Below are 56,178 nucleotides of genomic sequence, written 5' to 3'. Positions count from 1 at the left end.
TGGCGAATGAATCGTGGGTGGCCTGGGATCCTTTGAGGACAGCTGCGTCGAGAGACATGGCGGGGTTCCTGATGCAACGTGAAGGCGGCGTTGGGGCGGCGATACGACTTCGAAAAGGCCGGAAAACGGACCCGACCGATGGGGACGGTCGGGTCCGGAGGCGGCTCGAACGGCCAGCGGTGACTGGCCGAGCGCGGTGTATGTCGTAGCGACACTCCAACGATGGCGATCGACAGAGACGTTTTGCAGCCGCCCGACTGTGATCGTCGCGGCCTACGCTCGAAGGATGCTGAAGGGGGCGGCGCGCGGATGTGCGGATTTGCACATCGTCAGAAATAAAGGCGCCAGTTTACCTCGCGGCCGGGACGGTCAGACTCGCGTGAGATTGAAGATCGGGATCGCCGCAACGTCCTTATGTCCCCGGGTCCGCCCGACATAGCCGCAGCGCACCCGGTCGCCGTGAAAGACCGCCAGCGCTCCGGCCAGGGCTTCGCTGACACACGCCGAACCGGGCGCGACCTCGGGTTCGATGCGCGCGGCGACCACCACATGGGCGCCGATGACGGCCGGGGCCTTGGTCAGCGGATTGGTGCTCAGGTGCACCGGCCCATAGTGCCCGCCGATCCTGAGGCCCAAGCTGCGCGGCAGACCGAGGGCCCGAAGGTCCAGCGCCCGATGAGCCTCCTGGAGAGCCAGGGCCGCCAAGGCGGCGTCGATCGGATGGTCGAAGACGAGGAACAGGCCGTCGCCCCAGGTCTCGACGTGGCGCGGCGGCGCATCGAGACCCGAGACGACCTTGGCCATCTGCCCCATCACGGTGTCCACGAAGGCCGGAATCTGATCGTCGCGCAGAGCCCCGAACCCCTTCACGTCGGCGAAGAGCATGGCCTTCATGGCCCGTGAGGTCCGTGCGTCCGCGTCTTGGTCGGACCGTTGGCGCGGGAGCGACGGCGGCCGTCGAACGGCGATGATCTCCTGCCGACGCCCGCCCTTCGCCCAATAGGCCAGATCCACCGCCGCGCCGGCCAGTCCCTCGGTTGCGTGTCCGTCCCACACCACCACCTGGATCGCCTCGGTCGACAGGGTCTGGGCGCGCAGCACCGCGCAGCCCATGGCGATCTGGCTGGCGTAGGCGAAGACCTGTTCGTCGCCGACATAGGGGTCCGGCGAGGCGTAGCGCACGGACGTGGCGCGGGCGAAGCAGTGCTCGAAGCGCTCGACCCAATCGCGCCCGAACGGCGCGACCGACACCGCGACGAAGGAGGCGAGATTCACAGGCAGGACCAGATGCAGTTCGGCGCCGGCGTCCAGCACGGCCTCGGCGAAGACGATGTCGGCGCCGGCGGCCAGGCCGCCGTAGGCGAAGCCGATCCCCTGCCCCCGCACCACGCGGTCGGCCTCGTGGCGCAGGTCGCCGTCCAATCCGCTGGCCAGCGCCCCTTCGCGCGAAGCGTCCAGGATGTGGCCGGTGAAGTGGGCGCAGACCGGCGGTCGGAAGGGCGCCAGCCAAGCGGGATCGACGCCGGTCTCGCGGCACAGCATCTCCAACTGGCGCAGGGTCGAAGCGTGGGCGGCGAAAGCCCCCGGCGCGCAGGCGAGCGCTTCGACCATCATCGCCCGCGCCGCCTCGATGTCGTCGATCAAGAAGCTCGCCTCGGCGCGGCTGGCGGCCGCGAAATAGGCCACCTCCCCCGTCAGTCCCTGCGGCGGCGGAACGCGCAAGGCCGCGGTCGCCCGGGTCTGTCCGCCCGCCCGATCGCCGGCGATCAGTGTCATGGTCGCGGCGTTGACCGCGCCATAGAGGCCGCCGAAACGTTGGTACAACGCATCGTAGCGGCGGGTCGACGCCTTGGCGAAAGCCGTCCGGCGCGGTTCGCGCGCGGTCAGGGCGACATCCTTCAGCAGACGCGCGCCCAGGGCGATCGCGTCGGGATCGTCGTCAACCCGATCCAGGCCCAGGCGAACATATTCGACCCGCGCGAAATCGATGGCTCCGGCCCGCGCGAGGCAAAGCACGGCCTTGCAGGCGATCTCGCGCGAAGTCTCGCCCGCTTCCAGGGCGGCGCGGGCCAGATCGTAGGCGGCGAGAATCTCGCCGCGCTGGATCAGCGCGCCGATCTTGTCCTTGTCGAAGGTCGTGGCCTCGATCAGGGAACGCGGCCCGCGCCGTTTTCGATCTTTGGATCCAGAGTGATGTTCTGCTTGTGCGAGTCGGTCATGTACAGGCTGTAGACGTATTCGCCGACCCGATTGTCTTCATAGACGACCGTGAAGCACGTGAAGGGCTTTTGCGGCACGTCGTAGAGCATTTCGATCCAGGTGTAGCTGGAGAAGTTGATCCCGAAGTCGTCCGTGAAGAGGATCGGGCGTTTCTGGAACGTCCAGTCGACGCCGACGAGGTCGTCGCTCAACCGGAAGACCAGTCGGCTCGGAGCTTCGAGTTTCAGCGACAGCGGGACCGGATTGTTGGGATCGAGAACGTTCATGAAGTTGACGTTGTCGGCGATGCCGATGACCAATTCGATGATCGGTAGTGACTCTGTCATGTGAAACCCCCTTCTACGGTGGCGCCAGCTAGAGGCGACTCTCGCCAGAATGCAAGAAAGCCGGGATGGGCGTAGCCCTGCTTTCTCAGGTCGCGCACGATCGCGTCGGCCAGATCGCGCCGGCCCTGGGCGAGATAGGCGCGCGCCAGCACGTCACGGCCCGCCGGAGAAAGCGAGCCACGCCGAGGCGACAAGGTCGCGACCGCCTCCGCCGGCTGTCCCGCCGCCAGGTGCGCCGTCCCGTAGAGCACCGCCCGCTCGACCACGGCTTCGTGCGACACCGGCGCGCGACGCAGGTGATCCAGCAGCGCCAACGCCAGGTTCCGTGTCCGTGCGGGGTCGCCGGCAAGCCGCGCGAGCGTGATCGCCTGTTGGTCCAGGCGACCGTCCAGGTCGGCGCGCCAGGCCTTGGCCTCATCGCCCGTGCGCAGCCTGGCCAGCATGGCCGCGGCCTCGGCGTGGGCGGCGCGCGCGTCGGGCAGTTGGCCCGACCAGGCCGCCAGGTCGATGGCGTCCATCTGCCCGATCAGCAGATACTCCAGCCATCGGGTGTTGGTCGGGTCCAGGGCCACCAGCTTGCGTAACCCCTCCATGGCCCTGTCCGACCGTACGCGGGCCTGCGCCGTCCGCCCCAGGTCCAGCTCCAGCCGCGCCAGGGCCAATTGAGCGGCCAGATTGCGGGCGGCCAGCGGCTTGTCCGCCGGAGTCCTGGCCGAGGCCTGGGCCAGAAGGTTCGCCGCGCCCTCGCGCTCGGCGAAGGCTTCGCGGGGACGCCCCAGCTTGACCAGGGAATCGGCCACCCACGCGTGAGCGTCCACGGCGTCGACCAGGCGGTCCTGATCGTCAGGCGCGCGAGCCCGTTCGGCCTCGAAGGCGGTGGACGCGGCGCGGAAGGTGGCGAGGGCCTCATCCGTCCGCCCCTGCTCCATGAGCAGGGTGCCAAGGTTGCTTTTGGCGTAGGCCACTTCCAGCCGCCAATCGGCGCGGGCGGGGTCGAGTTTCACGAGGGTCTGGGCGAGTTCGCCGTAGCGATTGAAGCCTCGCTCCGCGGCGGCGGTGTTGCCTTGGCGCCATTCCATATAGGCCAGCCAGTAGACGTTCTGCGCCTCGTCGAAGATCCGATCGCCGTTGTTGGGCGCGCGGGCGGCCAGCTCGTGCGTGGTCGACGCGGCCTGACCGAAGGCGGCGCGGGCCCCGGCCAGGTCGCCGCGCTGCTCCCGGATCGTGCCCAGCAGCGTCTGGGCCTTGGCGCGCTGGGCCAGGGCCCTGTCGTCGAGCCGATCGGTGCGCGCCTTGCCATAATAGGCCAGCACCCTGGAGCCGACGCCGTCGAGGACGTCGAGGCGGCCCACCGGCTCCAACTGTTCGCGCAGGTCGCCCAGCATGTAGGCCACGAGGGCCTCGGTCTCGTCGCGCTGGTCGCGAGCGATCTGGCGGGACTTCAGCGTGGCGACCGTCATCGCCCCCATGGCCAGGGTCACGACCAGGGCGGCGGCGCTGAAGCCGGCCATCAACCGCATGCCGCGGCGGGCGTCACGCTGGACCAACTGGTCGAGGCTGACGTCCAGCAGCCTGGCGGCGATCTTCAGCCGCGCCAGACGCGGTCCGTCCGCGTCGCGCCGCGGGTCCACGGCCAGGGGCTCGACGCCCGGCGGCAGGGCCGCCCGCAGGGCCGGCGGCAACACCGTGGCCAGAAGCGCGTTCCTCGGCGTGGCGGGGGTGAGCACGCAGAGAACCTGGCCAAGGCCGTGGTCCCTCAGGAAGTACGACACTTCCTGGTCCACCCAGCGCGAGCTCGCCGAGGCCGGGGAGCAAAGCACGATCAGCGCGTCGGAGCGGTCCAACGCGTCGCGGATCACCTCGCCCAGATCGGGCGAGGCGCTCAACTCGTCGCGATCCCGAAAGATCGGCGTCAGCCGCCGCGTCGACTCCCCGCCGCCGATCGTGGCCAGGCGGCGCGGCGCACGGTAGGCCTCCAGCGCGCGATGCAGCCAATCCGCGGCTTTGCGGTCCTGGTGGCTATAGCTGATAAAGGCCCGGTAGCGTGGTCGGCTGTTCATTCGTCGTCCCTGAATCGACTGTGCAGGAGCGTTTTCGATGGCCGTGATTCCCCCCTCGCCCCCGCTCGCTCCGAGCCATACGCCGGTCACGTCGTCGCCAGAAGGCGACTATCGCACCAACCGGCTGTTCCGGCACATGGCGCGAGACGAGATCGAAGCCCTCGCGCCCCAGATCGAGCACCTTAACTATGGCAAGGGCGAGCTGATCGTCCAGCGGCTGGATGAGAACGGCGGCGTCCATCTGCTTTTGGAGGGCGCGCTGCTGGCCAACCAGTACGCCCGGTCGGGCCGCGAGGTCGGCTATCGGCGCATTTCGCCGGGCGGCTATTTCGGCGAGATCTCGGCGATCGACGGACTGCCCCGCTCCGTGAACATCATGGCGCTGGAAGACGTGCGCGTCGCCCGCCTGCCCCAGGCCCTGATCCTGGATCTGTTCGAGCGATCGCCGCGCTTCATGCGGGCGATCCTGGAGGACCTGGCGAGCCTGACCCGCTCGCTGACCGATCGCCTGTTCGAATTGAACGCCGTCTCGGTGGCCTGTCGCGTCGATATCGAGCTTTTGCGCATGGCGGCATCAGCGGGCGGCGACGGTCGACAGGCTGTGATCCACCCCTGCCCCACCCACGCCGAACTGGCGGTTCTGGTCGGCAGCCAGCGCGAACCCGTGACGCGTGAACTGAACCGCTTGGCCGGCCTGAAGATCGTCTCCCAGACAGGCCGCACCCTGCGGATTCTCGACCTGCCGGCACTGGCCAACGAGATCGAGCGCATCGGCGGCGAAATTTAGTCGCGGCTATCAAAGTCAGCGACACCGCCGAACCAGTAATAGGAAATAATTCCCACACTCAGGAACCGCCATCGTTCCGGTCGAAGCCTTGCGACCGCGCCTGTCAAAAACACTTCACACAAAACCCGGTCCCCGAACGTCCGGCTCGAAACTCTCCCCTCCCGACGGCGCTGCGGGATGGTCCCCGACGGCGACCGATCGGGGATAGACCATGCGCACCAAATCCAACTGGATGACCACCACCATGCTGGCGACCGGCCTGCTGGCCGTCGCCGCCGGCCAGGCCCTGGCCGCCGACGCGACGCCGGCCCAGCCCGGCGCCGACGAAGTCGAGACGATCGTCGTCACCGGCTTCCGCGGCAGCCTGGCCCACGCGCGCGACCTGAAGCGCGACGCGGTCGGCGCCACCGACGTCATCGTGTCGGAAGACATCGCCGCCTTCCCCGACCTGAACCTGGCGGAATCGCTGCAGCGCATTCCCGGCGTGACCATCTCGCGCGACTCCGGCGAAGGCCGGCAGATCACCCTGCGGGGCCTGGGCCCCGACTTCACCCGCACCCAGCTGAACGGCATGGAAGTGCTGGGCAACACCGCCTCGGGCATGGACAACCGCGGCGGCGTCAGCCGCACCCGCAGCTTCGACTACAGCCTGTTCGCCTCGGAGCTGTTCAACCGCGTCACCGTCCAGAAGTCGTCGGCGGCCGAACAGGACGAAGGCGGCATCGGCGGCACGGTCTTCCTGACCACGGCCAAGCCGTTCGACTATCCGGGCTTCAAGGCCGTGCTGTCGGCCAAGGCCCAGCAGAACAGCAACGCCGACGACAAGGTCACGCCGCGCGTGGTGGCCCTGGTCTCCAACCGCTGGGGCGACTTCGGGGCCCTGGCCTCGGTGGCCTACGGCGTCAACGATTCCAACGAGTTCGGCTATCGCAGCTTCAACTGGGGCGCCATCCGCGCCAATCCGGGCAACATCGGCCCGGGCGTCAGCGCCGCCGACGCGGCCAGGCTGACGGCCCCGACCCCGACCATCTTCGCGCCCCAGGCCGACACCTATTCCACCTGGTACGACCGCCGCAAACGCCTGGGCGCCACCCTGTCGCTGCAGTACGAGCCCGGCGACAAGCTGAAGCTGGGCTTCGACGCCCTGTACAGCCAGCTCGAGAACAGCCGCCAGAACTTCGCCCTGGCCACCTCGGGCATCAACAGCCTGACCGGCAACATCACCGGCGCCCAGGTGATGCAGAGCGCGGTGATCCAGGGCAACACCCTGATCGCCTCCAGCTACACGGGCGTGGACCTGCGCAGCGAGTTCAACCGCGAGGAAGACAAGACCAAGTTCTACCAGACCGCGCTGAACGGCTCGTACCAGGCCACCGACAAGCTGCTGCTCAAGGGCCTCGTGGGCTATTCGAAGTCGGACTACAGCCTGCCGGTGTTCGACAAGGTGTTCCTGGAGTCCAAGAACCACGCCTTCAGCTTCGACGACCGTCCCGAGATGCCGGTCAACACCTATGACGCCGGCCTGACCGATCCCGCCAAGTGGGACCTGATGCGGATGGACACCCAGGAAAACCGCATCTCCTCGGAATACACCAACGCCCAGTTCGACGCCCTCTTCGCCGCCAACGAGACCTCCACCTTCAAGGGCGGGGTCGAGTACAAGAAGTTCGTCAACAGCGGCGCCCAGTGGAGCGACAAGGAGTTCAAGAACGTCCCGGCCAACACGGCCATCCCCAACACCCTGAAGATGACGGTGCCGTTCAAGACCCTGGGCAACTACATCGTCGGCGATGTCGACCAGGTCTACGCCCTGATCGGCCAAGTCCGCGACCTGCAGGCCCTCGGCGCCAAGTTCGCCACCCCCGGCACCAACTACACGGTGACCGAGGAGACCCAGGCGGCCTACCTGCAGTACGACCTGAACACCACGATCCTGGGCAAGGGCGTGCGGGCCAACGCCGGCCTGCGCTACTACTCCACCGACCTGACCTCGGAAGGCATGCTGAACACCGGGACCAGCCTCCAGCCGGTGTCGATCAAGCACAAGTACGACGGCGTCCTGCCGGCCCTGAACGTCGCCGTCGACATCAATGACGGCATGGTGGCCCGCTTCAGCGCCAACCGCGACATCAGCCGCCCGGCCCTGGGCGACCTGGCCGCCGCCGGCTCGCTGACCACCGCCCCGTTCGGCGGCACGATCAGCACCGGCAACCCGAACCTGACGCCGTTCACCTCGGACTCGATGGAAGGCTCGCTGGAGTTCTACGACGGCCGCGTCGGGTTCTTCTCGGTCGGCGTCTTCTACAAGAAGCTGAAGTCGTTCATCACCAGCCAGACCAGCGTGATGCCCTACTCCCAGACCGGCTATCCGCTGTCGTTCCTGCTGCCCGGCCAGGACGGCTCGATCATGTACAATGTCAGCCATCCGGTGAACGGTCCGGGCGCCGACATCCAGGGCCTGGAAATCGCCTTCCAGCGCGACTTCGACTTCCTGCCCGCGCCCTTCGACCACCTGGGCGTCGTGGCCAACGGCACCTATGCCGACGGCTCCTCGCCGGTGCTGATCAGCGGGAACTGGATCACCCTGCCCCTGATCAACCTGTCGAAGTACAGCGCCAACGCCACGATCTACTACGAGACCGACACCTGGGGCATGCGCCTCTCCAGCGCCTACCGCGACAAGTACCTGACCGGCGCGGGCGGCAACGGCAACATCGGCGACGGCGTGAAGGCGACGAACAACATCGACTTCTCGGCCCACTACAACGTCACGCCGGGCCTGAAGCTGACCCTGGAGGGCATCAACCTCTCCAACCAGCACGTCATCCAGTACACCGACGTGACGGCCCAGCGGACCACGGTGAACGTCAGCAGCGGCCGGACCATCCTGATCGGCGCGACCTACGAGTTCTAGGTCCGTCGACGAGGACCCGTCCGGCGCGTCGCCCCCGCGCGCCGGACGGGATTTTCTTGTATTCCGACACCGGAGGCCGCCATGGCCCTTCCCCTCCTCCATCGGCGCGGATTCCTGGCGTCGGGCATGAGCCTGGCGGCGTCCGCCGCCCTCGCCGCCCCCATGCGCTCCAGCTCGGGCCCGCTGCGCGTGGGCGCCGTCGCCGACTGTCAGTATGCGGATCAGGACGACAACGGCGCGCGGATGTATCGCCGCTCGCCGGCCAAGCTGCGGGCCGCCGTCGACCATTTCAACACCCTGACGCTGGACCACGTGGTCCATCTGGGCGACTTCATCGACAAGGGCTGGGCCAGTTTCGACGCCCAGCAGCCCGCCATCGACGCCCTGCGCCATCCCTGGCGGTTCGTGCTGGGCAACCACGACTTCGCGGTCGACGACGACAAGAAGGCCCTGGTCGCCGCCCGGCTGGGCATGCCGGCCCGCTACTACAGCTTCGAGACCCGCGGCTGGGTGTTCCTGGCCCTCGACGGCAACGACCTCAGCGAATACGGCTGGCCGGCCGGAAGCCCCGAGCTGGCGCTGAGCCAGCGCCTGCACCGCGAACGCTTCCCGGGCGCGCCCGACTGGGACGGCGGGATCGGCGCCGCCCAGCTGCAATGGATCGACGCGACCCTGGCCGACGCCGGGCGGCGCGGCCTGAAGGCGGCGCTCTACTGCCATTTCCCGATCTTCCCGGCGAACCCGCACAATCTGTGGAACGCGACGGAAGTGACCGACCTGGTGGTCCGCCACCGCGCCGCCAAGGTCTGGATCAACGGCCACAATCACGACGGCAACTACGGCGAGACCGGCGGCCTGCACTGCGTGAACCTGAAGGGCATGCTCGACACCGAGGAGACGGCCTATGCGGTGCTCGACTTCGGGTCCGACCACCTGCGATTGACCGGCTTCGGGCGCCAGACCAACCTCCGGCTGAAGCTTCGCCGTTAGCGACCGGGCTTCAAATAAGTGACATGCGATCCGGCTAGGAGACGCGCTGGGCGTAACGTGACGGTCGACTGCGAAACATGGGGTGGCGAAAGGCGGCTCTGCTCACCCGGCCGTCGCTTCCGGCGTTCGCGACCGCCCTCCTCCTATCAGGACTGACGCCGGTCCACGCCCAGGCCGAGATCCGCGCCGCGCCCCGCCGGTTCGACATCAGCCAGGGCGACCTGGCCAACGCCCTCCGCATCTTTTCCCAGCAGGCCGACGCGCCCGTGATGACCTTCGTCGACATCCGCGGCAAACGCGGACGGCGGGTCTTCGGCGTCCTGCGGCCCGAGAACGCTCTGGCGCTGCTGATCAGCGGCGAGGGTCTGCGGATGAGGCCCGTGGCCGGCGGCTATGTGCTGGGCCAGGCGGACCCGTGGGACGCCGCTTCTCCCCCGCCCGCTTCGACCGAGGCCGCCGACGCCGCGCCGGTCGAGGTGGAGCAGGTGATCGTCACCGGGTTCCGGGGCAGCCTGGCGCAGGCCCGCGATCTCAAGCGCCAGGCCCTGGGCGCCCAGGACGTCATCCTCGCCGAGGACATCGCCGCCTTCCCCGACCTGAACCTGGCGGAGTCCCTGCAGCGGATCCCGGGCGTGACGATCTCGCGCGACACCGGCGAAGGCCGCCAGATCGCCCTGCGCGGCCTGGGCCCCGACTTCACCCGCACCCAGCTGAACGGCATGGAGGTCTCGGCCTCCACGGCCTCGGGCTTCGACAATCGCGGCTCGGTCAGCCGCACCCGCGCCTTCGACTACAGCATCTTCGCCTCCGAGCTGTTCAACCGGGTGACCGTGCGCAAGGCCTATGCGGTCGACGAGGACGAAGGGGGCGTGGCCGGCACGGTGGAGCTGCGCACCGCCAAGCCGTTCGACTATCAGGGCTTCAAGGCCGCCCTGACGGTCAAGGCCCTGGGCAACAGCGTGACCGACGGGGTCACGCCGCGCCTGGCCGGACTGATCTCCGACCGCTGGGGCGACGTGGGCCTGCTGGTTTCGGCCGCCTACAGCGAGAGCGACGTCAACGAGTACGGCTACCGCAACTGGGGCTGGACCCCGATCAACGTCGCGGCCGCCAATATCGGCCCCGGCGTCTCGGCCACCGACCGCGACCGGCTGGTCAACGCCAAGGGCGACGCCCGGGTCCGCGCGCCCCAGGCGCAGACCTATTCGACCTGGTTCGACCACCGCGCGCGCCTGGGCCTCACCGCCGCCCTGCAATACCGCCCCAGCGCCGACACCAGCCTCGACATCGACCTGCTCTACGGCCGGCTGAGCAACGGTCGCGACGAGTTCTCCCTGGCCTCGGCCGGCAAGAACGGCCTGACCGGCGACATCCTGGGCACGCAGCGCCTGAACAGCGTGGTCATCCGGGGCGACGACATGGTCCAGGCGGCCTTCGACGGCGTCGATCTGAGGACCGAGCACAAGCACTCGACCGACTCCACGGTCTTCACCCAGGTCGCCGTCAACGGCCGCACCCGGCTGAGCCGCACCCTGGAGGTCAGCGGCATGGTGGGCCATTCACGCTCGGACTTCGAAGGGCCGGTGTTCGACAAGGTCTTCCTGCAGGCCAGCGGCAAGGCCTTCGCCTTCGACCTGCGCGGGCCGGGGCGCGACGGGGTCAACACCTACGGCTTCGACCCGACCGATCCGGACGCCTGGAGCCTGATGCGGGCCGACACGCGCGAGGACGCCATCGTCAACGACTTCACGACCGGCAAGATGGACCTGCTCTATACGGCCGGGCCCCGATCCGTCTGGAAGGCCGGCGTCCAGTACAAGCTGTTCCGCAACGACGGCTATCAGCGCCGCAACCGGGTCGACTACGACGGTACGCCCGTCCTGCCGGCCAGCGTGAAATACGTCTCCGACCAGCGCTCGCTGATCCCCTACATCGTCGGCGACGTCGACGCGGTCTACGCCCTGCTCGGGCAGAAGCGAGACCTGTCCCAGGCCGACGACCAGCCGGGCTCCGACTATTCGCTGACCGAGAAGACGGCCGCGGCCTACATCCAGTACCAGTTCGACGGAGAACTGGCCGGACGGCGCCTGCGGGCCGACGCCGGACTGCGCTACTACAACACCCGCCTGACCTCGGCCGGCATGGTCAGCAACGGCGTGACCCTGGCCCCCGCCGTGATCGCCCACCGCTACGACGGGGTGCTGCCGGCCGTGAACCTGGCCTGGGACCTCGGCGACGACGTCGTCCTTCGCCTGGGCGCCAACCGCGACATCAGCCGGCCCAGCCTGGCCGACCTGCGCGCCGCCGCCAGCGTCGACGCCGCGCCGTTCGGCGGCACGATCACGGTCGGCAATCCCGACCTCCGCCCGTTCATGGCCAATTCGGTCGAGGCGTCGCTGGAGCTCTACCAGGGCCGCGTCGGCGCGTTCGCGCTGAGCGTCTTCCACAAGACCATGGAGTCGTTCATCACCATGGAGACGGCGACGGCGCCCTATGGGTCGACGGGCTATCCGCTGCAGTTCCTCAATCCGGGCCAGACCGGTTCGATCATCTACAACGTCAACCAGCCGGTGAACGGCGACGGGGCCACGATCTCGGGCGTCGAGCTGGCCGTCCAGCGCGATTTCGACTTCCTGCCAACCCCGTTCGACAGGCTGGGCTTCACCGGCAACATCACCTACGCCCACGGCCGCTCCGACGTGATCATCGACGGCAAGCCGGTGTCGCTGGACCTGATGCAGCTGTCGCCCTGGACCTGGAACGCCACGCTCTACTACGAGACCGGCCGCTGGGGCGCGCGGATCTCCAGCGCCTACCGCGACGGCTATCTGGACGGCGCCGGCGGCAACGGCAACGTCGGTTCCGGCTTCCACGCCATGAACAACATCGACGCCGCGGCGCATTTCAACGCGGGACGCGGGCTGAAGGTCGTGATCGAGGGGCTGAACCTCACCGACCAGGCCATCGACCAGTTCGCCGACATCGCCGCCGACCGCCTGCTGGCCCGCACCCGCAGCGGCCGCACCGTCACCTTGGGCGTCGCCTATGAATTTTGACGCCCGCCTGTCCCCGATCGCCCCTCCCGCGCCTCTACCCTCCTACGAGGCGGCGCACGGCCCGGTGGAAACGCGATGATCGACCTCCTGGCGGAGTTGAGGCCCCATGAACGCAAGCTGCTCGGCTATATCGCCCGTCGCCACGGCGACCCGTCGCGGGCGGAGGACATCCTCCAGCAGACCCTGCTGATGGTGATCGAGCAGAGCCGCAAGCAGGCCATCATCCAGCCGCTGGCCTACGCCTATCGCGTGGCCGACTCCCTGATCTACGCCCAGGCCCGGCGCGATCGCCGCGAGGAAGGCCTGGGCGAGGCCGACTACGGCTGCGAGCTGCCCCTGGCCGACGAGGTGCTGGAGCACAAGCAGCGCGTGGCGGTCTTCGAGGCGGCCCTCCGCCGCCTGTCGCCGATCCGCCGCGAGGTGTTCGTCCGCCGGCACATGGACGGACAGTCGCGACAGAAGATCGCCGACGACCTCGGCCTGAATCTGGAAACCGTGAAGAAGCATCTCGTCCGCGCCATGGCCGAACTGGCCGGGGTGATGGACGCCGCGACCGGCGACGCCGCCGACTGGAAGGGGGCGACCCGTGAGCGCTAACGACAACGACCTGAGCGTGATGGAAGAGGCCGCCGACTGGATCGACCGGTCGGACGAGCTGTCGGAAGCCGAGCGCCGCGACCTCGCCGCCTGGCTCAACGCCTCGCCCGAACACGCCGCGGCGTTCGGCGCGCTGCGCCACGCCCTGCGCGACACCGCCTTGCTGGACGCGATCGACCGCCTCCGCGCCGAGCCCGCTCAGGCGCCCGCCCCTCCCGTCCGACGCCGCGCCGCCCTCGGCGGCTGGTCGCGCGCCGGCCTGATCGCCGCGAGCCTGCTGGTCCTGGTGGGCGGCGGGGTCCTGACCTCGCGCCTGCTCGCCGAACGGGCCGAACCGACGATCGAGCTGGCCACGGCGGTGGGCGTGCGGGCCGACCACGTGCTCAGCGACGCCTCGACCATCCGCCTCAACGCCGACAGCCACGCCAGCGTGGCCTACAGCGGGGCGGCCCGCGACATCTACCTGCGCCAAGGCGACGCCGTGTTCGAAGTCGCCAAGAACCGCCAACGCCCCTTCAACGTCATGGCCGGCGACGCCAAGGTGACGGCGGTGGGCACGGTGTTCGAGGTCGACAAGGTCGACGGCGCCGTCGAGGTCCGGGTGTTCGAGGGCGTGGTCCGTGTCTCCCAGGGCGACGCCCCGCCCCACACGCTGCGCCAGGGCGAATGGCTGCTGCTGGCCGCCGACCACACCGCCAGCCGCGGACGCCTGGCGGCCGACAGTTACGACGCCTGGCGCGGCGACTGGCTCGAGGCCGACGGCATGCCGCTGAAATACGTGGTGGCCCGGCTCAACCGCTACAGCCCGCAGGCCCTGGCCTTGCGCGATCCCCGCCTGGGCGAGCTCAAGGTGACGGGCCGGTTCAAGCTGGATCGCCCCGCCGAAGCCGTGGCGATGATCTCGGCTCTGCTCGACCTGAAGGTCGAGGACGCCGGCGCGCGGATCTATCTGGGCCCGTCCACCGCGTCCGCGCGATCGGCTCGTCCCATCTGAAGGCCCGTTCGGGGCGGACTTGGTCCACGACCGCCCCCGAACGCGAACCCGAAGTCAGACCTAGGCGGGAACCGCGGCCAGGGCCCGCACCGCGGCGATCACCGGCTCGGCCTCGGTCCGGACCAGCCAGTCGGGGCTGACGTCGGCGAACTTCACGACCTGATCCCGGCCGATCACCACCACGGTGGGCTGGGGCAGCTCCCACGTGCCCGTTCCCGTGGTCTCGCCGATCGAGCCGCCGCGCGCCCGCTGCGCAGCCTGGCTGGCCTCGTCGGCGGTGTAGAGGACGCCGAACCGGCGCCCGAGCGCGTTGTCGGTGTCCGAGGCCACCTTGAACGACAGGTCATGGCGGGTGCGGATCTCGCCCAGGCGCTCCGGGACCTGCGGGCTCACGGCCACCAGCGGCACGCCCAGCGCCTTCAGCGTCGGCTGCAGCGCGCGCTCGTAGTAGGGCAAGGCGATGTTGCAGGCCGGGCAGCCGGCGAACCGGAAGAACACCAGCACCGCCGGGCCCCTGGCGGTCAGGCCCTTCAGGGTCAGCTCGCCGCCCTCGACGTCCTTGAGGACGAAGGGCTCGACGACGTCGCCGGCCTTGATCCAGGCGTCGGGGTCCGCCTCGGCGACCAGGGTCGCGCGCTGGTCGACATTGATCTTCAGGGCGGCCGGATCCCAGGTCCGTACGCGCTCGGCGTGCAGGTCGGCCAGCAGCTTGGCCAGGCTCTCTTGGCTCATCGGGTCGTCTCCTCGGCTTGAGCGGATGTCTCTTGGGCGGATTTCTGGGCGGCGATCTGGATCGCCTGCAGGCGGGCGCGCTCGAAGATCGAGCCCATGCGCCAGTGCTGGTTGCTGTGGGTCGCCGCGTGCTCGCCCCAGCCGGAGTCGCGACGGAACGCGCCCAGCTGGCCCGACGCCAGGGCCTGCGCGGCGGTGATCCCCGCCGGCGCCTCGCAGTCGGGCCAGACGAACAGGGCGTCGGACGCGCAATGCAGCTCGCACAGCAGGCAGGTCTGGCAATCAGCCTGGCGGGCGATCCTCGCCTTGCCGTCCGAGCCGACCTCCAGCACGTCGCTGGGGCAGGCGTCGACGCAGGTCCCGCAGCCGGTGCAGCGTTCGTCGATGACGACCTCGATCATCAGGCCACCTCCGCCTGGGCGCCGGTCGGCTCGAACGCGGTCCACACGGTGTTCAAGCCGCCGGCCCGTTGCCGCGCGGCGAAGCGGGGGTCCGGGCCGGCCGCGTCCTCGCGCCTGTGCATGCCCCGGCTCTCGCGCCGGGCCAGGGCCGAGGCCTTGCTCCAGCGGCCCGCGGCGACCAGGGCGGCGGCTTCCCGCGTTCGCAGGGACGCCCTGCCCTCGCCGCGCGCATGGTCGGCCAGGTCGATCCAGACGTCGTCCAGTCTCCGGATCGATCCCGCCAAGGTCGCGCCGCGCCGGAAGATGTTGCGTCCGTAGTCGTTCAGCTCGTCGCGCACCACCTGTACGGCGGCCTTCAGGTCCACCGGACCTTCCGCGCGGGCCGGCCGCAGGCCGGCGCGGCCCGAGGCCACCACCAGCGCGTCCGCCCTCGCACCCTGCCCCAGCGCCAGCCGCGCGGCGCCCGCCCCGGCCCACTGGCCCGACGACAGGGCCCAGGACGAATTGACGGCCCCACCGCCCGAGATCGCGCCGGTCACCAGCTCGCGGCTGGCCGCGTCGCCGGCCGCGAACAGGCCAGGGACCTGGGTCTGGCAAGCCTGGTCCGTCACCCGCAGCCCGCCGATCCCCCGCACCGTGCCCTCGGCGTGCAGGGTGACCTCGAAGCGGTCGCGGTAGGCGTCGATCCCCTTGCGGTCGAACGGCAGGACGAAGTTGGGTTGCACCTGCGGCATCACCCGCTGGATGTCCTCGGGCACGCGGTCCAGGCGGCAGAACAGCGGCCCGGCCATCAGGGCCCGCGCCAGGTGGGGCGTGACGTCCGGTCCGTTGGGGATATCGAGCTCGCGGTCGTCGGCGTCGAACCAGCGGGCGAAGCTGTAGGCCATCGAGCGGGCCATGTTCGTACCGGCCATGGCCGGGGTGTAGTAGTTGGTGAACTCCATGCCCGACAGGTCGGCCCCCGCCTCGACGCCCATCAGCAGGCCGTCGCCGGTGTTTGTGGCCGAGCCCAGCAGCCGCGAGGCGAAGGCGCAGCCGCCGGTGGCCAGCACCACGGCGCCGGCCCGGATCGTCCACGGCCGCTCGCCGCGCAGGGCCAGGCCCGACGCCCCGGCGATGGATCCGTCGCCGTGCCGCAGCAGCTCCAGGGCCGGATGGTGGTCGAGGATGCGCACGCCCTGGGCCAGCGCCAGGTTGCGCATCGCCCGCATGTATTCCGGCCCGCGCAGGCCGCGATAGAACGGCCGTCCCTCGTCGTCGGTCGAGAAGTCGTAATAGCCGCGCAGGCTCGGCAGGCTGGTCCAGGTCAGATCGAGAATCCGCCGCATCCAGTCCGGATCGCCCAGGCCCAGCGAACGCTTCAGCCGGTCCGCGACGGCGGCATCACGCGCTTCCGGCGGGACCCACCAGTGGCCGGGACCGGCGGTGGCGGTGACGCCGCTGGTCCCGCAATGGCCCTTGTCGGCCAGGACGACCTCGGCGCCCTCGCGAGCGGCGGCGATGGCGGCCCAGGTTCCGGCCAGGCCGCCGCCGATCACCAGCACGTCGGTCGATCCCGTCTCGCTCATGGCGCGACGGCGGCGTTGAACGAGCGGTCGAAGGCGCCGGCCGGATCGCGCGTCGAGGTCACGGCGCCCGCCGCCCGGAAGCGGTCGAGCACCGCCGTCGCCTCGGCCACGACCTTGTCGTCGATTTCACTCGGCGCGATGCGGTACTGACGGACCGTGTAGAGCGCCACGTCCGGCTGCAGGCCCGTCTCCTTCGACAGGGCCGCGGCGTATTCCTGGGGATGCTCGCCCGCCCAGCGCCGGGCCTTGGCCAGGCGGCGCAGGAAGTCCTCGACCTGGGGCCGCTTGCCGGCGATCGCCGCCTCGCTGGCCGCCTCGAAGCCGTAGCCGCTGAGCCGCCCGTCGCCGTCGGCCAGGATCACCGCGTCGTCGTGCAGCTTGGCCAGGGCCACGTAGGAGCCCCAGGTCACCCAGCCGTCGATCGCCCCGCTGGTGAAGGCCGCCTTGGCGTCGCCGGGGCTGAGGAACACGATCTGGACGTCGGTGGACTTCAGCCCCGCTTCCTCCAGCAGCTTCAGCAGCAGGTAGTGGCCGATCGAGCCGCGCCCGGTGGCGATCTTCCTGCCGCGCAGGTCGGCCACGCCGTGGAACGGCGCGCCCTTGCGGACCAGCAGGGCCGTCGACGAGCCGCCGCTCTTGCCCGCCTGCACAGCCTTGATCTTGGAGCCGCCGGCATAGGCGAACAGGAACGGCGCGTCCCCCGCCTCGCCCAGGTCGACCGCCCCGGCCCCCACCGCCTCGAGCAGCGGCTGGGCGGCGGCGAATTCGCTCCAATCGATCTTGTAGGGAACGCCCTCCAGCGCGCCGGAGGCGATCAGGATCGCCTTGGTCCCGCCCCTCTGGCTGCCGACCTTGAGGGGCGCCTGGCGGTCCCCTCCTCCCTGGGCTCCGCATCCGGCCAGCAGGGCGGCGGCGGTCAAGACGGCGATGAGGCTGCGTCGTTGCATGGCGCCCTCCCTCAGAAGCGTTGGGTCAGGCGGGCGTAGTAGTAGCCGCCGGTGATGCCGTAGGGCGAGAAGATGCCGAACTGGTTCAGGCCCGTGTCGGCGTTGACGATGCCGATCTTGTCGGGGTGCTCGTCGAACAGGTTGTTGGCCCCGATCGCGATGTTCGTGGTCGGACGCACGTCCCAGCCGATGTCGAGGTCGACCACCCATTTGGGACTGAAGGTCCGGTCCAGATTGGCCGACGTCCCGGCCTCGGTATATTCGCCGTACCGCGTGGTGCGCAGGCTGGCCGTGACGGTGTCGCGATCCCAGACCGCGCCGAGGATCAGCTTCTTGCGCGGCGTGCCCACGGTCAGGTCGGCGATCTTCTGGCGGTCGAACAGCACCAGGTTCGGATTGACCGCCTTCAGCACCGCCGGCGTGTCGATCTGCTTGGTGATCTTGGTCTTGTTGAAGGCGTAGGCGGCGTTGAGGTTCAGCCGCCCCGCCTCGCCCAGGTCGAAGGCGTACTCGGCGACCAGGTCCACGCCCGTCGTCCGGGTCGAGACGGCGTTGGTGTAGTAGGTCGCCGCCAGGCCCTGCGGGAAGCGGGTCAGCAGCGGCGCCAGGGCCGGCTGCGAGGCCAGCTGGGCGGCGGTGAGGTCCAGGTTGCTGGTGTCGACGATACGGTCGTCGATGTCGATCTGGTAGGCGTCCAGCGTGATCCGCAGGCGGCTGGTGGGCTCGGCCGTGATCCCGACGCTGTAGTTGGTCGAAGTCTCGGGCTTCAGCGGCGTGGCGCCCAGGGCCTGGGCCTCGCTGGAGTCGGCGCGCAGCACCTTGGTCGGGAAGGTCAGGTACTCGCCAGGCACGCAGGGCACGCCGCGGAAGACGTTGTTGGGCGCGGCGGCGCAGAGGTTGCCGCTGATCGTCGAGCTGGCGAACACCTCCTGGGCCAGGGACGGGGCGCGGAAGCCGTTGCTGATCGTTCCGCGCAGGGCGTAGCCCGGCAGGAATTCCCAGCGCGTGGTCAGCTTGCCGCTGGTGGTGTCGCCGACATCGCCGGTGTAGCGCTCGTGACGACCGGCCACGCCGACGTACCAGTTTTCAGTCAGGTTGGTCCCGACGTCGACATAGGCCGCGTAGACGTTGCGGCTGGCCGAGCCGGAGTCCTCCGGCGCGGTCCCGGCGTACGACGCCAGGCCGGGATTGGGCCGCAGCCCGGCGAAGGGCTGGCCGGCCGGGATCACGTAGTCGCCGACGATGTAGGACGCCTCGTCGCCCGGATAGATCTTGAAGTGCTCGTAACGCTGCTCCAGCCCCCACGACACCTGGACCGGATGCGGCAGCACGCCCTCGAACTCGCGGGTGACGTCGAAATTGGTGGTCCACTGCTGGAACTGGTGGGTCGACAGGTGGAAGTAGGTCGGACTGTCGGGGCCCAGGGTGGCGTTGAGGGTGTTCTGGCCGTCCAGCTGGGCGTGGTCCTGGGCGAAGGTGGTCGACAGGTCCCAGTCCCAGCCCTTGGCCTGGCCGCGCGCGCCAAGGGTGGTCTGGAAGTCGAGCTCGAAGATCCGCCGCAGGGCGTTGAAGCCGTTCGGATAGACCTCCGGCAGCGAGTTGCGGTTCTGGGGTCGTCCCGCCGTCACCCCGGCCACCGGCGCCAGGTTGGGCAGGAAGCTGCCGGTGTTCTTCTTGGACGAGCGGTGGCTGAGCGTGCCCGTCGAATAGAGCGTCAGGTCCTTCCAGGGCAGTTCGGCGTTGTAGGACGCCGCCAGGATGTCCTCCTCGCCCGGGCCGTAGCCGCCGCCCCAGTAGTAGCGATCGGCCGTGGCGTCGCGCGGGTCCGGGGTGACGGTGGTGACGCCGCCGACGGTGGTGACGGTCGGCTGGTAGATGTACTGGGCCCGGGACGGGACCGCGCGCGAGGCGGCCTCGTTGTTCTTCCAGTTCAGGGCCAGCTGGACGAAGCCGCCCGCGTCGCCCAGCGGCAGGCCGTAGTTCAGGGTGGCGCTGCGGGTGTCGCCGTCGCCCAGATAGTTCTGGCCGCCCTGGTAGCTGAACGATCCGCCTTCCGCGTCCTTCTTGAGGATGATGTTGATCACCCCCGCGATGGCGTCCGAGCCGTACTGGGCCGAGGCGCCGTCGCGCAGCACCTCGATGCGCTCGATGGCCGAGGCCGGGATCAGGTCCAGGTCGACCGGCGCGCCGCCGCGTCCCACCCGGGCCAGGTTGTTGATCAGGGCCGTGCCGTGCCGCCGCTTGCCGTTGACCAGGAACAGGGCCTGGTCGCCGTTCAGGCCGCGCATGGTGATAGCCCGCACCGTCCACGAGGTGCCGCCGCCGTTGATGCCGGGCAGGTTGAACGACGGGATCAGGGTGTTGAGCACCTCCTTCAGACCGACCTTGCCGGTGGCCGTCAGTTGCTCGGCGGAGACGACATCGACCGGGGCCGGGCTGTCGGCCACGGTGCGGCGCTCGCCGCGGACGCCGGTGACGATCACGCCTTCCAGGGCGGTGGCGCCGTCGACGTCGGCGGCGGTCGCGGCGGGAACCGCATCGACGGCCGGGACGGCCGCCGGCAGGTCGGCGGCCCGCGCCGGGCCGGCGAGCGTGGCGATCGTCAGGATCGAGGCGCAGGCCAGAAGGCCGGTCCGGAGCGTCCAGTCAAAGGCAGGTCGGGCCAACGCCCGCGTCGAATAAGGCAAGAGTTTATCCCCCGCGCGGCGCCGGTGGCGTCCGCGTCGTGTTGTTGGTCTCGAAGGTGGAAGGCGCGCCGCCGGCCCCCGGCGCGCCGCGAGGTCAGGTCAGGTCGCGCGGCGCTCGCGGTACGGGATGTCGTCCGAACCGATCAGCACGCGCTCCATCACGCGCGGGAAGTCGCCGTAGTCGCGGACCGCGTAGTGCAGGCCGGCGCGGTTGTCCCACAGGGCCACGGAGTTGGGCCGCCAGCGGAAACGCACGTGGTGTTCGGGCTTCTTGACCTGATCGTACAGCCGGGCCAGCAGCGCCCTGCTCTCGTCGGGCGCCAGGTCGACGAACCGGGGCTTGAGGCTGAAATTGATCCAGAAGATGTCCTCGCCGGTCTCCGGATGGGTGCGGATGGCGGGATGGGCGACCAGCGGATAGCGCTCGCCGGACCGGTTCAGGGCGTCCTGGTAGTCGTGGATCACATGGAGGTCATCCACCGCCGCCTTCAGGTCGTCGGGCAGGCCGCGATAGATCGCGCCGCCGTCGGCCCAGATGGTGTCGCCGCCGACCTCGGGGATGTGCACGGCCTTCAGCACCGCGCCGAACGACGGGTTGATCCGCCAGCTGGTGTCGGTGTGCCAGTGGTTCTCGCGGATGTCGTAGTCCTTGAACGCCGCGGCCGAGATCGGCTGGACCGCGCGGTGGGTCTCCACCCCGCCGGTCGGATGGGCGTAGACCTCGCCGAAGTTGGCCGCGAAGGCCAGCTGCTGGTCGCGCGTGATGTCCTGGTCGCGGAAGAACAGCACCTTGCGCTCCAGCAGCAGGGCCTTGAGCGCGTCGCGCTGGGACCGGTCGAGCGGCTGGCGCAGATCGACGCCGCCGACCTCGGACCCGATGGTCGGGCTGAGAGGGACCGCGCTCAGTCCGGTGGTTTCGCGAATGCCGGTGATGGTGGCGCTCATGGCCTCTCCTCGCCTGATAACTGCGACACGCGACGATCAGCGCCGCGACCGTCGGCAACATGCGCAATTCAAGCAAGCATATCGAAACAGTATTCCTTCATTCCATTTCAGATATTCATATATCCAACGCCAAAATACGATCCTTTTGGCACAGCAATACGTGTATATTCGAGATCATAATAAGCTATATTGATCGAACTCCATTGCTCGCACGGTCGCCCGATGACAGTCATGCCGTCGAAATCTTCTTTCGGAGGCCGCCATGACCCAGCGCAGACAATTGAAACTCGGCCATATGATCGAGGGCGCGGGGCGGACCTGGACCGACTGGCGCCATCCGAACGCCCAGCCGGGCGCGAGCACCGACTTCAAGTACTACAGCCGCGCCGCCAGGCTGGCCGAACAGGGCAAGTTCGACTTCCTGTTCATCGCCGACAGCCTGTCGATCAACGCCAAGTCCAGCCCGCATTATCTGAACCGCTTCGAGCCGATCACCATCCTGTCGGCCCTGGCGGCGGTGACCGAGCACATCGGCCTGGTGGCCACGCTCAGCGTCACCTATTCCGAGCCCTTCAACGTGGCGCGCCAGTTCGCCTCGCTGGACCACATCAGCGGCGGCCGCGCCGGCTGGAACGTGGTCACCTCGTGGCTGGAAGGCTCGGCCGACAACTTCGGCAAGGCCGAGCACCTGGCGCACGACACCCGCTACCGCCTGGCGGCCGAATATCTGGATGTCGTCCAGGGGCTGTGGGACAGCTGGGAGGACGACGCCCTGGTCCACGACAAGGCCAGCGGCGTGTTCTTCGATCCCGACAAGCTGAACACCCTGGGCCACAAGGGCGAGTTCCTGTCGGTGAAGGGCCCGCTGAACATCGCCCGCTCGCCCCAGGGCCAGCCGGTGATCTTCCAGGCCGGCGCCTCGGAGGACGGCCGCAACCTGGCCGCCAAGCGCGCCGACGCGATCTTCGTCGGCCACGGCGGCGTCGAGGAGGCCCGGACCTACTACGCCGACGTGAAAGCGCGCGCCGCCGGCTTCGGCCGCGACCCCGACGACCTGTTCATCCTGCCCGCCGCCGCCCCGATCATCGGCTCCACCGAGGCCGAGGCCGAGGCCCGCTGGAAGGAGCGCGCCGAACTGGTGTCGATCGAGTCCGCCCTGGCCATGCTGGGCCGCGGCTTCAACGACCACGACTTCACCGCCTACGACCTGGACGCCCGCTTCCCCGACGTGTTCAGCCGCGGCGTCAACAGCTCGCAGTCGGCGACCCTGAAGATCGCCAAGGCGGTCGAGCAGGAGAACCTGACCCTGCGCGAAGTGGCCCTGCGCTTCGCCACGCCGCGCGGCGACCTGGTGGGCACGCCCGAGCAGATCGCCGACAAGTTCCAGCTGTGGCTCGACACCCGCGCCTCGGACGGCTTCGTGATCGGCGAGTCCCTGCCCGGCCAGTTCCAGCTGCTGGTCGAGGAGGTGGTCCCCCTGCTGCAGAAGCGCGGCATCTTCCGCGGGGACTACGAAGGTTCGACCTTCCGCCAGAGCCTGGGCCTGGAGGTCCCGGCCAACCGCTTCACCACCCAGAAGGCCAGCCGAGCGGTCGCGTGAAACGGCCGCTCCCCTCACAGCTCCAGGGCCGCCTGATGGATAAGCTCGGAGAGCTTGGCGATCGAGGGGTGCGGCGCCGACCCGACCCGGCGGACATAGGCGACCTGCGGCACGGCCGGCAGGCCCGTCTCGATCGGCGCCGCCTGGGGGCGGAACAGCGCGGTGCGGCAGGTGACGGCCAGGCCGGCGTCCACCGCCGCCCGCAAAGCCGAAAGGCTGGGGGTCTCCAGCGCCACCCGGAACGGCCGCCCCTCGCGCTGGAGCGCGGCCAGGGCGGCGTCGCGGAACCGGCAGGGCGGGGCCAGGATGGCCAGCGGCAGGACCTCGGCCTCGACCAGGTCCGGATTCCCGTGCCAGACCATCGGCGCCACGCGGGCCGCGTGCGGATCGTCCGCCGCGCCCATGCACAGCACCACGTCCAGCCGGTCGCCGGCCAGCAGGTCCAGCAGCTCGGGCGAGCCGGCCACCCGCACCTCCAGCTGGACGTCGGGATTGAGCTGGCTGAACCGGGCCAGCACGCCCGACAGCAGGGTCTCGGCGAAGTCCTGGACCAGCCCCACCCGCACCGGTCCGACCAGGGCGTCGCCGGTCAGGGCCACGACCGCCCGGTCGTTGAGCGCCAGGATCTCGCGCGCCAGGCCCAGCAGGGTCCGGCCGGCCGGAGTGAGCGTCAGGCGCCGCCCGTCGCGGTGGAACAGCGGCGTCAGCACGGTCTCCTCCAGCCGCTTCATCTGCAGGCTGAGCGCCGACTGGGTGACGAACACGCGCTCGGTGGCCTTCAGCATCGATCCGGAGTCGACGATGGCCACGAAGCTTCGCAGCAGTTCGGTCGGCAGATTGGTGGCCATTCAGATCGCCTATGAGAAAGTCTGAAACGCCCCTAAGGATAAGCCTATTGATCCAGTAGGGATTAAACGCCCTTCTCTGTGCAGCATTGGCGTTCGCGCCGCAACGGGTCTCGGGACGACGCATCCTCATGTCTTTGGCGATCACCCTTAGAAATTCTCAACCGAGAGCGTGGCGCTGGCCGCGCCTTTCGCGGGCGCGCTGGCTGTCGCCGGCGGCGCTGCTGCTGCTGTGGGAAGCCGGCTCGCGGGCGGGACTGATCCCCGCCCGGGTGCTGGCGGCGCCCTCGGCCGTGGCTGAAACCTTCTGGACGCTGATCGCCTCGGGCGAACTGCCGGCCAATCTGGCGGTGTCGCTCGGCCGGGCCGGCGCGGGCCTTGGCCTGGCGCTGGTCGTGGCGGTGACCCTGGGCCTGGTCTCGGGCCTGTCGCGCTGGGGCGAGACGCTGGTCGACCCGCTGATGCAGATCAAGCGCACCCTGCCGGTGGTGGCCCTGACCCCGCTGTTCATCGTCTGGTTCGGCATCGGTGAGGTCCCGAAGGTGGCCCTGATCGCCACCGCCGCGGTGTTCCCGCTGTACCTGAACCTGTTCGCCGGCATCCGCGGGGTGGACGTGAGGCTGGTCGAGGCGGCCCGCAGCTTCGGCCTGTCCGGCCGCGACCTGATCGCCAACGTGATCCTGCCGGGCGCCCTGCCCTCGTTCTTCGTGGGCCTGCGCTACGCCCTGAGCATCAGCGTGATCATGCTGGTCATCGCCGAGCAGATCAACGCGCAGGCGGGCCTGGGCCACCTGATCAACAACGCCCGCGACTTCATGCGCACCGACATCATCGTCGTCTGCCTGCTCGTCTACGCCCTGCTCGGCCTCGCCGCCGACGCCCTCGTCCGCACGCTGGAGCGCAAGGCGCTGGCGTGGCGCCCCAATCTCGTGGAGCAATGACCATGGCCCAGCCCCGCATCCGCCCGCCCGTCACCGACGCCCGCGAGACACCGACCGTCCGCCTCAAGGGCTTCACCCGCCGGTTCGGCGACAACGTGGTCATCGACGGCCTGGACCTGACGATCGCCCCCGGCGAGTTCGTCGCCCTGCTGGGCGCCAGCGGCTCGGGCAAGACCACCCTGCTGCGCACCCTGGCCGGGCTCGACTCCGCCGGCGGCCAGGACGTGACCACCCCGGACGCGCGCGCCGTGGTGTTCCAGGACGCCCGCCTGCTGCCCTGGCGGCGGGTCTGGCGGAACGTCGCCCTGGGCCTGAAGTCCCCCTCCCAGAAAAAGGGCGACGTCCGGACCCGCGCCGAGGCGGCGCTGAAGGAGGTCGGGCTGGGTCATCGCCTCGACGCCTGGCCCGCCACCCTGTCCGGGGGCGAGGCCCAGCGCACGGCCCTGGCCCGCGCTCTGGTCCGCGAACCCGCCCTGCTGCTGCTGGACGAGCCGTTCGCGGCCCTGGACGCCCTGACCCGCCTGAAGATGCACGACCTGGTGCTGTCGCTGTGGCGCGAGCACAGGCCCGCCGTGCTGCTGGTCACCCACGACGTCGACGAGGCCATCGCCCTGGCCGACCGGGTGCTGGTGCTGGACAAGGGCAAGATCGCCGTCGAGGAGCGTATCGCGCTGGAGCGCCCCCGCCAGCCCGACGCCCGCTTCCACGCCATCCGCCGCCGCCTGCTGGCCCGCCTGGGCGTCGACGCGCCCGCGCCCCAGCCCGCGCCGACCCCGGCGCCCAACGCGGCCCTGGTGGCCTTTCCGACCGGCGAGGTCGTGCTCTGATCCGATGAGTACGCTTCGCTCCCCTCCCAAGCTCCACAGGCTGGCCGAATTCGTCGGCGACGTGGGAAGCCTTCTCGATCGCACGCGCGACGAGGACCTGATCCTCGCGGACGGCGCCCGACTGCTGGCGGGACTGATCGCCCGGGATGACTGGCTGCCGGACGCCTACGCCCAGCCGGACCCGACCCGCTACCAGCAGTACCTGCTGCATTGCGACAGCCGCGAGCGGTTCAGCGTCGTCAGCTTCGTCTGGGGACCGGGCCAGGCGACCCCGGTCCACGACCACACCGTCTGGGGCCTGGTCGGGGTGCTGCGCGGCGCGGAGCTGTCGCAGCGCTTCGCACGACGCGCCGACGCCTTCGCGGCCATCGGTCCCGTCCACCGGCTGGAACGCGGCGAGATCGAGGCGGTCTCGCCGACCGTCGGCGACGTGCACCAGGTGACCAACGCCTTCGACGACCGCGTGTCGATCAGCATCCACGTCTACGGCGGCAATATCGGCGCGGTGAAGCGCTCGACCTACGACGCCGCCGGCCGGCCCAAGCCCTTCATCTCCGGTTACGCCAACGCCACCCTGCCCAACCTCTGGGACCGCTCCAGACCCGTCCTGGCCGAGATCGACGCATGACCCTGCTTACCGTCACCCCGCGCGAGGTCCGCCAGGACTGGATCGCCCGCCGCGAGATCGCCCTGCTGGACCTGCGCGAGGAGGACCCGTTCGCCCGCGCCCACCCGCTGTTCGCCTCGCAGCTGCCGCTGAGCCGGCTGGAGCTGGAAATCCTGGACCGCGTCCCGCGCAAGGACGCCAAGATCGTGCTCTACGATAACGGCGAAGGCCTGGTCTCGCCGGCCGGCAAACGCCTGGCGGCCCTCGGCTACACCCAGATCCGTGCGCTGGCCGGTGGGCTCCAAGGCTGGAAGGACGCCGGCTACGAGCTGTTCCAGGACGTCAATTCCTACAGCAAGGCGTTCGGCGAGTTGGTCGAGGCGCGGCGGCACACCCCGTCCCTGCCCGCCCAGGAGGTCCAGGCCCGGATCGACGCCAAGGCCGACCAGGTGATCCTCGACGCCCGCCGGTTCGAGGAATACGCGGTGATGAGCATCCCGGGCGGGATCAGTACGCCGGGCGCCGAGCTGGTGCTGCGGGCCCGCGAGATCGCGCCCGATCCGGCCACCACCATCATCGTCAACTGCGCCGGCCGCACCCGCAGCCTGATCGGCGCCCAGTCGCTGCTGAACGCCGGCGTGCCCAATCCGGTCTTCGCCCTGCGCAACGGCACGATCGGCTGGACCCTGGCCCAGCAGCAGCTGGAGCACGGCCAGGACCGGCGCTTCCCGGCGGTCTCCGATCAAGGCCTGGAAGACGCCCGCGCCAAGGCCCGCGACGTGGCCTATCGCGCCGGGGTCCGCCGGATCGACGCCGAAGGCCTGGCCGACCTGGCCCAGGACCGCAAGCGCACCCTCTACCGTTTCGACGTCCGCACGCCCGAGGAGTACGCCGCCGGCCACCTGCCCGGCTTCCGCTCGGCGCCCGGCGGGCAGCTGGTGCAGGAGACCGACGTCTTCGCGCCGGTCCGCGGCGGCCGCATCGTGCTGGCCGACGACCTGGGGCCGCGCGCCGACATGAGCGCCTCGTGGCTGGCCCAGCTGGGCTGGGACGTCTACGTGCTGGACGGCGGCTTCGACGGCGAGCTGGAGACCGGCGCGTGGCGGCCCGCCCTGCCGTCGATCCCGACCGTCGAGACGATCAGCCCCGAGGACCTGGCCGTGGCGCTGGGCGACGGGGCGGTGGTGGTGCTGGACCTGGCCCCCAGCCCCGTCCACCGCAAGGGCCACGTCCCCGGCGCCTGGTTCGCGATCCGCGCCCGCCTGGCCGAGGCCTTCGAGCGCATCCCCGAGGGCCTGCCGATCGTGCTGACCTCGCCCGACGGCCGCCTCGCGCGGCTGGCGGCGGCCGAGGTCGAGGAGATCTCGGACCATCCGGTGCGGGTGCTCGACGGCGGCACCGAGGCCTGGGCCGCCACCGGCCGCCGGCTGGACACCGGCCTGGTCCGCGCCGCCTCCGACCCCGAGGACGTCTACAAGCGCCCGTACGAAGGCACCGACAACGCCGCCGAGGCCATGCAGGCCTATCTGGACTGGGAGTTCGGCCTGGTCGACCAGCTGGCGCGCGACGGCTCGCACGGCTTCTTCGTGATCTGAGACGGCCCGCATGTCCCTGAAACTCTATTTCGCCCCCGGTTCGTCGGCCTTCGCGCCGCTGATCGCCCTGGAGGAACTGGGCGTCGCCTACGACGTCCATCCCATCGATCTGGCGGCCGGCGAGCAGCGCCAGCCGGCCTATCTGAAGGTCAATCCGCGCGGGCGCGTGCCGACCCTGGCGGTCGACGGCGAGCCGGTCACCGAGGTGCTGGCCATCCTGACCTACCTGGCGCACGCCTATCCCCACAGCGCCCTGCTGCCGTTGGCCGATCCCCTGAAGCTGGCCCATGCCTACGAGGTGATGAGCTGGTTCGCCAGCACGGTGCACGTGGCCTTCTCCCAGATCGCCCGGCCCGAGCGCTTCGCCGACGACGACACCGTCAAGGCCGCCCTGGCCACGCCCGGCGAGGCCCGCTTCCATCGCACCCTGACCGACATCGAGCGCCTGGCCCAGGGCCCCGGTCCCTGGCTGCTGGGCGAGGACTTCAGCGCCGTCGACGCCTACGCCCTGGTGATCTGGCGTTGGGCCGAGCGCCGCCGGATCGACACCTCGGCCTATCCGGCCTGGAGCGCCAAGGCCGCCCGCGCCCTGGCCCGCCCCTCCGTCCGCCGCGCCCTGCGCAAGGAGGCCGCCCCGAAGGTTCCCGCCTGATGAGATGTCCTGATCAATCGCTTGAGAAAACTTCGTTTTCCTAAGCTGACCTCATCTTTGAAATTCGCCCCAACCCCGATTGGAGACACCCCATGCCCGTCGAGTTCATCGGCTATATCGGCACCCAGCACCAATCCGAGATCCACCCCGCCAAGGGTCCGGTGATCGACCGCGACTATGTCGAGCGCGTCGCCCGGGTGCATGAGGACGGCGGCTTCGACCGCGCCCTGGTCGCCTTCGGCTCGACCTCGCCCGAGAGCCAGCTGGTGGTGGCCCATGCCGCCTCGGTGACCCAGCACCTGGGCTTCATGATCGCCCATCGCCCGGGCTTCACCGCCCCCACCGTCGCGGCCCGCCAGCTGGCGACGCTGGACCAGTTCTCGGGCGGCCGGGTGGCCGTGCACATCATCACCGGCGGTTCGGACGACGAACTGGCCAAGGACGGCGACCACCTGACCAAGGACCAGCGCTACGCCCGCACCAGCGAGTACCTGGACATCGTCCGCCAGGAATGGACCAGCGAAAAGCCGTTCGACTACAAGGGCGACTACTACAACGTCGTCCAGGCGTTCGGCGGGGTGAAGCCGCTGCAGAAGCCGCAGATCCCGGTCTATTTCGGCGGCTCGTCCGAGGCGGCCATCCCGGTGGCCGGCAAGCACGCCGACATCTTCGCCCTATGGGGCGAAACCCAGGCCCAGGTGGCCGAGACCATCGCCCGGGTGCGCCACGCCGCCGCCAAGCACGGCCGCCAGGTCAAGTTCTCGCTGTCCCTGCGGCCGGTGATCGCCGAGACCGAGGAGGCCGCCTGGGCCAAGGCCGACGCCATCGCCGCCGAGGCCAAGGCCCTGCGCGAGAAGGCCGGCCTGCCCACCAGCGGTCATGCCCCGCCCAACGCCGGCTCGCAGCGCCTGCTGGACGCCGCCAAACAAGGCACGCGGCTGGACAAGCGCCTGTGGACCGGCGTCGCGGCCGTCACCGGCGCGGCGGGCAACTCCACCGGCCTGGTCGGCACGCCCCAGCAGGTGGCCGAGGCCCTGCTCGACTACTACGACCTGGGCGTCTCGACCTTCCTGATCCGCGGTTTCGACCCGCTGGACGACGCGATCGCCTATGGTCGCGACCTGATCCCGCTGGTGCGGGGCCTGGTGGCCCAGCGCGACGCGAACCCGACGGCCGCGGCGGGTTAGGGCCATGGCCTTCGACGTCGATCCGCGCTGGCTGGGCGACGCCGCCTGGCCGGGCGGCGTCCCGTTCGGCGACGCCTCGTCCGGCGCGGAGCCGCCCTACGACCTCCACGCGCCGCCGGTCGATCCGCCGATCGCGACTGGAGCGTTCAAGGAGGCCCTGGCCCGGCTGGCCAGCGGCGTCGCGATCATCTCGTGCTGGGACGGCGCCACGCCCAGGGGCCTGCTGGTCAGCTCGATCACAGGCCTGTCAGTCGATCCGCCGCGCTTCCTGTTCTGCGTCCGCAAGGAGGCGTCCAGCCACGACGTCCTGGTCCGGGCGGAGCGGTGCGGCGTGGCGATCCTGGCCGAGCACGACGAGGCCGAGGCCCTGCGCTTCTCGAGCTCGAGCCTGAGCCACGAGCGCTTCTCGCCCGAAGCCTGGCGGCTGACGGACGAAGCGCCGCCGACCTATCGGGGCGGCCTGTCGACCACCACCTGCACGATCGATCAGCGGATCGACACCGGGACGCACACCGTGTTCATCGCCACGGCTGCGGCGGTGACGCTGGCGCCGGGCCAGCCCCTGGTGGCCCACGACCGGTCGTTCCAGCGCCTGGCGATCTAGGCGAGGCCTCAGCCCCCGGGCTTGGCCGCGCTCTTCCCGCAAACCTGGAGGAAGCCGGCCGCCATGAACGAGGCCATGCGCTCCTTCACGGCCATGAAGTCGTCGGACCGGCACACGCCGCCCGACAGCTTGTCGATGCGGCCCGTGCGAGCCAGGGTCAGCATCAGGGCCCCGGTGACGAAGTGATAGCCCCAGAAGATGTCGGCCTCGCTGCAGCCCGGCAGCGCTTTGCGCAGGATGGCGATCAGGCGCAGGACGACGGGGTCGAAGTGCTCGTCCATCAGCGCCGCGCCCCATTCGGGGGTGTTGGCGACCAGGGCGCCCAGGGCGGCGTAGTTCTTCCAGCCCTCCCCGCCCTCGGTATAGAGGTCCAGGTCCGTGTCCAGGAACGCGCGCAGCGCGCCCTCGACCGTGGGATTGTCGCCCATCTCGGCGTCGTAGGCCTCCAGCGCCTTCATCCGCCGTTCGTTGGTGACCACCGCCCGGCGCGCGAAGACCGCGTCGAACAGCTTCTGCTTGTCCTCGAAATAGTAGTTCAGCAGCGTGTGGTGGACGCCCACCCGCTTGGCCACGTCCTTCAGCGTCACGCCGTAGAGCCCGTGCTTGGAGAACAGATATTCGGCCGCGTCGAGGATCTGCTCCATCGTCTCTGCGCGTTGCTCCGCCTTGGTGGAGCGCTGCCGGGGTTTCACGTCTTCGGGCACTAGACTTCTTTCCGTCTCAAGCTTGGGAAATCGGATGGGACAAGACTCATCCGCCCCCTAATTTGAATCTCGACCTCATCTTGGCGAACTTGCCGGTGGACGCCAGAGGCATGTGCGGTCGGCGGACGATCCCATCGTCAGCATCGCGGGTCCGCCGCCGGCAACGGCGGCGAAAGCACGCCCACGTTCCAGTTCCAGGGGACGCCGCCCTTGGCCCGGCGACGGCAGACGACCAGCTCGTTCAATTCGTACATGCCCGGCATCACGTTCTCCCCAGGCTTCGGGGCGTCGGCGAAGGCCATGTAGGCGCGGTCGGCGCCGTAGGCTCGCCACGCCGGCCGGCCCGCCGCGCTGGGGACGCCGTCGCGGGCGAAGGCGGTCCAGTAGCCGACCATCGCGTCCGACAGCCCCGCCTCCTCCGGCGTCGCCGGAATCCTGGGCCAGGCCGGCGCCGTGCGGTCGGTCGTGCCGAAGACGTAGGGGATCTCGCTGGCGTGGAAGGCGTGCAGGCCGGCCGCCTCGGCGGCGGGATAGCCGTGGTCGAACAGGTAGAGGTAGCCGGGCTGGCCGACGGCCGTCTGCTTGGCGACCAGGCGCTCGGCCGTCCAGCCGTAGAGCGCGTCGCGCGGCGTCGCCAGCACGCTTTCGGCCAGGTCGGTCGACGGATAGAGCTTCAGATAGGCCTGCGCCAGGTCGCCGTAGCGCTTGCGGATTTCCGCCTCGTAGGTCGCCGCGTCGGCCGGGACCGGCGGCGCCAGGACCCGCAGCGAACGGATCTCGCCGCTGTTGAAGCCGGCCAGGATCGGCACGCGGGCCTGTTCGCCCAGGTCGAACACGTCGACCAGCTGGCGCGGCAGCACGCGGCCGTCGATCGTGCCGAACGGCGCATAGCCGGCCTTGGCGGCCGCGTCGGTCAGCTCGCCGGGGCTCATCGCCCGCAAGGCGGCCAGGTCCTTGGCGCCCAGCTTGTAGGCCACGTAGGTCCCGACCGTCTCCGCCGGATAGTCGCCGAACGTGGCGGCCCGCAGCTGCGGGGTCGAGATCATGTAGGCGCTCTGGCTGATCGCCTTGTGGAACAGTCCACGGGCCTGCGGCGCGGCCATCAGGTACATGACGCTGAGCCCGCCGGCGGACTCGCCGGCGATGGTCACGTTGGCGGGGTCGCCGCCGAACGCGGCGATATTGGCCTTCACCCAGCGCAGGGCGGCGATCTGGTCCAGCAGGCCGTAATTGCCCGACACGCCCTCGCGCGATTCCTTGCTCAGCTCGGGATGGGCCAGGTAGCCCAGCACGCCCAGGCGATAGTTGATCGACACCACCACCACGCCCCGCTCGGCCAGCCTGGCGCCGTCATAGATCGGCTCGCTGCTCGCGCCCGTGGTCAGGGCCCCGCCGTGGATCCACACCAGCACCGGGGCCTTGTCCGCCTTGGCCGGGGTCCAGACGTTCAGCGTCAGGCAGTCCTCGCTCATCGGCCCGACGTCGCTGGTGTAGACGCCGGCGGGGCCCTTGGGCTGATAGCAGGCCGGGCCGAACGTCGTGGCGTCGCGCACGCCCTTCCAGGCGGACGCTTCGGCCGGCGGCCGCCACCGCCGCCAGCCGGTGGGCGGGGCCGCATAGGGCAGCCCCTTGTAGACGTTCAGGTCGCCGACCGCCGCGCCCTGGACGGACCCGGCCGAGGTGCGGACCACCGGCCCGGAAGGCTGGGCCGACACGGGAGCCGCCGCCAGGAGCGCGACGGCCAGGGCTAGGCCCCGGGGAAGCAACGACATGGGAAGTCCCTCCTCCTGGCGCCCGCCCTCGCCGGCCTAGAAGTCGTAGCCCAGGCGCACGCCCACCGTCCGCGGCCGCAGCGTGGCGTAACGGCTGGCGAGGAACGCCTCGGGGTGGACATAGGTGATCGAGTGGTTGTCGAAGAGGTTCTCGACATAGGCCGCGACCGTCAGGCGATCCATGGCCACGGCGAAGTTGGCGTTGACGTTCTCGTAGGCGTCGGTGAAGCCGTAGGTCGGGCTGACCACGCCCGGCTGGCCCGGCACGTTGGGGAACGAGCCCGGATAGTTCCCGACATGCTGGAACACCACCGAGGCGTTGGCCCGGGCCTTGGGCGACAGGTCGAAGCCGTAGTTGACGTACAGCGAGCCCTGGAAGTGCGGCGCGGCCAGGCGGGCGTTGTCCACCGCGCCGGAGATCGCCGCCTCGGCGGGGGTCAGCTTGGTCACCTTGGCGTCGTTGAACGAGCCATTCAGCCCAACGCTCAGGCCCGTGGCCGGGGCGACCACGACCTCGAACTCCACGCCCGTGCTCTTGGCGCCGCCGATGTTGGTCGCGAACTGGACCGAGTCCGAGACGCGGTTGGCCTGGACCTGGATATTGCTCCAATCGATCAGATAGGCCGCGACGTTGGCGCTGAGCACGCCGTCGAACCAGCGGCCTTTCAGGCCGACCTCGTAGTTGGTCAGGTCGTCGGAGTCGGCGCCGTAGGGGATGATCAGGTCGCTGGGATTGACCACGCTGGGCCGGCCGGCGAAGGCGTTGACCACCGGGGTGCGGAAGCCCGTCGAGATCGTCGCGTAGCCGGTCATGTTGGACGACGGCTTGTACGACAGGCTGACCTTGTAGGACGGCTTGGTGGCCTTGGCCTTGACGCCGGCCGCGGGCGGGATCGGCACCATCGCCAGCGGACCCGAGATGCCGAAGAGCGCATAGGTCAGATAGGCGCTGTTGTAGCCGCCCTCGGTGAAGCCCTGGGCGTCGGTGCCGCCGTAGCGCATGCCGGTGGTCAGCCAGAGCTTGTCGTTGATGTGGTAGGTCAGCTCGCCGAAACCGGCCAGTTCGTGCGAATTGATGTGGGTGTACTGGCGTTGATAGTACTCGTCCGGCAGGCCGGTGATGCCGTGGGACGCCAGATACTGCGGCGAGGACCGGTAGAAGTAGTCCACGTCCAGCCGGCGATCGAGATAGAAGCCGCCGATCACCCAGTCGAACTTGCCGCCGGGGTCGGACGCCAGGCGCGCCTCCTCGACGAAGGTGCTCTGGTAGCCGTTGGCGTCGAGGCCGAAGGCGATGCCCGCGGCGCCGAAGGTGCCGGCCAGATCGACCCAGAACTTCTGGTCGAACATCGAATAGGTCGACGAGCTGGTCAGGTGCGCGCCGTCGAACTGGTAGTCGACCGTGGCGTTGTAGCTGGTCAGCTTGCCCACGAAGAGGTCGGGCCGGTCGGAGATGCGCTTGTTGCGCCCCAGCGAGGGGATGATCAGCGAGGAGTCCTTGGGATTGCTCTTCTCGTAGGAGGCCAGCAGCTTGACCGACAGGCGGTCGGTCGGCTTCCACAGCAGGGTCGCGCGCCCGCCCCCGTCGACCAGGGTGTTGGAGTTGTGGATCCCGGTCCCCAGGTTGTCGACATAGCCTTCCTCGTGCCGGTAGAAGCCGACCACGCGCAGGGCCAGCTCGTCCTTGACGATCGGCAGGTTGACCATGCCGTTGTAGCGCTGGCGGAAGGAATCCGACCCGGTCAGGCCGAAGTCGACCAGGGCCGAGGCGTCGTATTCGTCGAGATCGGGGCTCTTGGTCAGGATGCGCAGCGCGCCCGACAGCGAGCCGGACCCGAACAGCGTGCCCTGCGGGCCGCGCAGGAACTCGACCCGCTCCAGGTCGTACAGGTTGGGGTCCAGCACCGTGGTGTTGCCGATCGTCGAGATCGGCAGCTCGTCGATATAGATCGCGACCGTGCTCTGCAGGTTGGCGCCGTAGCCGTTGGTGGCCACGCCCCGGGCGGTGAAGTTGTTGAAGTTGGCCGTGGGCTTGTTGAGGACGACGCCGGGCGTCTCGCGCGCCAGGCCCTCGTAGCCGACGATGCCCTTGGCCGTCAGGTCCTTCTGCGAGAAGGCGGTGACGCTGAGCGGCACGTCCTGCAGCTTCTCATTGCGGCGGGTCGCCGTGACCACGACCTCGTTGAGCAGCGTGTTGTCGGATGAGCCGGCGGCCTTGCCCTGGGCCTCAGGAGACGCGGTCTGGGCCTGGGCGGCCACGGACGTCGACACCAGCGCGGCGGCGCACGCCGTCGCGAGAAGAACTACCTTCATGCGCTTATCTCCCCGTGCGCCGATCGTGAATGCCGACGCTTATGACAGCGAGGCTGCACCCGAGGTCGCCGCCTGTCAACACTCACTATCATGAGCGTGAATATTCGTGTCCGCATGAAGGGCCGACGACCGATCGAAACCGGAAAGCCCGGCAGGCCTTTGTCGTGTAAGGATTTTCCCCCGCATCGCAGTGCGCGGACGGATCGGCGGCGGGGCGCCCTGCCCTAGCTGGCCTTGAGCGAAACCTCGACGCCGGCGATGGTCGCGCCGGGCATGGCCCGGCGGATGGCCGCGCGGGCAACCGGCCGGGCGACCGGCAGGAAGGCCTCGAGGAAACGCCAGGCGCCCTCGTCGTGATCGAGGTGATGGGTCAGCAGGCCCAGCGGTTCGTTCCACGCCCCCGCCACGCGGCGCTCGGCCAGCAGCCGGCGGGCCCGCATCAGGAATCGGACCGCGCCCCGGAAACGCGGCGCCGGCTTCCAGCGCATGACGTCCAGGTGGGCGTCGAGGCGCTCGGGCTCGGCGGGGCTTCGCATCTCGCCATAGCAGGACAGGCCCAGGTCCCGCAGGCCCAGCGCGCGCTTCAGGGTCGGATGGGCGTTGTTCCACGGCGGCACGAACAGGCTGGGCCTGACGCCGGCGCGGCGGAACACGTCGATCGCCGTGCCCAGGTCGGATACCACGTCGGCCAGGCGATCCAGGTCGTTGACCTCGCCGGAGGGCCAGCCCGGCGGCGCCCGGTTCTCGTGCCGGAAGCCGTGGATGGCCAGTTCCGCGTTGGGGATCGCGCGGCAGGCCTTGGCCAGGGCCGCGATATCGCCGTCCGGCACGGCCGCGAGCGTGATCGGCGCCTCGAAGCGGACGGAAAGAGCCAGCAGGCGGTCCAGCGCCGCGGTGGGTCGGCGCGCGTCGTCGTCCCGCCACCAGAACACCGGCGCATGGCCGCGCGCCTTCCAGCGGGCCAGCTCCGGCCCGATCAGGATCGCGATCAGAAGGCGATGGAACGACACGATCAGCGCCTAGGCCGAATGACCCAGCCGGGTGTCCTCGACGGTCAGGCCGATCACCGCGCCGCCGCTCGAACGCACGGTCTGGACGCCGTTCAAAGCGCGGATCTCGCGCGCCTTCAGGTTCGAGAGCAAGGGATAGAGGCCGGCCATGATGGCGATCAGGAAACCCATGTCGCCCTCCTTGTAGCCCTTGCGCGACACGTAGCACTTGTAGAACCGGCGCACGCCCCGGAACAGATCGTCCCACAGGCTCTTGATCTTGCCGCTGTCGGCCAGGTCCTGGCCGCGCAGGGCGGTATAGCGGTTCAGGCGCTGGACCATGTCGGCGATGTCGTCGTCGACCTTGTGCAGGATGGCGTTGTGCAGCCGGCCGCCATAGACGCCGGTGAAGATGGTGCCGGGATGGACCCGCTCGCTCTTCCAGCTCTTCACGCCCCTGCGGAACAGACGGGCCACCGACGACGCGCCGAACGAGCCGCCCCAGCCGTGACGCACCAGCTGCGCGCCCACGTAGTTGTCCACGGGCACCTGGTGCCAGTCGGCGGTCGAACGGGCGACGGTCTCGCGGATTTCCCGGGCCAGGGCCGGCGTCACCGCCTCATCGGCGTCCAGCTCGAGAATCCAGTCGCCGCGACAGGCCGCGACGCCGGCCTCCTTGCGCAGCCCCTCGACGGGGAAGATGCCCGAGACGACCCGCGCGCCCATCTTCCGGGCGATGGCTTCGCTGCGGTCCGTGCAGCGGTCGGCGACCACGACGATCTCGTCGCAGAACGCCAGGCGCTCCAGACACTCGGCCAGCCGCGCCTCCTCGTTATGGACGCAGACAAGTCCTGACAGGACAGACATGGAATTTCCCCGACTTGGGGGCGCCTTCCGAATCTGCCCCCGTCAGAGAAGAGACGTCGCCAAGCTCAGGGAACCTCAGAACTTTTTCCGCGTTCGCGCGAGACGAACCGACCGGCGTCCGTACCGGGAGCTTGGCCGGAGGGGGCTAAAAGTCCCGCGAAACCAGCAGGCTCCAGGTGCGGGGCCGCAGTGGCGTGACCTGGCGCACCTGGCCGAAGCTGAACGGATTGCCGTAGGCGAAGGTGTCGCTGGAGGCGTTGGCGGGATTGGTGACCGCCAGGGTCCAGCTCCAGTCGCGGACGGCCAGCTCGGCCGAGAGCCGGCCGGTGACATAGCCCCCCATCGACGGGGAAAGGCGACGATCGAAGGTCAGGCGCGACTGGCCCACATATTCGACCTCGGTGGTCAGCACCAGGCGTCGGCTGGCGGTCAGGTCCTTCTGATACCGCATCAAGGCCCCGGCCGAGACGTCCGGCACGCCCGGAAGTTCGCTCTGGGCCGCCGAGGCGAAGTTGGGATCCACCTTGCTCAGCCGGGGACGGTTGAACAGGGCGTTGACCTCCAGGGTCAGGCCTTGGGCCGCCAACATCGTGGCCTCGACCTCCAGGCCGGTGTTGCGTCCGTCGCCGACATTGGCCGTGTAGGACAGGCCCGAGCTCAGATACTGGTCGGTCTGGATGTCGGTCCACACGTCGTGGAACAGGGCCGTGCGCAGGATCATGCGCCCCTCCCACGGCCGGACGCTGGCGCCGATCTCGTAGTTGCGCAGATGGTCGGGCTTGAACGAGGCCCGCAGGACCGACGGCGCGGCCAGGCCGCCCGAGTTGAAGCCGCCCGAGCGATAGCCTTCCGAGGTCAGCAGATAGACCAGCCCGCCGCCGTCCCACGTCCGCTGGAGCGAGAATTTCGGCGAGATGCCGGTGAAGCGCGCCTTGCGGTCCATGTCGCGCGACTGCCCCGGCGGCGGGGACACGACCATCGAGGTCGTGTGGACCTCGCTGCTGAACGCGCGCCCGCCCAGGCTCGCGGTCCAGCCGCCGCCCAGGTCGTAGGCGGTCTCTCCATAGAGCGCCAGTTCACGCCGCCGATCGCGGCGCGCCTCCAGATAGATGAGGCGCGAGGGATCGTAGGCGGTGCGGGCCCGCAGTTCGCCGTCGCTGTCCTCGAGGCTGGCCAGGCCGTACAGCCCGACCAGCCAGCGGAAACGATCGCCGTCGGGGGACGACAGCACGGCGTCCTCCACCAGCATCCGCACCTTGCTGGCCTCGTCGAACAGGCCGACATCGACCGAGGCCGCGCCGACGCCGTTCAGGGCCGCGGTGGCGTCGAACCGGCTGGCGAACCGGTGGCGGACATAGCCGGTCGACGACACGAACCGCCCCCAGTCGCCCGCGCCCGTGATCGTCACCGCGCCCTGCTGCAGGACGTTGTCGTGGGTCTCGCGCACCTGGTTGGCGCGCTTCTGGCCGCCCAGGCCGGGCGTGGTGTACTGGCTGTCGGTGGCGTGCAGGTCCTGGCGGGCGCCGGACACCGTGACCGACCAGTCCGGATCGATCGCCACCGAAACGGCGGCCCGCCCGCCGAGGCGCGTGGTGCGGTCGACGTTCGAGAGGCGCAGGTTGACGTCGTCGACATAGCCGCCGTCCACGTCGCTGTAGGCCACCAGACGGACCGCCGCGCGGTCGGTGGCGACCGGCAGGTTGAGGACGCCCTCGACCCGGCTGCTGGGCGAGCCGGATTCCGTGGCCGCCGCGCCGGCCAGGACCGATCCCGACCATTCGTTCAGCACGGGCTTGGTGGACACGATCCGGTAGACCCCGCTGAGCGATCCGCCGCCGTAGAGCGCGCCCTGGGGACCGCGCAGCACCTCCACCCGGTCGACGTCGATCAGGCGCAGGTCCGGATCGGGCGCGTTGTAGGTCAGGGGGATGTTGTCGAGATAGGTGCCGACGGTCTGCTGGGTGCGGCCCGTGAAGGTCCCGTCCGACAGTCCGCGCAGCATGATCTTGTTGCGGGCCGCGCCGAGGTTGGTGGTGATGAAGCCCGCAGCCTGCTGGGAAATGCTGGTCGTGTCGATCGCGCCGGTGTCGCTGAGCCGTTCGGCCCGGATCACGCTGACGCCGCCCGCGGCGGCCCCCAGGCGCGTCGGGCGCTTGGTGGCGGTGACGATCACCCCGTCGAGCGCGGCGACGGTCGCCGGCGCCGCCGGGGCGATCGCCGGCGGCCTGGCGCGAGCGGCCGGCGGGGCGGGCCGGATGACCACCGTGGCGTTGTCGAGAATCTCGAACCGGCAGGGCGCGTCGGCCGTCACCGCCTCCAGCGCCTGGCGCAGGGTCAGGCTCCCGAACACCGCCTTGCCGCGCCCCGGACACGACGAAGCGCCTCCGAGGGTGACGCGCGCCTGGACGCCGAGATCGATCAGCGCCTCGGATCGGGGCTTGGCGGGGATCTTGAAGGCGAAGCGGGCCGGCGCGGCCTCCGCCGTTCCAGCCGGGACCAGGCCGACCAGGACCAGGCTCGAGGCCATCGACAGGAGGAAGAGGCGCGGCAGGCGGCCGACGGCGAACGCTCCGGAACGCTCCGGTTCGTCAGATCGAAATCGAAGCTGGGATTCCGTCTCCGAAATCATCGGGCTCCAGCTCTATCCCCCTAGAGCTCAAGCTTCGCGCTTCGAACGATTCCAGGCCCCTCAGCAAGGCTCTAGCGCGCCCGGATCACGATAGCGTCTTCGGTCGTCGTCGTTTTGACGGGAAGCAGGTGTGACAGTCGATCGACCATCGCATCCTGTTCGTCGACGATCAACACGCCGGAAAGTCGCATATTGGCGACCTCGGCGTCGCCCAGCTTCACCGGACGCGGGAAAAGCCGGTTCATGTCCCCGGCGATCTGTGAAAGCGGCTGGTCGCGATAGATCAGCCGGCCCTGGCGCCAGCCCGCGATTTCCTCGACGGCCACCGCCTGGAGTTTCGCGTCCGCCGCCCGGCCCTCATGGTGGGAAAGCCCCTGCCCCGGCTTCAGCCGGAACGGCGTGGCGCCGGAGGCCAGGTTGGGGCGCACCTCGACCAGTCCGCGCTGGACGTTGACCGCCACCTGGCCGTCGCGACGGCGGACGTCGAACTGGGTGCCGACCACCCGCACCTGGGTGTCGCCCGCCGCGATCAGGAACGGGCGCGAGGAATCCTTGGCCACGTCGAAGAAGACCTGGCCGTCGTCCATCTTGATCCGGCGCGCATGGCGCTCGAAGCGAACGGTCACGCGCGAGGCGGCATTCATGTCGATCCGCGAGCCGTCCTCCAGGGCGATGGCCCTGCGCTCGCCGACGCCGGTCACGTAGGTGGTTTCGCGGCCGCCGATCAGGCCCTTGCTGGGCACGAGGACCGCGCCGGCCACGAAGGCGGCGGCGATCGCGGCGCCGGCCGACCAGATCCAGACCCGTCGCGCCGGTCGCAAGGGGACCACATTGGCCGCCAAAGGCGTGCTCAGCGGCGCGCCGGCGGGCGCGGCCTCCGCGAAGCGCGCGTCGAGGTCCAGCCCCTGGTCGAAGGCGAGCGCGTCGTCATAGGCCTGGGCGTGGGTCGGCGAGGCCGTCAGCCAGGCGTCGAACGCCAGCCAGTCGCCCTCGGTGACCGTCTCGCCCTGCAGGCGGACGAGCCACGCGATCGCGGCCTCGGACGTCTCGGCGTCGATGTCTGTTTGGGCGCGCGTCATTTCGCTCCGTCCCGACGCCACGTTGCGCCCTCGCAAGGATAAGACGTCACCAAGTCGGCGGAACCTCCAAAACCCGTTCCAGAAACAATAGCCGCGCTCATGACAGCTTCGCCATCAGCGCCTTCAGGGCGGCGCTTACATGTTTTTCGACCGAACTGCGACTGACCCCCATGGCGGCCGCGGTCTCAGCGTGACTGAGACCGTCCAGCTTGTGAAGCTTGAAGGCGCGCGCGACCTGCGGCGGCAGGGTGTCGACGGCGGCCATCATAAGTTGCAGGCGCTGCCGGCCGGCCACGACCTCCTCGGCCGACGGGATGTCGGCCACCTGCTGGTCGCCCAGCACGACGCCTTGCAGGCTACGCCATCCGCCGTCGCGCGCGCTGGCGCGGGTCTGGCTGCGCAGCCGGTCAAGCATCAGGTTGTTGGCCATGCGGAACAGCAGGGCCGAGCCGTCGCCCTCGACCTCCACCTCGCCCAGGGCCTGCACCTTCAGGAACAGGTCCTGGATCAGGTCCTCGGCTTCGCTCACCGAGCGCAGCCGAGCGGCGAAGACGCGCACCAGATTGGCCCGCTTCTCGCCGTACAGCCGGGCCATCGGCGTGATCGTCGAAGATGGGGCGGGCAGCTCGGACTCCAAAGACTCAGTGCGGCGAACAGGTTGCGGCGAGTCCTTAACCTAGGCCGCTGACGCCCGCCGGTCCAGCGCACCGAACGCCCCCTTGTTGCGATTGACTCGCAACAAGATTGACGCCTAGATGGTGCGAACCATTCGCAACAAGCTCCGCACGGAGACCGGCATGACCCCCACTTCCACATCCCTCCGCTGGACGATCGGTCCGACGGTCGGCGAAAAGCTGCTCCTCAGCGCGATGCGGCACTGGGCGGTGCTGCGGTCGGCGGGCGAGTCCCCCGCCCGCATGGTCGCCCAGGCCCTGGCCTTCCGGGCGTCGAACCGGACCGGCGGCCTGTTCGTCGCCTGGATGCAGTCGGTCGAGGCCAGCCTGCGCCGGCCGATCCAGGTCGAATGCCCGGCCTGCGGCGGCATCTCCACCGACGAACAACGGCTGATGGTCTCGTGCGGCTTGGCGGGAACCGCGACGGCGACGGGCGAGGCCCTGCTCGAACCGCTGCTGATCGATTCCCAGCCGACCATGGTGCTGGCGCGCGCCCTGAACGCCGCCCTGCGGGTCGACGGCTATCCCCTGCCCGTCCGCTTGCGCGACGAATCCGCGGAGCCCGCCCCCGAGCCGCCGACCTTTCACTGAGGCTTGGCGGCGGCCAATCGAAGCACCTCGATCTCGCTGACCATGCGCGCCGAACGCGCCGGCCGCAGGTCGCCCTCGGCCACCAGCTTGAAGGCCCCGTCCTTGCCGCCCAGCGGCGCGCCGTCCGCCTTGTCGGCCAGGATGACGCGGTTGGCGCGGGTGCCCGGGTCCAGCTCGGCCAGGCCGAACGCCACCTGGTAGCCGTCGGACGCCTTGACCAGCACCACGTCGGCCATCTCCGGCCCGTGGATCGCCTTGCCGGTCGGGGTCCCGACCTTGGCCAGCACGTCGACCAGCAGCGGCCCCTCGTAGACGTGCTTCTCGCCGTGGGCGTCGAAGGCGACGCTGACGCGCGGCAGGGCGGCGATGTCCGCCGCGCTGAAGCTGGCCGCCTCGCCCGAGGGCCCTTTCAGGGTCAGGGTCTGGGCGAAGGCCCCGGTGGCCAGGCCGGCGAAGCAGAGGGCGAGAGCGAAGGCTTTCACGAAGCGATCCTATTCGACGGCGAGGATGACGTTGGAGGGCGCGACGGTCGCCACGGCGCGGTCGCCGACGCCGGGCGCGCCCGAGACGGGTACGGTCGCGACCAGGGTCTTGCCGGCCGACAGGCCCAGCCGCACCTCGCTGACCTCGTGCCCGTCCTCGCGGTCGGCGACGATTCCGGCCAGCCGATTGACCTCGCCCTCGGGCGCGTCCTGGGCGGCCAGGACGACGAAGCTGGACTTGATCAGGGCGACGACGGGCTTGCCGACCGCCAGGTCCAGTTCCTCGCGGCTGCGACGGGTGATGATCGAGACGATCTCGACGCCGTCGCCCAGGTCGATCGTGACCCTGGCGGTCACCTCGCCGTCCTCGATGGCCGCGACGATCCCTCGCAGCGCGTTGCGGGCGCTGGTGCGCAGGCCCAGGCTCCAGAACACGTCCGACGCGGCCAGGCCGGCCTCAAGCCGCGACAGGGCCGCGCCGATCTCGCGCTCCACCTCGCGGAACGCCCGGATCACGGCCTGGCCGCGCGGCGTGACCACCGCCGCCCCGCCGGCCTTGCCGCCGGCGTTGGCGACCACCAGGGGCGCGTCGAACAGGTTGTTCAGCGCCTGCACGCCGTCCCAGGCGCCCTTGTAGCTGAGGCCCAACTGCTTGGCGGCGGCGCTGATCGATCCCAGGCTCTCGATGGCCTCGATCAGCGCCACGCGCTCCTGGCCCACCCGCGCCAGGCCGCCGCGGCGCAGGATCAGGGACGCGCTCAGATCGCCGTCGTTGGACATCGGAACCTCATGCCGCGCCGGGCCGTCGCCCAGGCCCTGACCTAGGCCGTGACCTAGGCGCGAAACCTCGTTATGTAAATCGACTACATAACCGAAGGTCCGGTCGTCCCGAAGCCATGCCCTCTCCGCCGCCGACCAAGATCGAGGCCCGCTGACCATGCTGGAGATCGCCTGGCTGACGGCCAAGCTGGCGGGGATCACCACGGTCCTGTTGCTGATCCTGTCCACGCCCCTGGCCTGGTGGCTGGCCCGGGGGCGTTCGCGCTGGCGGACGCCGGTCGGGGCGCTGGTGGCCCTGCCGATCGTCCTGCCCCCGACCGCCCTGGGCTTCTACCTGCTGATCGCCCTGGGCCCGCAGAGCCCGCTGATCGCCCTGCTGCACCCGTTCGGGGTGCGCACCCTGGCCTTCACCTTCCAGGGCCTGGTGATCGGGTCGCTGATCTATTCGCTGCCGTTCGCCGTCCAGCCGCTGCGCAACGCCTTCATCGCCCTGGGCGACGAACCGCTGGAGGCGGCCGCCACCCTGGGCGCCTCGCCCTGGAGCGCCTTCCTGCGGGTGGCCCTGCCCCTGGCCCTGCCGGGCTACGCCGTCGCCGCCCTGCTGGTCTTCGCCCACACGATCGGCGAGTTCGGCGTGGTGATGATGCTGGGCGGCGGCATCCCGGGCCAGACCGAGGTGCTGTCGATCGAGATCTACCGCCTGGTCGAGGCCCTGGAATGGGACAAGGCCCACCAGCTGGCCGGCGCCCTGCTGGCCTTCGCCTTCCTGGTGATGCTCAGCCTGCTGCTGATGGAACGCCGGGTTTCGGCAAAGACTTCGCGGGTTTAACTCGACCCGCTCATCCCGGCGTTCGCCGGGATGAGCGGAGAGTAGATCAGAACGGCACGTCGCCCTGGATCGTCACCCGCTCGACGATGCGTTCCTGCGGCCAGTAGTCGAGGATGGCGTAGTGCTGGGTGGCGCGGTTGTCCCAGAAGACGATGGCGTTGGGCGTCCAGCGGAAGCGGACCTGGTATTCGGGGGTCTTCACCCGCTCCAGCAGCTCGGCCAGCAGCTGGGCGGCCTCGTCCTCGGGCAGACCCAGGATCCGCGTCGTGAAGACCTTGTTGACGAACAGGTGCTTCTCGCCGGTCTCGGGATGGGTGCGGACCACGGGGTGGGCCTGCACCGGATGGGCCGCCCGCAGCTCCTGCCGCTTGGCCTCGTCCACCCGGTAGCCGTAGCTCTGCAGGATGTCGTGCTCGGCCTTCAGGTCGGCGATGCGGTCCTTCAGCTTGTCGGGCAGGTCGCGATAGATGGCGGCGGTGTCGGCGAACAGGGTGTCGCCGCCCAGCGGCGGCATGTGGCGCATGCGCAGCACCCCGCCCATCGACGGCGCGGGGCGGAAGGTGACGTCGGTGTGCCACTTGTTGGCGGCGCGGACGATCGGCACGATCTCCTCGCGCAGCTTCATGCCGTCGGCGGCCTCGATGTGCAGGATTTCGGGGAAACCGGGCACGTGGGCGGTGACAGGATGCCCCTCCAAGTCCCCGAAATACCGGCCGAAACGGACATGGTCCTCATGGCTGATGTCCTGGTCGCGGAAGAACACCACCTTGTGGCGCAGCAGCGCCGTGCGGATGGCCGCCACGCTCTCCGGCGTCAGCGGCTGGCGCAGATCGACGCCTGAGATCTCGGCGCCAAGCACCGTGCCGGCGGGCGTCACGGTGAGGCCGGCGTAGTCGGGCGTTTCCGAAGCGGTGATCGGGGTAAAGGCGTTCATGGCGTCCTCCCGGAGCGCCGCCCATCCGCGTGAGCGACTGCTGTTATCCACACCCTAGACGTGGAATTTCAGCGCTCAATCGAGTTTTTCTCATTTCAGCCGAAGCGTAAGGCCGGCCACGACCAGGGTCACGGCGTCGGCGGCCTGGGCCAGGGCCTGGTGCAGCCGCCCGGCCTCGTCGCGGAACCGCCGGGCCAGGGCGTTGTCGGGCACGATGCCGAACCCGACCTCGTTGGACACCAGCCACAGCGCGCCCGGGAACCGCGCCGCGCTCGCCGCCAGCTCGGCCGCGGCCGCCGCGAGGTCGTCGCGATCGTCCAGCATCAGGTTCGACAGCCACAGGGTCAGGCAGTCGACCACCACCACGTCGCCGGCGCCCAGGCCGTCCAGCGCGGGAGCCAGGTCCGCCGGCGCCTCGACCGTGGTCCAGGCCGGGCCGCGATCCGCCCGATGCCGGTCGATGCGTTCGGCCATCTCCGAATCGAAGGCCTGGGCCGTGGCCACCATCACCAGCCGGCCGCCGGTTTCCGCCGCCCTGGCCTCGGCCGCGCCTTGCGCGAAGGCGCTCTTGCCGGATCGGGCTCCGCCCAGGACGAGGGTGAACGACAAGACGTGCTCCAGATTACCAGTCAGATTGACCGTGTGCGGCGCAACATATAGTGCAGCTCTCGCGACAGGTTCCTCGAAAGAGGATGAAAAGGGAACTCGGGTGCGAAACCCGGGCTGCCCCCGCAACTGTAAACGGCGAGCCCGCGTGTCTTATGCCACTGGCGCTTCTCTTCGGAGCAGCGCTGGGAAGGCGACACGCATCGGCCTTGACCCGTGAGCCAGGAGACCTGCCCGTCGCGGTCGTCCTTCGTCCGGCCGGGGTGCGCCGTACGATGGGGTTCTTCCCCCGAGGCGACATCGTCGGGCCGGTCCGAATCTTCGGACCAGCCTTCGTTGCTGCGCACGGAGGATTTGAACATGCGCTCTATTTCCGTCCTGGCCCTGGTGGCCGCCCTTCCCGCTCTCGGCTTGCCGAGCCTGGCCCTGGCCGCTGAAACCGCCGACGACGCCAACGCGGTCGACCAGGTGGTCGTCACCGCCGGCCGCGCATCCGACAAGCTGTCCGAAACGCCCGTCAGCACCACCGTCATCACCGCCGAGACCCTGCGCCAGCGCCAGGCGGTGGTGGTGTCGGACCTGCTGTCGCGCACGCCCGGCGTCACCGTCACCCGCAACGGCGGCGTGGGCGGCTCGACCCAGGTCCGCATCCGCGGCGCCGAGACCGACCAGACCGCCGTGCTGATCGACGGCGTCAAGCTGAACGACCCCTCGTCGACGGGCGGCGGCTACAACTTCGCCACCCTGCTGGCCGGCGACGTCGACCGCATCGAGGTGCTGCGCGGTCCCCAGTCCACCCTGTGGGGCAGCCAGGCCATCGGCGGCGTGGTCAGCATGATCACCAAGACCCCGGACGGTCCGCTGTCGGGCGACGCCACGGTCGAAGGCGGCTCGCGCGCCACGGCCTACGCCCGCGTCGGCGTCGGGGCCGGCGGCGACTGGGGCGGCTGGCGCCTGGCGGCGGGGTCCTACACCACCGCCGGCGTCTCCAACTTCGACGAGGCGATGGGCGGCAAGGAGAAGGACGGCTACCACAACACCGCCGTCAGCGGCCGCCTGGACCTGAAGGTCGCCGAATGGGCGACGCTGGACGCCCGGCTGTCCTATGCCGCCGGCCGCAACGAGTTCGACGGCTTCCCGGCGCCGGCCTTCGCCTTCGCCGACACCGCCGAATACGGCAAGACCAAGGAGCTGGTCAGCTATCTGGGCACGCGCCTGTCCAGCTTCGACGGCGCGCTGGAGAGCCGCATCGGCTACGCCTACACCCAGACCGACCGCGACAACTACAACCCCGACCAGGCCGTCACCACCAAGACCTTCGACGCCCGGGGCACCGACAGCAGCCTCGAGTACCAGGGCACGTGGACGATCAATCCGGTCTGGCGCGCGGTGTTCGGCGCAGAGACCGAGCGCACCTGGTTCCGCACCGCCGCGCCGTCCGACTTCGACCCGAATCCCGCGGCCGACCGCCACGCCACCGGCATGGACAGCGTCTACGGCCAGCTGCAGGCCAAGCCCGGCGCGGGCCTGACCCTGACCGGCGGCGTCCGCTACGACGACCACGACACCTTCGGCAGCGCCACCACCTTCCAGGCCGGCGCGACCTGGACCCCGAACGGCGGCGCGACGATCTTCCGCGCCAACTACGGCGAAGGCTTCAAGGCCCCGTCGCTGTACCAGCTGTACAGCGACTACGGGAACACGGACCTGAAGCCGGAAGAGGCCAAGAGCTGGGACATCGGCGTCGAGCACAGCGTCCTGGACGGCCGCCTGCGCGGCTCGATCACCTATTTCGACCGCGACACCACCAACCAGATCGACTTCCTGTCGAACAACACCCCGCCCAATTTCGGCGGCTACGCCAACACCGCCAAGACCCGGGCCGACGGCGTCGAGGTGGAAGGCAGCTTCGAGGTCAATTCGCTGCTGACCCTGTCGGGCAACTACACCAACATGGACGCGGTCAATAAGTCGGCGGGCGCCAACTACGGCAAGGACCTGGTGCGCCGGGCCGGCGAGACGGCCTCGGCCGACGCCGAGCTGAGCCTGCCCAACGGCCTGACCGGCGGGGTGACGATGCAGTATGTCGGCCATAGCTTCGACAACGCCGCCAACACCCGGCGGCTGAAGAGCTACGTGCTGACCGACGTGCGGGTCTCCTATCCGATCAACGACACGTTCGAGCTGTACGGCCGGATCGAGAACCTGTTCGACCAGCAGTACGAGACCCTCTACCGCTACGGGACCCTGGGCCGCGGCGCCTTCGCCGGCGTGCGGGCGAGGTTCTAGCCATGGCCACGCCGGCGGCCCTGCTCGGCCACGGCGGACGCCTCGGCGCGGCGCGGACGGCCTGGCCGGACGCGCCGACGCCCTGGATCGACCTGTCGACGGGGATCAATCCTCACCCCTATCTGCTCCCGGCGTTCGCGCCGGAGACCTGGTCGCGGTTGCCCGATCCGGACTCCCTGCGGACCCTGGAACGGGTCGCGGCGACGGCGTTCGGGGTCGAGGATCCCGCGCGGGTCGTCGCGGCGGCCGGCAGCGAGGCGTTGATCCGCCTGCTGCCGCGCCTGCTCGAAGGGCGGCGGATCGCGATCTCGACCCGCACCTACGGCGGCCACGCCGAGGCCTGGCGAGGGGCCGGGGCCGAGATCGTCGACCCCGGCGACCGGTCGGCCGACCTGCGCGTCCTGGTCAATCCGGACAACCCGACCGGCCGCGTCGTACCGCCCGACCAGGTCCTGGACCTGGCCGACGGACCGCTGTTGGTCGACGAGGCCTTCGTCGACGTCGATCCGTCCGGGTCGGTCGCCGCGCTGGCCGGGACGTCCGGCTTCGAGCAACTGATCGTCCTGCGCTCGTTCGGCAAGTTCCACGGCCTGGCCGGCGTGCGGCTGGGCTTCCTGATCGCCGAACCGGCCCTGGCCGCCCGCGCCCGCCAGGCGCTGGGCGACTGGCCGGTGTCGGGGCCCGCGATCGCCGCCGGTCTGGCGGCCTATCCCGACACCGCCTGGGCGGCCCAGACCCGGCTGCGCCTGATCGAGGACACCGTGCAGCTGGACGGCCTTCTGCGCCGCGCCGGGTTCGAGATCGCGGGCGGGACGACCCTGTTCCGGCTGGCGCGGGCCGCCGACGCGCCGCGCCGGTTCGAGGCCCTGGCCCGGGCCGGCATCCTCACCCGCCCCTTCCCCTGGGACGAGACGCTGATCCGCTTCGGCCTGCCCGGCGCCGAAGAGGACTGGCTCCGCCTCGCCGACGCCCTGGAGACCCTCTGATGAGCGAAGACCCGAACGTCCAAGACCTCAACGCCAAGCACGCCGAAGCGATGAAGGCCCTGAAGGCCGAGCGCGACGCGATGATGGAGACCAAGACCCTCGAGAAGGGCCTGCTGCTGGTCCATACCGGCGATGGCAAGGGCAAGTCGTCGGCCGGCTTCGGCATGGTGGCGCGCCACCTGGGCTGGGGCCTCAAGGTCGGCGTCGTCCAGTACATCAAGGGCAAGTGGAAGACGGGCGAGCGCCTGTTCTTCAAGAAGTTCCCCGACCAGGTCCGCTACGAGGTGATGGGCGAGGGCTTCACCTGGGACACCCAGGACCGCGAGCGCGACATCGCCGCCGCCCGCGCCGCCTGGCTGGTCTCCCAGGAGATGATCGCCGACCCCAAGCTGGATTTCGTGCTGTTGGACGAGATCAACATCGCCCTGCGCTACGACTATCTCGACATCGACGAGGTGGTGGCGGTGCTGAAGGCCCGCCCCAACGACAAGCACGTGTGCCTGACCGGCCGCAACGCCAAGCCGCAACTGCTGGAGATCGCCGACCTGGTCACCGAGATGACCCTGGTCAAGCATCCGTTCGAGCAGGGCTTCAAGGCCCAGCGCGGGGTCGAGTTTTGACCGGCCTGACGCGGAGGACGGCGGTCGGCGCGGGCTTGGCGGCCGGCCTCGCGGGCGGCGCGGCGAGCGCCCGCGCCCTGCCCCGCGTCATCTCGCTCAATCCCTGCCTGGACGCCGTGCTGGTCCACGTGGCCGACCGTCCGCAGGTCGTGGCGCTCAGCCACTACGCCCGCGATCCGCAGCAATCGAGCATCGCCAAGATCGCCCTGACCTATCCGATGACCTACGAGAGCGCCGAGGAGGTGATCGCCCTGCGGCCCGACGTGGTGCTGACCGCCGCCCATTCCTCGCCCGCCACCCGCGCCGCCTTGAAACGGCTGGGCATCCGCACCGAGCTGTTCAAGGTGCCCAACAGCTGGGTCGAGAACCAGGACCAGATCCGCCGCATCGCCGAGGCCGCCGGCCACCCGGAACGGGGCGAGGCGCTGATCGCCCGGGTCGAGGCGGCCATGGCCAAGGCCGCGCCGCGTCCGGGAACCCGTCCGGTCACCGCCCTGGTCTTCCAGCCCAACGGCTTCGCCGCCGGCCACGGCACCCTGGTCGACGAGATGATGCGCCGCGCCGGCTTCGTGAACGTCGCCCAGCGCTACGGGCTGAAGAAGTGGGGCAACGTCTCGCTGGAGCGCCTGCTGGCCGATCCGCCCGAGGTGCTGCTGGCCGGCCAGGCCGCGCCCAACGCCCCGACCTGGGCCGAACGCATCCTCAACCACCCGGCCCTGGCCAGCGTCTCGCCGCGCATGACCCGCGCGGTGTTCCCCGAGCGGCTGCTTTATTGCGGCGGTCCCGGCCTGATGGACACCGCCGCCGCCCTGGCCACCGCCCGCCGACAAGTCCTGGGAGCCGCCGCATGACCAAGCGCCTTCTTCTGCTGGGCGGGCTCTGCCTGCTCGTCGTGCTGCTGAGCGGGCTGTCGCTGATGGCCGGCCGTGTCTGGGTGCCGTGGAGCGCCTGGTCGTCGGCGAGCCACGACCCGCGCTGGGCGATCATCTTCGAGCTGCGCCTGCCCCGGACCGTCCTGGCGGTCGCGGTCGGCGCCGCCCTGGGCCTCTCCGGCGCGGCCATGCAGGGCTACACCCGCAACCCGCTGGCCGATCCCGGCGTGCTGGGCGTGTCGTCCATGGCGGCCCTCGGGGCGGTGATGACCATGTATCTGAGCCTCGGCCTCTCCACGCCCTGGCTGCTGTTCGCGGCGGCCATGATCGGCGCGATCGTCGGCGTGGGGGTCATGCTGGTGCTGGCGGGCGGGACCGGCGGAACCATCACCTTCATCCTGGCGGGGGTGATCCTCAACACCGTCGCCAGCGCCGGGGTCGCCCTGGCGCTGAGCCTGGCCCCCAGCCCCTGGGCCGCGCAGGAGATCATCAACTGGCTGCTGGGCTCGCTGGCCGACCGCAGCGCCGACGACGTCTGGCGCGCCCTGCCCTTCATCGCCGTCGGTTCGGGCCTGATGCTGTTCCTGGGCCGGGCCCTGAACGCCCTGACCCTGGGCGAGACCGGCGCCAAGGCCCTGGGCGTGGACCTGAACCTGACGCGCGTGCTGCTGGCCGTCGGCGTCGGCCTGGCCTCGGGCGCCAGCGTGGCGGTGACGGGCATGATCGGCTTCGTCGGCCTGATCGTGCCGCACCTGATGCGGCCGTTGGTCGGCCACCAGCCGGGGGCCCTGCTGGCCCCCAGCGCCGTGGCTGGAGCGGTCCTGGTGCTGGCCGCCGACATCGTGGTGCGGCTGACGCCTTCGGCCGCCGAGGTCCGCCTGGGCGTGGCCATGGCCGCCGTGGGCGGGCCGTTCTTCCTGGCCCTGCTGATCTCGATGCGCCGGAGGCTGGCATGAAGGAGAGCGGCATGAACGATCTCGTCGCCGAAACCTTGACCGTCGCCCTGGGCGGCCAGGCGGTGCTGGCCGGCGTGAGCGCCCGGTTCCGTCCGGGAGAGGTCACGGCCATCGTCGGCCCCAACGGCGCGGGCAAGTCGACCCTGCTGGCCTGCCTGGCCGGACTGCGTCGGCCCGACGACGGGCGCGTGTCGCTGGGGATCGAGCCGATCCTGACCCTGTCGCACCGCGAGCGCGCCAGGCGCATCGGCTTCCTGCCCCAGACGCCCGAGGTGGCCTGGGCCGTGGACGTCGAGACCCTGGTCGGCCTGGGCCGCACGCCGCACAGCGGCGCGCGGGGCCTCAGCGACGCCGACCACGCCGCCGTCCAGGCCGCCCTGGTCCGCACCCGCATGACGGGCCTGGCCCATCGCGACGTCCTGACCCTGTCGGGCGGCGAGCGGGCCCGCGCCCTGCTGGCCCGGGTGCTGGCGGGCGAGCCGTCGTGGCTGCTGGCCGACGAACCCCTGGCCGGTCTGGATCCGGGCCACCAGCTGGACACCGTCGACCTGATGCGCGCCTTCGCCGTCGAGCACGGCCACGGCGTGGTCATGACCCTGCACGACCTGGGCGTGGCCCTGCGCCTGGCCGACCGGGTGCTGGTGCTGCGCGACGGGGCCCTGATCGCCGACGCCGCGCCGCTGGACGCCCTGACGCCGGCGGTGCTGAAGCAGGCCTACGGCGTGGAGGCGGTCATCGTGCCCGGCGCGGCCGGTCCCCTGATCGAGCTGATCGGTCGCGCGGATGGATGAGGCCGCGCCCTGGCCCTGGGTCGCGGCCCTGGCCCTGGGCCTGGAGGCGGTGCTGGGCTATCCCGCCGGGCTGAAGCATCCGGTCGCCTGGCCGGCGGCGTTGATCGAGGGCCTGGAACGGCGCTGGAACCGGCCGACCGCCTCGGACGGGCGACGGCGGGTGCTGGGCGTGGTCCTGGTCCTGCTGCTGATCCTGGCCGCCGCCGCGCTGGGCGTCGCGATCCACGCCGCCCTGGGCTCCAGCCTCCCGGCCCTGACCCTGGTCGCCCTGATCGCCACGACGGGCCTGGCCCAGCGCAGTCTGCACGACCACGTCGCCGCCGTGCTGGCGCCGCTGCAAGCCGGCGACCTGCCGGCCGCCCGCGCTGCGGTGGCGATGATCGTCGGGCGCGACACCGAGGCGCTCGACGCCGAGGGCGTGGCGGCCGCCGCCCTGGAGAGCCTGGCCGAAAGCTTCAACGACGGCGTCGTCGCCCCGGCCTTCTGGCTGCTGGTCGGCGGCCTGCCGGGCCTGTTCGTCTACAAGAGCGTCAATACCGCCGACAGCCTGGTCGGGCACAGGGAACCGCGCTGGCGTGCGTTCGGCTGGGCCTCGGCGCGGACCGACGACCTGCTGAACCTGATCCCCGCGCGGCTGGCGGGCGCCCTGATCGCCCTGGCCGGCGGGGGCGGCTGGCGGACCATGCTGCGCGACGCCCGCCGCCACGCCTCGCCCAACGCCGGCTGGCCCGAGGCGGCCATGGCCGGGGCGCTGGCCGTCCAGCTGGGCGGCGAGGCCCGCTACGACGGGGAGACCGTCGCCCGGCCGACCTTCGGCGACGGGCCGCGCCCGAGCGCCGACGACCTCGAACGGGGCCTGCGCCTCTATCGTCGCGCCTGCGCCCTGCTCTGGCTGCTCCCGCTGGCGGCCGGCCTGATCATCGCCCTCGCCCAATAACCCTCCCTCGGCTATCCAAGATCTCGTCATGACCACGCTTTCCGCCCTCACCGCCGCCATCACCCCGGTCGACGCCGCGCTGGAGCCCGCCCTGCGCGCCCTGCTGGACGGCAAGGCCAAGCCGCCCGGATCGCTGGGGCGGCTGGAGGACCTGGCCGTGCGGATCGGCCTGATCCAGAACCGGCTGGACCCCCGCATCGCGCGCACCGACCTCTACGTTTTCGCCGGCGACCATGGCCTGACCGCCGAGGGCGTCTCGGCCTATCCGTCCAGCGTCACGGCGGCCATGGTCGGGCTGTTCCTGTCCGGCCGGTCCAGCGTCGGCGCCCTGGCGCGGGCCACGGGCGTCGCGGTCCGGGTCGTGGACGCCGGGGTCGACGCCGACCTGCCCGACCATCCCGAGCTGATCGCCGCCAAGATCCGGCGCGGGACCCGCAACGCCGCCCGCGAGCCGGCCCTGACGCCGGACGAGGTGCTGGCCGCCATCGTCAAGGGCGCCGACATCGCCCGCTCGGCCGCCGCCGACGGCGCCGACGTCATCGCCCTGGGCGAGATGGGCATCGGCAACAGCTCGTCCGCCGCCCTGATCATGCACCGCCTGGCCAACGCGCCGCTCGAGGTCTGCGTCGGCCAGGGCACGGGCCACGACGCCGCCGGCCTGGCGCGCAAGCAGGCCGGCATCGCCCGCGCCGCCTGGCGCTCCGACGCGACCCAGCCGCTGGACGTGCTGGCCCAGTTCGGCGGCTGCGAGATCGCCATGATGGCCGGGGCCGTGCTCGGCGCGGCCTCGATGCGGCGCGCGGTCCTGGTCGACGGCTTCATCAGCACGGCCGCCGCCCTGGCCGCCATCCGCCTGGTCCCCGCCGCCCTGGACTACTGCGTCTTCGCCCACGGCTCGGCCGAGCGCGGCCATCCCCTGATGCTGCGGACCCTGGGCGTCCGCCCGCTGCTGGACCTGGACCTGCGGCTGGGCGAAGGCACCGGCGCGGCCCTGGCCGCCCCGCTGCTGGTCGCGGCCGCCAACCTGCTGACCGACGTCGCCGCCCTGGCCGACGTCCTGGCCGCTCCCGATTGATGGGCCGCCCCCGACTGATGCCGCGCCAGCTGAAGCTGTTCTTCTGCGCCCTGCAGTTCCTGACCCGGCTGCCGGCCCCGTCGTTCGCCGACTTCCAGCCGGACTGGATCACCCGCGCCGCCCGCTACTATCCGCTGGTCGGCCTGATCGTCGGCGCGATCAGCGCCGGGGTTCTGCTGGCGGCGGGACAGCTGTGGACCGGCCTCCTGCCCGCCCTGCTGGCCGTGGCGGCGGGGGTGCTGGTCACCGGCGGCTTCCACGAGGACGGTCTGGCCGACACGGCCGACGGCCTGGGCGGCGGCCAGACCCCGGCCCGCCGGCTGGAGATCATGAAGGACAGCCGGGTCGGGACCTACGGCGTCCTGGCCCTGGGCCTGACCCTGGCGATCAAGGTCGCCGCCCTGGCGACCCTGCCCCTGGCGACCGCCGCCCTGGCCCTGGTCGCCGCCCACGGCGCGGGCCGCGTGGCCGCCGTCGCGGTCATGGTGCTGGGCCGGCATGTCAGCGACCGCGACGACGCCAAGTACAAGCCCGCGCCCGACGGCGTGCGGCCGTTCGAACTGCTGGTCGCCGCCGCGCTGGGCCTGTGGCCCCTGGCGCTGCTGGGCTGGTCGGGCCTTGCCGGGGCGGCCGTCGGGGCGGCCCTGGCGGCGGTGTTGGCCCTGACGGCCCGGCGGCTGATCGGCGGCCACACCGGCGACGTGCTGGGCGGGATCGAACAGGCCTGCGAGCTGGGCGTCGTGCTGGGCGTCTCGGCGATGGCGACGATCCGATGACCCTGCTGGTCTGCCCCCTCAGCCAGGTCGAGGCGGCGCGGGCCCTCCACCGGCCCTCGCATCTGGTGAGCCTGCTGTCGCCCACCGGCGAAGCCGTCTGGCCCGCCTCGGACCTCGGCGACGCCCACCTGCGCCTGGCCTTCCACGACATCCCCGAACCGCGCGAAGGCTACACCGCGCCCGACGCGGCCCTGGTCGCGCGGCTGCTAGACTTCGCCGCCGGCTGGGACGCCGCGCGGCCGATGCTGGTCCACTGCTGGGCCGGGGTCAGCCGCTCGACGGCGGCCGCCTTCATCGTCGCCTGCCAACGCGGGCCGGAGCGCGCCGAGCGCGACATCGCCCAGGCCCTGCGCGCCGCCGCGCCCTACGCCACCCCGAACCCGCTGATGGTCAGCCTGGCCGACGCGGCGCTGGGTCGAGGCGGTCGCATGTCGGCCGCCGTCGTCGAGATCGGCCGCGGCGCAGACACCTTCGAGGGCGCGCTGTTCGAGCTGCCCTTAAGGTGAAGCTTCAAAAGCGACACTTTCGTCCGCGCCGGATTTCGCAGGCGCGGACGAAGCTTGGCCGCTCTACTTCGCGTAGCGCGCCGCCACCGGCTCGTAGCGATCCCACACCTGGCCGTCGCTGACCGAGCGCAGCAGCTTGACGTATTCGGCGTGCGACCAGGCCAGGGGCGTGGCCGAGTCCGTGCCCTCGCCGCGCGCATAGCCGTGCGGATTGGGGCCGATGCCGTCCCAGACCTGTTCGGGGATCAGCAGGCCGTCGTTGGCGAACAGCTCCATGGCCTTGACGTAGCGGTCACGGATCTTGCGGATCGTGGCGGCGTCGGGCTTGCCGTTCAGGCTGGCCAGGGCCAGCTCGTAGTGGCCGCGCTCGCCGGTGAAGATCGGCCAGACCCGGCCGCGCTGGCCGGGGCTCATCTTGCCGCCGACGCCGTAGTTGGCGCCCGTCTGGGCGTCCTCGCCGTAGCCGTCGACGTCGTAGCGCCGCCAGCCCGGGAACTCGCCCTCGACGCCGGGGAACGTGAAGTCGTAGCGCACGCGGTAGAGGTCGGCCCGGCTGGTGTCGTCCAGTTCCGGCAGGCTGCCGACGATCGCCTTATCGTCGGCCCGGCGCACGCCGTAGCGGACCAGCTCCAGGAAGCCGCCGTCGACCACCTGGTCCTTGGGCGGGGCGATCTGGCCGTTGGCCGCGCCGATCGGGGCGTGGTCGTTGGGGTCCTCGTTCTGGTTCAGGCGGACATAGTAGGTCCCGTCGCCGAACGGCCCCTTGGTGGTGACCATCCGGGCCTCGACCTTGGCCGAATAGGCGTCGGCCGTGGCGCGGTAGCGGGCCGCGCCCGTCGCGTCGCCCGCCAGCTCGGCGATGTCGCCCGCCGTGACTAGGCCGGCGATGGTCGCCGCCGTGGTCGAGGGCGAGTAGCCGCCCTGCTCTTCCCAGCGCTCCTGCTGGGTGAACGGCGGCGTGATCGTCTCGTGGTTCCAGCCGATCCCCACCTTGCCGCCGTCGACCAGGAAGTCGGCCGCCGGCTTGATCATCTTGCCG

The 56,178-nt window shown here is 70.5% G+C and carries 50 protein-coding genes and 1 riboswitch (2 of these 51 only partly in view); of the genes, 26 read left to right on the top strand and 24 right to left on the bottom strand.

Translation table 11 applies throughout. The features are described 5' to 3' along the window. The 4 genes from WAE60_RS02535 to WAE60_RS02520 all read right to left on the bottom strand — a co-directional run. A protein-coding gene (locus WAE60_RS02535; protein WP_029917178.1) for a hypothetical protein crosses the window boundary here: on the bottom strand, window positions 1-58 show its start. Its footprint begins 164 nt before the window's first position; the window shows 58 of its 222 coding nt (coding positions 1-58); its start codon is at window positions 56-58; its stop codon lies off the left edge, out of view. Window positions 59-369: 311 nt separating this feature from the next. Beyond that, window positions 370-2,016, bottom strand: a complete 1,647-nt coding sequence (locus WAE60_RS02530; protein ID WP_337684810.1) for an adenylate/guanylate cyclase domain-containing protein — start codon at window positions 2,014-2,016, stop codon at window positions 370-372. Window positions 2,017-2,147: 131 nt separating this feature from the next. Continuing rightward, on the bottom strand, window positions 2,148-2,546 hold the full coding sequence (locus WAE60_RS02525; RefSeq protein ID WP_029917174.1) for a hypothetical protein: 399 nt from the start codon (window positions 2,544-2,546) through the stop codon (window positions 2,148-2,150). Next, window positions 2,543-4,606, bottom strand: coding sequence for a TIR domain-containing protein (locus tag WAE60_RS02520; RefSeq protein ID WP_029917172.1), 2,064 nt, complete (start codon window positions 4,604-4,606; stop codon window positions 2,543-2,545). The genes WAE60_RS02525 and WAE60_RS02520 overlap by 4 nt, the downstream gene beginning before the upstream one ends. A 37-nt stretch (window positions 4,607-4,643) precedes the next feature. Here WAE60_RS02520 and WAE60_RS02515 point away from each other — a divergent pair, with 37 nt between their 5' ends. The 6 genes from WAE60_RS02515 (at window position 4,644) to WAE60_RS02490 (ending at window position 13,944) form a co-directional block, all read left to right on the top strand. Further along, window positions 4,644-5,393 carry a Crp/Fnr family transcriptional regulator gene (locus WAE60_RS02515; RefSeq protein ID WP_029917170.1) on the top strand — a complete coding sequence of 250 codons (750 nt, stop codon included), beginning with the start codon at window positions 4,644-4,646 and terminating at the stop codon, window positions 5,391-5,393. A 211-nt stretch (window positions 5,394-5,604) separates the two neighbouring features. Next, window positions 5,605-8,307 carry a TonB-dependent receptor gene (locus WAE60_RS02510; RefSeq protein WP_337684806.1) on the top strand — a complete coding sequence of 901 codons (2,703 nt, stop codon included), beginning with the start codon at window positions 5,605-5,607 and terminating at the stop codon, window positions 8,305-8,307. A gap of 81 nt (window positions 8,308-8,388) precedes the next feature. Continuing rightward, entirely contained in the window at window positions 8,389-9,297 is a 909-nt protein-coding gene (locus WAE60_RS02505; RefSeq protein ID WP_337684805.1) for a metallophosphoesterase, read from the top strand. A 77-nt stretch (window positions 9,298-9,374) separates the two neighbouring features. Continuing rightward, window positions 9,375-12,353, top strand: coding sequence for a TonB-dependent receptor (locus tag WAE60_RS02500; protein ID WP_337684804.1), 2,979 nt, complete (start codon window positions 9,375-9,377; stop codon window positions 12,351-12,353). A 75-nt stretch (window positions 12,354-12,428) separates the two neighbouring features. Then, entirely contained in the window at window positions 12,429-12,950 is a 522-nt protein-coding gene (locus WAE60_RS02495) for a sigma-70 family RNA polymerase sigma factor (protein ID WP_337684803.1), read from the top strand. Continuing rightward, window positions 12,940-13,944, top strand: a complete 1,005-nt coding sequence (locus WAE60_RS02490; RefSeq protein WP_337684802.1) for a FecR domain-containing protein — start codon at window positions 12,940-12,942, stop codon at window positions 13,942-13,944. The genes WAE60_RS02495 and WAE60_RS02490 overlap by 11 nt, the downstream gene beginning before the upstream one ends. A 60-nt stretch (window positions 13,945-14,004) precedes the next feature. On the opposite strand, the gene WAE60_RS02485 is transcribed toward WAE60_RS02490, so the two are convergent. The 6 genes from WAE60_RS02485 to WAE60_RS02460 all read right to left on the bottom strand — a co-directional run bounded on the left by WAE60_RS02485 (window position 14,005) and on the right by WAE60_RS02460 (window position 21,224). Continuing rightward, entirely contained in the window at window positions 14,005-14,676 is a 672-nt protein-coding gene (locus tag WAE60_RS02485) for a peroxiredoxin-like family protein (protein WP_337684800.1), read from the bottom strand. Then, window positions 14,673-15,077: a ferredoxin family protein gene (locus WAE60_RS02480; RefSeq protein ID WP_337684799.1), complete on the bottom strand. Its 405-nt coding sequence runs from the start codon at window positions 15,075-15,077 to the stop codon at window positions 14,673-14,675. Before WAE60_RS02480 ends, WAE60_RS02485 begins: the two co-directional genes overlap by 4 nt. Then, entirely contained in the window at window positions 15,077-16,645 is a 1,569-nt protein-coding gene (locus WAE60_RS02475; protein ID WP_337684798.1) for an FAD-binding protein, read from the bottom strand. Before WAE60_RS02475 ends, WAE60_RS02480 begins: the two co-directional genes overlap by 1 nt. Beyond that, a complete protein-coding gene (locus WAE60_RS02470; RefSeq protein WP_337684797.1) occupies window positions 16,642-17,592 on the bottom strand; it encodes an ABC transporter substrate-binding protein in 951 nt (316 codons plus the stop codon). The genes WAE60_RS02475 and WAE60_RS02470 overlap by 4 nt, the downstream gene beginning before the upstream one ends. Before the next feature lie 11 nt (window positions 17,593-17,603). Beyond that, window positions 17,604-20,258: a TonB-dependent receptor gene (locus WAE60_RS02465; protein WP_337684796.1), complete on the bottom strand. Its 2,655-nt coding sequence runs from the start codon at window positions 20,256-20,258 to the stop codon at window positions 17,604-17,606. Between the two features lie 120 nt (window positions 20,259-20,378). Then, window positions 20,379-21,224 carry a TauD/TfdA family dioxygenase gene (locus WAE60_RS02460; RefSeq protein ID WP_337684794.1) on the bottom strand — a complete coding sequence of 282 codons (846 nt, stop codon included), beginning with the start codon at window positions 21,222-21,224 and terminating at the stop codon, window positions 20,379-20,381. Window positions 21,225-21,486: 262 nt separating this feature from the next. On the opposite strand from WAE60_RS02460, the gene WAE60_RS02455 reads away from it, so the two are divergent. Then, on the top strand, window positions 21,487-22,824 hold the full coding sequence (locus tag WAE60_RS02455) for an LLM class flavin-dependent oxidoreductase (protein WP_337684792.1): 1,338 nt from the start codon (window positions 21,487-21,489) through the stop codon (window positions 22,822-22,824). Between the two features lie 14 nt (window positions 22,825-22,838). On the opposite strand, the gene WAE60_RS02450 is transcribed toward WAE60_RS02455, so the two are convergent. Beyond that, window positions 22,839-23,672 (bottom strand): LysR substrate-binding domain-containing protein, encoded by an 834-nt coding sequence (locus WAE60_RS02450; RefSeq protein ID WP_029917146.1) that lies wholly within the window; start codon window positions 23,670-23,672, stop codon window positions 22,839-22,841. Between the two features lie 128 nt (window positions 23,673-23,800). On the opposite strand from WAE60_RS02450, the gene WAE60_RS02445 reads away from it, so the two are divergent. The 7 genes from WAE60_RS02445 (at window position 23,801) to WAE60_RS02415 (ending at window position 30,082) form a co-directional block, all read left to right on the top strand. Further along, window positions 23,801-24,610 (top strand): ABC transporter permease, encoded by an 810-nt coding sequence (locus tag WAE60_RS02445; protein WP_337684791.1) that lies wholly within the window; start codon window positions 23,801-23,803, stop codon window positions 24,608-24,610. Window positions 24,611-24,612: 2 nt separating this feature from the next. Further along, window positions 24,613-25,437 (top strand): ABC transporter ATP-binding protein, encoded by an 825-nt coding sequence (locus tag WAE60_RS02440; RefSeq protein ID WP_337684790.1) that lies wholly within the window; start codon window positions 24,613-24,615, stop codon window positions 25,435-25,437. A gap of 4 nt (window positions 25,438-25,441) precedes the next feature. Next, window positions 25,442-26,065, top strand: coding sequence for a cysteine dioxygenase (locus WAE60_RS02435; protein ID WP_337684789.1), 624 nt, complete (start codon window positions 25,442-25,444; stop codon window positions 26,063-26,065). Next, window positions 26,062-27,639: a rhodanese-like domain-containing protein gene (locus WAE60_RS02430; protein WP_337684788.1), complete on the top strand. Its 1,578-nt coding sequence runs from the start codon at window positions 26,062-26,064 to the stop codon at window positions 27,637-27,639. The genes WAE60_RS02435 and WAE60_RS02430 overlap by 4 nt, the downstream gene beginning before the upstream one ends. A gap of 10 nt (window positions 27,640-27,649) precedes the next feature. Next, on the top strand, window positions 27,650-28,291 hold the full coding sequence (locus WAE60_RS02425; RefSeq protein WP_029917135.1) for a glutathione S-transferase family protein: 642 nt from the start codon (window positions 27,650-27,652) through the stop codon (window positions 28,289-28,291). 92 nt (window positions 28,292-28,383) lie between these two features. After that, a complete protein-coding gene (locus WAE60_RS02420) occupies window positions 28,384-29,478 on the top strand; it encodes an LLM class flavin-dependent oxidoreductase (protein ID WP_029917133.1) in 1,095 nt (364 codons plus the stop codon). 4 nt (window positions 29,479-29,482) lie between these two features. Then, complete coding sequence (locus WAE60_RS02415) at window positions 29,483-30,082, top strand: flavin reductase family protein (RefSeq protein ID WP_337684785.1); 600 nt, start codon at window positions 29,483-29,485, stop codon at window positions 30,080-30,082. Between the two features lie 8 nt (window positions 30,083-30,090). Here the strand turns inward: WAE60_RS02415 and WAE60_RS02410 are convergent, their stop codons facing one another. The 8 genes from WAE60_RS02410 to WAE60_RS02375 form a co-directional block, all read right to left on the bottom strand. Next, window positions 30,091-30,726, bottom strand: coding sequence for a TetR/AcrR family transcriptional regulator (locus tag WAE60_RS02410; protein ID WP_337684782.1), 636 nt, complete (start codon window positions 30,724-30,726; stop codon window positions 30,091-30,093). Between the two features lie 197 nt (window positions 30,727-30,923). Continuing rightward, window positions 30,924-32,558 carry a carboxylesterase family protein gene (locus tag WAE60_RS02405; RefSeq protein ID WP_337684781.1) on the bottom strand — a complete coding sequence of 545 codons (1,635 nt, stop codon included), beginning with the start codon at window positions 32,556-32,558 and terminating at the stop codon, window positions 30,924-30,926. A gap of 36 nt (window positions 32,559-32,594) precedes the next feature. Further along, window positions 32,595-34,871, bottom strand: coding sequence for a TonB-dependent receptor (locus tag WAE60_RS02400; RefSeq protein WP_337684779.1), 2,277 nt, complete (start codon window positions 34,869-34,871; stop codon window positions 32,595-32,597). A 224-nt stretch (window positions 34,872-35,095) separates the two neighbouring features. Beyond that, window positions 35,096-35,881 (bottom strand): polysaccharide deacetylase family protein, encoded by a 786-nt coding sequence (locus tag WAE60_RS02395; protein ID WP_337684777.1) that lies wholly within the window; start codon window positions 35,879-35,881, stop codon window positions 35,096-35,098. Between the two features lie 9 nt (window positions 35,882-35,890). Then, on the bottom strand, window positions 35,891-36,727 hold the full coding sequence (locus WAE60_RS02390) for a glycosyltransferase family 2 protein (RefSeq protein ID WP_337684776.1): 837 nt from the start codon (window positions 36,725-36,727) through the stop codon (window positions 35,891-35,893). Between the two features lie 145 nt (window positions 36,728-36,872). Continuing rightward, window positions 36,873-39,356, bottom strand: a complete 2,484-nt coding sequence (locus tag WAE60_RS02385) for a TonB-dependent receptor (protein ID WP_337684775.1) — start codon at window positions 39,354-39,356, stop codon at window positions 36,873-36,875. A gap of 71 nt (window positions 39,357-39,427) precedes the next feature. Next, window positions 39,428-40,435 (bottom strand): FecR domain-containing protein, encoded by a 1,008-nt coding sequence (locus WAE60_RS02380; RefSeq protein WP_337684774.1) that lies wholly within the window; start codon window positions 40,433-40,435, stop codon window positions 39,428-39,430. Window positions 40,436-40,532: 97 nt separating this feature from the next. Beyond that, entirely contained in the window at window positions 40,533-41,030 is a 498-nt protein-coding gene (locus tag WAE60_RS02375; RefSeq protein WP_029917123.1) for a sigma-70 family RNA polymerase sigma factor, read from the bottom strand. 202 nt (window positions 41,031-41,232) lie between these two features. On the opposite strand from WAE60_RS02375, the gene WAE60_RS02370 reads away from it, so the two are divergent. Continuing rightward, window positions 41,233-41,700 (top strand): hypothetical protein, encoded by a 468-nt coding sequence (locus WAE60_RS02370; protein WP_337684770.1) that lies wholly within the window; start codon window positions 41,233-41,235, stop codon window positions 41,698-41,700. On the opposite strand, the gene WAE60_RS02365 is transcribed toward WAE60_RS02370, so the two are convergent. Both WAE60_RS02365 and WAE60_RS02360 read right to left on the bottom strand, forming a co-directional pair. Next, a complete protein-coding gene (locus WAE60_RS02365; protein WP_337684768.1) occupies window positions 41,694-42,182 on the bottom strand; it encodes a molybdopterin-binding oxidoreductase in 489 nt (162 codons plus the stop codon). The genes WAE60_RS02370 and WAE60_RS02365 overlap by 7 nt on opposite strands. A gap of 9 nt (window positions 42,183-42,191) precedes the next feature. Next, window positions 42,192-42,962: a TOBE domain-containing protein gene (locus tag WAE60_RS02360; protein ID WP_337684766.1), complete on the bottom strand. Its 771-nt coding sequence runs from the start codon at window positions 42,960-42,962 to the stop codon at window positions 42,192-42,194. Window positions 42,963-43,119: 157 nt separating this feature from the next. On the opposite strand from WAE60_RS02360, the gene modB reads away from it, so the two are divergent. Continuing rightward, window positions 43,120-43,791 (top strand): molybdate ABC transporter permease subunit, encoded by a 672-nt coding sequence (gene modB / locus WAE60_RS02355; protein ID WP_029917117.1) that lies wholly within the window; start codon window positions 43,120-43,122, stop codon window positions 43,789-43,791. Between the two features lie 46 nt (window positions 43,792-43,837). Here modB and WAE60_RS02350 read toward each other — a convergent pair whose 3' ends face one another. Further along, a complete protein-coding gene (locus WAE60_RS02350) occupies window positions 43,838-44,725 on the bottom strand; it encodes a TauD/TfdA family dioxygenase (protein WP_337684764.1) in 888 nt (295 codons plus the stop codon). 90 nt (window positions 44,726-44,815) lie between these two features. Beyond that, window positions 44,816-45,334, bottom strand: coding sequence for a bifunctional adenosylcobinamide kinase/adenosylcobinamide-phosphate guanylyltransferase (cobU, locus tag WAE60_RS02345; protein ID WP_029917113.1), 519 nt, complete (start codon window positions 45,332-45,334; stop codon window positions 44,816-44,818). 49 nt (window positions 45,335-45,383) lie between these two features. Continuing rightward, a riboswitch (cobalamin riboswitch) is annotated at window positions 45,384-45,584 on the top strand. Between the two features lie 107 nt (window positions 45,585-45,691). Here cobU and WAE60_RS02340 point away from each other — a divergent pair. From WAE60_RS02340 to WAE60_RS02295, 10 genes are read left to right on the top strand one after another with little or no spacing between them, the layout of a single operon-like run. Continuing rightward, window positions 45,692-47,620 carry a TonB-dependent receptor gene (locus WAE60_RS02340; protein ID WP_337684761.1) on the top strand — a complete coding sequence of 643 codons (1,929 nt, stop codon included), beginning with the start codon at window positions 45,692-45,694 and terminating at the stop codon, window positions 47,618-47,620. A gap of 2 nt (window positions 47,621-47,622) precedes the next feature. After that, window positions 47,623-48,606 carry a threonine-phosphate decarboxylase gene (locus tag WAE60_RS02335; RefSeq protein ID WP_337684759.1) on the top strand — a complete coding sequence of 328 codons (984 nt, stop codon included), beginning with the start codon at window positions 47,623-47,625 and terminating at the stop codon, window positions 48,604-48,606. Then, on the top strand, window positions 48,606-49,226 hold the full coding sequence (gene cobO, locus WAE60_RS02330; protein WP_029917108.1) for a cob(I)yrinic acid a,c-diamide adenosyltransferase: 621 nt from the start codon (window positions 48,606-48,608) through the stop codon (window positions 49,224-49,226). The genes WAE60_RS02335 and cobO overlap by 1 nt, the downstream gene beginning before the upstream one ends. Window positions 49,227-49,261: 35 nt before the next feature. Further along, on the top strand, window positions 49,262-50,077 hold the full coding sequence (locus WAE60_RS02325; RefSeq protein ID WP_337684757.1) for an ABC transporter substrate-binding protein: 816 nt from the start codon (window positions 49,262-49,264) through the stop codon (window positions 50,075-50,077). After that, window positions 50,074-51,054 carry an iron ABC transporter permease gene (locus WAE60_RS02320; RefSeq protein WP_029917105.1) on the top strand — a complete coding sequence of 327 codons (981 nt, stop codon included), beginning with the start codon at window positions 50,074-50,076 and terminating at the stop codon, window positions 51,052-51,054. The genes WAE60_RS02325 and WAE60_RS02320 overlap by 4 nt, the downstream gene beginning before the upstream one ends. A gap of 11 nt (window positions 51,055-51,065) precedes the next feature. Next, a complete protein-coding gene (locus WAE60_RS02315; protein ID WP_337684756.1) occupies window positions 51,066-51,845 on the top strand; it encodes an ABC transporter ATP-binding protein in 780 nt (259 codons plus the stop codon). Then, on the top strand, window positions 51,838-52,782 hold the full coding sequence (gene cbiB, locus WAE60_RS02310; protein WP_337684755.1) for an adenosylcobinamide-phosphate synthase CbiB: 945 nt from the start codon (window positions 51,838-51,840) through the stop codon (window positions 52,780-52,782). The genes WAE60_RS02315 and cbiB overlap by 8 nt, the downstream gene beginning before the upstream one ends. A gap of 28 nt (window positions 52,783-52,810) precedes the next feature. Then, a complete protein-coding gene (gene cobT / locus WAE60_RS02305) occupies window positions 52,811-53,857 on the top strand; it encodes a nicotinate-nucleotide--dimethylbenzimidazole phosphoribosyltransferase (protein ID WP_029917099.1) in 1,047 nt (348 codons plus the stop codon). Further along, complete coding sequence (gene cobS / locus WAE60_RS02300) at window positions 53,857-54,633, top strand: adenosylcobinamide-GDP ribazoletransferase (protein WP_337684753.1); 777 nt, start codon at window positions 53,857-53,859, stop codon at window positions 54,631-54,633. Before cobT ends, cobS begins: the two co-directional genes overlap by 1 nt. Continuing rightward, window positions 54,630-55,139, top strand: coding sequence for a hypothetical protein (locus tag WAE60_RS02295; protein ID WP_337684752.1), 510 nt, complete (start codon window positions 54,630-54,632; stop codon window positions 55,137-55,139). Before cobS ends, WAE60_RS02295 begins: the two co-directional genes overlap by 4 nt. Before the next feature lie 63 nt (window positions 55,140-55,202). On the opposite strand, the gene WAE60_RS02290 is transcribed toward WAE60_RS02295, so the two are convergent. Next, a protein-coding gene (locus WAE60_RS02290) for a glucan 1,4-alpha-glucosidase (RefSeq protein ID WP_337684751.1) crosses the window boundary here: on the bottom strand, window positions 55,203-56,178 show its end. It continues 1,373 nt past the right edge of the window; 976 of the gene's 2,349 nt are visible here — the last part of the coding sequence; the start codon falls outside the window, past its right edge; the stop codon is at window positions 55,203-55,205.

Source organism: Caulobacter sp. CCG-8 (assembly GCF_037402475.1).
In the GTDB taxonomy this organism is placed as follows: Bacteria; Pseudomonadota; Alphaproteobacteria; order Caulobacterales; family Caulobacteraceae; genus Caulobacter.
Note: the sequence above shows the minus strand (reverse complement) of the source record. Positions and strands in the feature narration are given on the sequence as shown.

Bases quoted from the DNA above. Each gene is read 5' to 3' on its own strand.
- WAE60_RS02340 (WP_337684761.1), top strand. From the start codon at position 45,692: ATGCGCTCTATTTCCGTCCTGGCCCTGGTGGCCGCCCTTCCCGCTCTC.
- WAE60_RS02315 (WP_337684756.1), top strand. From the start codon at position 51,066: ATGAACGATCTCGTCGCCGAAACCTTGACCGTCGCCCTGGGCGGCCAG.
- WAE60_RS02525 (WP_029917174.1), bottom strand. From the start codon at position 2,546: ATGACAGAGTCACTACCGATCATCGAATTGGTCATCGGCATCGCCGAC.
- WAE60_RS02380 (WP_337684774.1), bottom strand. From the start codon at position 40,435: ATGACGCGCGCCCAAACAGACATCGACGCCGAGACGTCCGAGGCCGCG.
- WAE60_RS02520 (WP_029917172.1), bottom strand. From the start codon at position 4,606: ATGAACAGCCGACCACGCTACCGGGCCTTTATCAGCTATAGCCACCAG.
- WAE60_RS02405 (WP_337684781.1), bottom strand. From the start codon at position 32,558: ATGTCGTTGCTTCCCCGGGGCCTAGCCCTGGCCGTCGCGCTCCTGGCG.
- WAE60_RS02430 (WP_337684788.1), top strand. From the start codon at position 26,062: ATGACCCTGCTTACCGTCACCCCGCGCGAGGTCCGCCAGGACTGGATC.
- WAE60_RS02475 (WP_337684798.1), bottom strand. From the start codon at position 16,645: ATGAGCGAGACGGGATCGACCGACGTGCTGGTGATCGGCGGCGGCCTG.
- WAE60_RS02420 (WP_029917133.1), top strand. From the start codon at position 28,384: ATGCCCGTCGAGTTCATCGGCTATATCGGCACCCAGCACCAATCCGAG.
- modB (WP_029917117.1), top strand. From the start codon at position 43,120: ATGCTGGAGATCGCCTGGCTGACGGCCAAGCTGGCGGGGATCACCACG.
- WAE60_RS02500 (WP_337684804.1), top strand. From the start codon at position 9,375: ATGGGGTGGCGAAAGGCGGCTCTGCTCACCCGGCCGTCGCTTCCGGCG.
- cobS (WP_337684753.1), top strand. From the start codon at position 53,857: ATGGGCCGCCCCCGACTGATGCCGCGCCAGCTGAAGCTGTTCTTCTGC.
- WAE60_RS02295 (WP_337684752.1), top strand. From the start codon at position 54,630: ATGACCCTGCTGGTCTGCCCCCTCAGCCAGGTCGAGGCGGCGCGGGCC.
- WAE60_RS02440 (WP_337684790.1), top strand. From the start codon at position 24,613: ATGGCCCAGCCCCGCATCCGCCCGCCCGTCACCGACGCCCGCGAGACA.
- WAE60_RS02435 (WP_337684789.1), top strand. From the start codon at position 25,442: ATGAGTACGCTTCGCTCCCCTCCCAAGCTCCACAGGCTGGCCGAATTC.
- WAE60_RS02445 (WP_337684791.1), top strand. From the start codon at position 23,801: ATGTCTTTGGCGATCACCCTTAGAAATTCTCAACCGAGAGCGTGGCGC.
- WAE60_RS02515 (WP_029917170.1), top strand. From the start codon at position 4,644: ATGGCCGTGATTCCCCCCTCGCCCCCGCTCGCTCCGAGCCATACGCCG.
- WAE60_RS02370 (WP_337684770.1), top strand. From the start codon at position 41,233: ATGACCCCCACTTCCACATCCCTCCGCTGGACGATCGGTCCGACGGTC.
- WAE60_RS02470 (WP_337684797.1), bottom strand. From the start codon at position 17,592: ATGCAACGACGCAGCCTCATCGCCGTCTTGACCGCCGCCGCCCTGCTG.
- cbiB (WP_337684755.1), top strand. From the start codon at position 51,838: ATGGATGAGGCCGCGCCCTGGCCCTGGGTCGCGGCCCTGGCCCTGGGC.
- WAE60_RS02485 (WP_337684800.1), bottom strand. From the start codon at position 14,676: ATGAGCCAAGAGAGCCTGGCCAAGCTGCTGGCCGACCTGCACGCCGAG.
- WAE60_RS02455 (WP_337684792.1), top strand. From the start codon at position 21,487: ATGACCCAGCGCAGACAATTGAAACTCGGCCATATGATCGAGGGCGCG.
- cobT (WP_029917099.1), top strand. From the start codon at position 52,811: ATGACCACGCTTTCCGCCCTCACCGCCGCCATCACCCCGGTCGACGCC.
- WAE60_RS02415 (WP_337684785.1), top strand. From the start codon at position 29,483: ATGGCCTTCGACGTCGATCCGCGCTGGCTGGGCGACGCCGCCTGGCCG.
- WAE60_RS02385 (WP_337684775.1), bottom strand. From the start codon at position 39,356: ATGATTTCGGAGACGGAATCCCAGCTTCGATTTCGATCTGACGAACCG.
- WAE60_RS02320 (WP_029917105.1), top strand. From the start codon at position 50,074: ATGACCAAGCGCCTTCTTCTGCTGGGCGGGCTCTGCCTGCTCGTCGTG.
- WAE60_RS02425 (WP_029917135.1), top strand. From the start codon at position 27,650: ATGTCCCTGAAACTCTATTTCGCCCCCGGTTCGTCGGCCTTCGCGCCG.
- WAE60_RS02390 (WP_337684776.1), bottom strand. From the start codon at position 36,727: ATGTCTGTCCTGTCAGGACTTGTCTGCGTCCATAACGAGGAGGCGCGG.
- WAE60_RS02480 (WP_337684799.1), bottom strand. From the start codon at position 15,077: ATGATCGAGGTCGTCATCGACGAACGCTGCACCGGCTGCGGGACCTGC.
- WAE60_RS02375 (WP_029917123.1), bottom strand. From the start codon at position 41,030: ATGGCCCGGCTGTACGGCGAGAAGCGGGCCAATCTGGTGCGCGTCTTC.
- WAE60_RS02460 (WP_337684794.1), bottom strand. From the start codon at position 21,224: ATGAGCGCCACCATCACCGGCATTCGCGAAACCACCGGACTGAGCGCG.
- cobO (WP_029917108.1), top strand. From the start codon at position 48,606: ATGAGCGAAGACCCGAACGTCCAAGACCTCAACGCCAAGCACGCCGAA.
- WAE60_RS02495 (WP_337684803.1), top strand. From the start codon at position 12,429: ATGATCGACCTCCTGGCGGAGTTGAGGCCCCATGAACGCAAGCTGCTC.
- WAE60_RS02350 (WP_337684764.1), bottom strand. From the start codon at position 44,725: ATGAACGCCTTTACCCCGATCACCGCTTCGGAAACGCCCGACTACGCC.
- WAE60_RS02505 (WP_337684805.1), top strand. From the start codon at position 8,389: ATGGCCCTTCCCCTCCTCCATCGGCGCGGATTCCTGGCGTCGGGCATG.
- WAE60_RS02510 (WP_337684806.1), top strand. From the start codon at position 5,605: ATGCGCACCAAATCCAACTGGATGACCACCACCATGCTGGCGACCGGC.
- WAE60_RS02335 (WP_337684759.1), top strand. From the start codon at position 47,623: ATGGCCACGCCGGCGGCCCTGCTCGGCCACGGCGGACGCCTCGGCGCG.
- WAE60_RS02400 (WP_337684779.1), bottom strand. From the start codon at position 34,871: ATGAAGGTAGTTCTTCTCGCGACGGCGTGCGCCGCCGCGCTGGTGTCG.
- WAE60_RS02450 (WP_029917146.1), bottom strand. From the start codon at position 23,672: ATGGCCACCAATCTGCCGACCGAACTGCTGCGAAGCTTCGTGGCCATC.
- WAE60_RS02410 (WP_337684782.1), bottom strand. From the start codon at position 30,726: ATGGAGCAGATCCTCGACGCGGCCGAATATCTGTTCTCCAAGCACGGG.
- WAE60_RS02360 (WP_337684766.1), bottom strand. From the start codon at position 42,962: ATGTCCAACGACGGCGATCTGAGCGCGTCCCTGATCCTGCGCCGCGGC.